At 65.9% G+C, this 41,365-nt stretch carries 40 protein-coding genes and 4 pseudogenes; 26 read left to right on the forward strand and 18 right to left on the reverse strand.

Annotated elements, in window-relative coordinates; genetic code table 11:
• The coding region (locus EI28_RS07340) for an ABC transporter substrate-binding protein (RefSeq protein WP_048113917.1) at positions 1–920 on the forward strand (920 nt) is incomplete at its 5' end.
• Between the two features lie 347 nt (positions 921–1,267).
• Here EI28_RS07340 and EI28_RS07345 read toward each other — a convergent pair.
• Entirely contained in the window at positions 1,268–1,957 is a 690-nt protein-coding gene (locus EI28_RS07345) for a nucleoside-triphosphatase (RefSeq protein WP_048113919.1), read from the reverse strand.
• A 223-nt stretch (positions 1,958–2,180) separates the two neighbouring features.
• On the opposite strand from EI28_RS07345, the gene EI28_RS07350 reads away from it, so the two are divergent.
• Both EI28_RS07350 and EI28_RS07355 read left to right on the forward strand, forming a co-directional pair.
• Positions 2,181–2,666 carry a peptidylprolyl isomerase gene (locus EI28_RS07350; RefSeq protein WP_048113921.1) on the forward strand — a complete coding sequence of 162 codons (486 nt, stop codon included), beginning with the start codon at positions 2,181–2,183 and terminating at the stop codon, positions 2,664–2,666.
• A complete protein-coding gene (locus tag EI28_RS07355) occupies positions 2,666–3,136 on the forward strand; it encodes a ribonuclease III domain-containing protein (protein WP_048113923.1) in 471 nt (156 codons plus the stop codon). Before EI28_RS07350 ends, EI28_RS07355 begins: the two co-directional genes overlap by 1 nt.
• On the opposite strand, the gene EI28_RS07360 is transcribed toward EI28_RS07355, so the two are convergent.
• The 4 genes from EI28_RS07360 to EI28_RS07375 form a co-directional block, all read right to left on the reverse strand.
• Positions 3,120–4,418, reverse strand: coding sequence for an OFA family MFS transporter (locus EI28_RS07360; RefSeq protein WP_048113925.1), 1,299 nt, complete (start codon positions 4,416–4,418; stop codon positions 3,120–3,122). The two genes, EI28_RS07355 and EI28_RS07360, sit on opposite strands and share 17 nt — an antisense overlap.
• Before the next feature lie 5 nt (positions 4,419–4,423).
• A complete protein-coding gene (acs, locus tag EI28_RS07365; protein WP_048113927.1) occupies positions 4,424–6,313 on the reverse strand; it encodes an acetate--CoA ligase in 1,890 nt (629 codons plus the stop codon).
• A gap of 364 nt (positions 6,314–6,677) precedes the next feature.
• Positions 6,678–8,702: a sodium-translocating pyrophosphatase gene (locus EI28_RS07370; protein WP_048113929.1), complete on the reverse strand. Its 2,025-nt coding sequence runs from the start codon at positions 8,700–8,702 to the stop codon at positions 6,678–6,680.
• 90 nt (positions 8,703–8,792) lie between these two features.
• Positions 8,793–10,196 carry a DNA-directed DNA polymerase II small subunit gene (locus EI28_RS07375; protein ID WP_048113931.1) on the reverse strand — a complete coding sequence of 468 codons (1,404 nt, stop codon included), beginning with the start codon at positions 10,194–10,196 and terminating at the stop codon, positions 8,793–8,795.
• Between the two features lie 116 nt (positions 10,197–10,312).
• Here EI28_RS07375 and EI28_RS07380 point away from each other — a divergent pair, with 116 nt between their 5' ends.
• Positions 10,313–10,981, forward strand: coding sequence for a S26 family signal peptidase (locus EI28_RS07380; protein ID WP_048113933.1), 669 nt, complete (start codon positions 10,313–10,315; stop codon positions 10,979–10,981).
• Between the two features lie 28 nt (positions 10,982–11,009).
• A complete protein-coding gene (gene cofH / locus EI28_RS07385) occupies positions 11,010–12,098 on the forward strand; it encodes a 5-amino-6-(D-ribitylamino)uracil--L-tyrosine 4-hydroxyphenyl transferase CofH (protein ID WP_048113935.1) in 1,089 nt (362 codons plus the stop codon).
• A 7-nt stretch (positions 12,099–12,105) separates the two neighbouring features.
• On the opposite strand, the gene EI28_RS07390 is transcribed toward cofH (EI28_RS07385), so the two are convergent.
• A complete protein-coding gene (locus EI28_RS07390) occupies positions 12,106–12,420 on the reverse strand; it encodes a YunC family protein (RefSeq protein ID WP_048113937.1) in 315 nt (104 codons plus the stop codon).
• Between the two features lie 109 nt (positions 12,421–12,529).
• Here EI28_RS07390 and cofH (EI28_RS07395) point away from each other — a divergent pair, with 109 nt between their 5' ends.
• Both cofH (EI28_RS07395) and EI28_RS13480 read left to right on the forward strand, forming a co-directional pair.
• Positions 12,530–13,630 carry a 5-amino-6-(D-ribitylamino)uracil--L-tyrosine 4-hydroxyphenyl transferase CofH gene (gene cofH / locus EI28_RS07395; RefSeq protein WP_082223117.1) on the forward strand — a complete coding sequence of 367 codons (1,101 nt, stop codon included), beginning with the start codon at positions 12,530–12,532 and terminating at the stop codon, positions 13,628–13,630.
• Between the two features lie 123 nt (positions 13,631–13,753).
• On the forward strand, positions 13,754–13,915 hold the full coding sequence (locus tag EI28_RS13480) for a DUF1328 domain-containing protein (protein ID WP_048113941.1): 162 nt from the start codon (positions 13,754–13,756) through the stop codon (positions 13,913–13,915).
• 81 nt (positions 13,916–13,996) lie between these two features.
• Here the strand turns inward: EI28_RS13480 and EI28_RS07405 are convergent, their stop codons facing one another.
• Genes EI28_RS07405 through EI28_RS07415 form a run of 3 tightly spaced genes read right to left on the reverse strand, consistent with a single transcriptional unit; the run spans position 13,997 to position 15,595 of the window.
• A complete protein-coding gene (locus tag EI28_RS07405) occupies positions 13,997–14,548 on the reverse strand; it encodes a flavodoxin family protein (RefSeq protein WP_048113943.1) in 552 nt (183 codons plus the stop codon).
• Positions 14,545–15,000, reverse strand: a complete 456-nt coding sequence (locus tag EI28_RS07410) for a DUF123 domain-containing protein (protein WP_048113945.1) — start codon at positions 14,998–15,000, stop codon at positions 14,545–14,547. Before EI28_RS07410 ends, EI28_RS07405 begins: the two co-directional genes overlap by 4 nt.
• Positions 14,993–15,595: an MBL fold metallo-hydrolase gene (locus EI28_RS07415; protein WP_048113947.1), complete on the reverse strand. Its 603-nt coding sequence runs from the start codon at positions 15,593–15,595 to the stop codon at positions 14,993–14,995. Before EI28_RS07415 ends, EI28_RS07410 begins: the two co-directional genes overlap by 8 nt.
• Positions 15,596–15,620: 25 nt before the next feature.
• Between EI28_RS07415 and thiC the strand changes: the two genes are divergently transcribed.
• On the forward strand, positions 15,621–16,910 hold the full coding sequence (gene thiC / locus EI28_RS07420; protein ID WP_155937303.1) for a phosphomethylpyrimidine synthase ThiC: 1,290 nt from the start codon (positions 15,621–15,623) through the stop codon (positions 16,908–16,910).
• A gap of 64 nt (positions 16,911–16,974) precedes the next feature.
• On the opposite strand, the gene EI28_RS07425 is transcribed toward thiC, so the two are convergent.
• Entirely contained in the window at positions 16,975–17,382 is a 408-nt protein-coding gene (locus tag EI28_RS07425) for an arsenate reductase ArsC (protein WP_048113949.1), read from the reverse strand.
• 111 nt (positions 17,383–17,493) lie between these two features.
• Positions 17,494–17,885: pseudogene (gene purE / locus EI28_RS07430) on the reverse strand (5-(carboxyamino)imidazole ribonucleotide mutase).
• Between the two features lie 135 nt (positions 17,886–18,020).
• Here purE and EI28_RS07435 point away from each other — a divergent pair.
• The 4 genes and pseudogenes from EI28_RS07435 to EI28_RS07450 all read left to right on the forward strand — a co-directional run bounded on the left by EI28_RS07435 (position 18,021) and on the right by EI28_RS07450 (position 21,199).
• Positions 18,021–19,150: pseudogene (locus tag EI28_RS07435) on the forward strand (pyridoxal-phosphate-dependent aminotransferase family protein).
• The gene (ribC, locus tag EI28_RS07440; RefSeq protein ID WP_048113951.1) at positions 19,147–19,608 is read left to right on the forward strand and encodes a riboflavin synthase; all 462 of its coding nucleotides are present in this window, start codon (positions 19,147–19,149) and stop codon (positions 19,606–19,608) included. The pseudogene EI28_RS07435 and the gene ribC overlap by 4 nt, the downstream one beginning before the upstream one ends.
• 57 nt (positions 19,609–19,665) lie before the next feature.
• Entirely contained in the window at positions 19,666–20,073 is a 408-nt protein-coding gene (gene ribH / locus EI28_RS07445) for a 6,7-dimethyl-8-ribityllumazine synthase (RefSeq protein ID WP_048113953.1), read from the forward strand.
• Positions 20,070–21,199 (forward strand): annotated as a pseudogene (locus EI28_RS07450) (pyridoxal phosphate-dependent aminotransferase). The gene ribH and the pseudogene EI28_RS07450 overlap by 4 nt, the downstream one beginning before the upstream one ends.
• On the opposite strand, the gene EI28_RS07455 reads toward EI28_RS07450, so the two are convergent.
• Complete coding sequence (locus EI28_RS07455; RefSeq protein ID WP_048113955.1) at positions 21,196–22,890, reverse strand: tetratricopeptide repeat protein; 1,695 nt, start codon at positions 22,888–22,890, stop codon at positions 21,196–21,198. The pseudogene EI28_RS07450 and the gene EI28_RS07455 overlap by 4 nt on opposite strands.
• A 199-nt stretch (positions 22,891–23,089) precedes the next feature.
• Here EI28_RS07455 and radC point away from each other — a divergent pair, with 199 nt between their 5' ends.
• From radC to EI28_RS07480, 5 genes are all read left to right on the forward strand, one after another.
• Positions 23,090–23,761 (forward strand): DNA repair protein RadC, encoded by a 672-nt coding sequence (gene radC / locus EI28_RS07460; protein ID WP_082223122.1) that lies wholly within the window; start codon positions 23,090–23,092, stop codon positions 23,759–23,761.
• 225 nt (positions 23,762–23,986) lie between these two features.
• Entirely contained in the window at positions 23,987–24,643 is a 657-nt protein-coding gene (locus EI28_RS07465; protein ID WP_048113959.1) for a Yip1 family protein, read from the forward strand.
• Position 24,644: 1 nt separating this feature from the next.
• Positions 24,645–25,787 carry a COG1361 S-layer family protein gene (locus EI28_RS07470; RefSeq protein WP_048113961.1) on the forward strand — a complete coding sequence of 381 codons (1,143 nt, stop codon included), beginning with the start codon at positions 24,645–24,647 and terminating at the stop codon, positions 25,785–25,787.
• A 5-nt stretch (positions 25,788–25,792) separates the two neighbouring features.
• The gene (locus EI28_RS07475) at positions 25,793–26,461 is read left to right on the forward strand and encodes an ABC transporter ATP-binding protein (RefSeq protein ID WP_048113985.1); all 669 of its coding nucleotides are present in this window, start codon (positions 25,793–25,795) and stop codon (positions 26,459–26,461) included.
• Positions 26,458–27,603, forward strand: coding sequence for an ABC transporter permease (locus EI28_RS07480; RefSeq protein ID WP_048113963.1), 1,146 nt, complete (start codon positions 26,458–26,460; stop codon positions 27,601–27,603). The genes EI28_RS07475 and EI28_RS07480 overlap by 4 nt, the downstream gene beginning before the upstream one ends.
• On the opposite strand, the gene EI28_RS13485 is transcribed toward EI28_RS07480, so the two are convergent.
• From EI28_RS13485 to EI28_RS07495, 4 genes are all read right to left on the reverse strand, one after another.
• Positions 27,524–27,862 (reverse strand): hypothetical protein, encoded by a 339-nt coding sequence (locus EI28_RS13485; protein ID WP_155937305.1) that lies wholly within the window; start codon positions 27,860–27,862, stop codon positions 27,524–27,526. The two genes, EI28_RS07480 and EI28_RS13485, sit on opposite strands and share 80 nt — an antisense overlap.
• A complete protein-coding gene (locus tag EI28_RS07485) occupies positions 27,855–28,523 on the reverse strand; it encodes a DUF2953 domain-containing protein (RefSeq protein ID WP_048113964.1) in 669 nt (222 codons plus the stop codon). The genes EI28_RS13485 and EI28_RS07485 overlap by 8 nt, the downstream gene beginning before the upstream one ends.
• A gap of 21 nt (positions 28,524–28,544) precedes the next feature.
• Positions 28,545–29,018, reverse strand: a complete 474-nt coding sequence (locus tag EI28_RS07490) for a spore germination protein GerW family protein (RefSeq protein WP_231476640.1) — start codon at positions 29,016–29,018, stop codon at positions 28,545–28,547.
• Positions 29,019–29,104: 86 nt separating this feature from the next.
• Positions 29,105–29,689, reverse strand: coding sequence for a metal-dependent hydrolase (locus EI28_RS07495; RefSeq protein WP_048113968.1), 585 nt, complete (start codon positions 29,687–29,689; stop codon positions 29,105–29,107).
• 140 nt (positions 29,690–29,829) lie between these two features.
• On the opposite strand from EI28_RS07495, the gene EI28_RS07500 reads away from it, so the two are divergent.
• The 9 genes from EI28_RS07500 to EI28_RS07540 all read left to right on the forward strand — a co-directional run bounded on the left by EI28_RS07500 (position 29,830) and on the right by EI28_RS07540 (position 38,712).
• Positions 29,830–31,188, forward strand: coding sequence for a TrpB-like pyridoxal phosphate-dependent enzyme (locus EI28_RS07500; RefSeq protein ID WP_048113969.1), 1,359 nt, complete (start codon positions 29,830–29,832; stop codon positions 31,186–31,188).
• Positions 31,189–31,369: 181 nt separating this feature from the next.
• Positions 31,370–32,698, forward strand: a complete 1,329-nt coding sequence (locus EI28_RS07505) for an anthranilate synthase component I family protein (RefSeq protein ID WP_231476641.1) — start codon at positions 31,370–31,372, stop codon at positions 32,696–32,698.
• Positions 32,698–33,276 (forward strand): aminodeoxychorismate/anthranilate synthase component II, encoded by a 579-nt coding sequence (locus EI28_RS07510; protein ID WP_048113971.1) that lies wholly within the window; start codon positions 32,698–32,700, stop codon positions 33,274–33,276. Before EI28_RS07505 ends, EI28_RS07510 begins: the two co-directional genes overlap by 1 nt.
• Positions 33,273–34,289, forward strand: a complete 1,017-nt coding sequence (gene trpD / locus EI28_RS07515; protein ID WP_048113972.1) for an anthranilate phosphoribosyltransferase — start codon at positions 33,273–33,275, stop codon at positions 34,287–34,289. Before EI28_RS07510 ends, trpD begins: the two co-directional genes overlap by 4 nt.
• A complete protein-coding gene (locus EI28_RS07520; RefSeq protein WP_048113974.1) occupies positions 34,286–35,041 on the forward strand; it encodes an indole-3-glycerol-phosphate synthase in 756 nt (251 codons plus the stop codon). Before trpD ends, EI28_RS07520 begins: the two co-directional genes overlap by 4 nt.
• Positions 35,038–35,610, forward strand: a complete 573-nt coding sequence (locus EI28_RS07525; RefSeq protein ID WP_082223119.1) for a phosphoribosylanthranilate isomerase — start codon at positions 35,038–35,040, stop codon at positions 35,608–35,610. Before EI28_RS07520 ends, EI28_RS07525 begins: the two co-directional genes overlap by 4 nt.
• Positions 35,607–36,779 carry a tryptophan synthase subunit beta gene (trpB, locus tag EI28_RS07530; protein ID WP_048113975.1) on the forward strand — a complete coding sequence of 391 codons (1,173 nt, stop codon included), beginning with the start codon at positions 35,607–35,609 and terminating at the stop codon, positions 36,777–36,779. Before EI28_RS07525 ends, trpB begins: the two co-directional genes overlap by 4 nt.
• Positions 36,776–37,612, forward strand: a complete 837-nt coding sequence (gene trpA, locus EI28_RS07535; protein ID WP_048113977.1) for a tryptophan synthase subunit alpha — start codon at positions 36,776–36,778, stop codon at positions 37,610–37,612. The genes trpB and trpA overlap by 4 nt, the downstream gene beginning before the upstream one ends.
• Complete coding sequence (locus EI28_RS07540) at positions 37,609–38,712, forward strand: ATP-NAD kinase family protein (protein ID WP_048113979.1); 1,104 nt, start codon at positions 37,609–37,611, stop codon at positions 38,710–38,712. Before trpA ends, EI28_RS07540 begins: the two co-directional genes overlap by 4 nt.
• Before the next feature lie 723 nt (positions 38,713–39,435).
• On the opposite strand, the pseudogene EI28_RS14810 reads toward EI28_RS07540, so the two are convergent.
• Positions 39,436–40,326: pseudogene (locus EI28_RS14810) on the reverse strand (Na/Pi cotransporter family protein); the annotation flags it as partial.
• A 148-nt stretch (positions 40,327–40,474) separates the two neighbouring features.
• The gene (locus EI28_RS07550; protein WP_048113981.1) at positions 40,475–41,041 is read right to left on the reverse strand and encodes a hypothetical protein; all 567 of its coding nucleotides are present in this window, start codon (positions 41,039–41,041) and stop codon (positions 40,475–40,477) included.
• Positions 41,042–41,365: the final 324 nt, after the last annotated feature.

Raw genomic sequence — 41,365 nt, forward strand, 5'->3', positions numbered from 1 at the left:
GGGAGGTCGTCGTCCCGAAGAATATCGATAGTATCGTGACGATCGGTTCCGTGCCGGTGCAGAACAGTTTCATGTTCATTATGGGGAAGGGGGATAAGATCGCTAATAACCTGCCCGACTCATTTATCAAACAAGGCAAGTGGAAGTACCAGTATGCGATCGAGCCCGGTCTAAAGAATAAGCCAACGATCCAACCAGCAGGCGGGGAGATCAATATCGAGGAGCTCATGAAGATCAACCCCGACGTTGTGTTTACCATGGAGAGGGGGCAAGTAGAAACACTCGAGAAGAACGATATCCCTGTCATTTACCTCTCCTGGACGGATGCCGAGGACGTGAAGGGCCTGATGAGAGTGCTCGGAGGGATCTTCGACGAGCAGGAGAGGGCTGAGAGATACGTCAGGTACTTCGACGAGGCCACCGCCCGCCCGGGTAAGGTCGTCGCATCCCTGCCGGACGACCAGCGGCCGAAGGTGCTGTTCTGCAACTACAACAGCATGTCGGCAGGCCTCAAGATAAGTGATTGGTGGATCGAGAAAGCCGGAGGCATAGCTGTCGCCAAGAACAAACGCGTTGCGGAGAGCATGACGTTCGATCTGGAGCAGTTACTCGCATGGGACCCCGACGTGATCATCCTCTTCAATCCCGAACAGACTGCCCCTGTTCGAAATGATACAAGGCTCAGCGGGGTAAGCGCGATAAAGAACGGGAACGTGTATGCGGCGCCCATGGGAGCACACTACTGGTGCCAGCGTACGAGCGAGACGCCGCTGATGGTGCTCTGGACGGCGAAGACGATCTACCCGGAGCAGTTCAAGGACCTCGATATGGAGGCTGAGGTCATAGCCTTCTACAAAGAGTTCTACAACTGCGACATAACGCGAGATCAGGCGGCAGAGATACTCAGCGGAACGGCATAAGCACCGCCGAATGTTCCGTGCCTCTAAATTCGCATAGAGGGAGTTGTTGCGGGTGAAAGAAAAACTACGGTCTGAAAAGCGCTCATAACGATATCACTCATAATACCGTGTTGCACAATCTCCAAGGATTTCCTCGCGGGTCTTCCTGCGGTGGCTTCGCTCGGGGTAAGGCCGTTCCCAACGTTCTTTCTTGGGCATGAAGGCCCGGAATGGACGACCGTCGTCATCACGTTTGCGGTTGGGCAACCTGAATATGCGACACGGCAGGCAGATCCCGTTTTTCAGCTGCAATCGAGGGCCGGAAGTCGTGGTCGTTCTGCTCTCTTCTGGATCAGAGGAGGGCCCCCTCACCCCTCCGGGCCGTAGCAGCGCCGGAGGATGACCGGGGTGCTCCTTGGCGCTCCGGCGGCTGTATCGGCAAAGAGCGCTGGAGGGGCGACGCGATCCCCCGGAACCGGCGCCGCCGTGATCGGGGAGAATGTCTGTGCTTCGCGCCACTCCCAGACGGCATCCATCACGGCGTCCGCCGTCGCCATGGCGCTCGCGGTCCCGACGTCCACCACGACAGGGTTCGTGATATTCCACCGTTCGACGACCGTATCGAGGAGCCTGCGCCGGACCGTCCAGACCATCGGCGGGTGCGGGTGCGCGGTCAACCGGTCGAGCTGCTCCGCCCAGACCGCACCCTGGAGCTCGAACCTCCCGACTTCGTCGATGACCACAAGGTCGGTCTCCCGCGGGTCCGGCGGCGCGAGCGCCCGGCGGCCGAACGCGAGCCCAACGGGGCGGAAGTAGAACCGGCCGTGAGCCTCGCACCGGGGATCGGGGTCGATCGAACAGAGTTCCTCGTGCTCCCCGGTGGCGAGGTCGACCAGGGTGAACCCGGACCTCCGCCCGTCCCGCAGGTGTCCGGGGGCGATGACCCCACGGACCCGGACGTTCAGCCCGACGATGAGCCCGAGAACCAGGTGCAGGAACGTCGTCTTGCACTGGCCCTGCCCGCCGGTGATGATGAAGACCGGCGCCCGGTGGTTCATTCGGGGAGCCCTCCGCTGCCGAAGATCGGATAGGGAGTGTTCGCTCCGGAGTACATGCATATATTTCCGGGCTAATCATATAAATCATTTTTACTTGCTGGTTTTGTTTATGGAATTTGGTTGACAGGGTGGGCCGGGGCCGCGGCTGCAGGGCCTCCCGGCATGCCGCCCTCCATCAGTATAAGTAGAAATGCGGGACAATACCATAACGGAGTTAATGATTATGGCAGAGACAAAAGTCGTGCTCCACACGACCATGGGGGACATCACGATCCGCCTCTACGACGACATGCCGGTGACCGCGGGGAACTTTGAGAAACTTGCAAAGTCCGGGTTCTACGACGGCACGATCCTGCACCGGGTGATCGCCAACTTCATGATCCAGGGCGGCGATCCCACCGGCACCGGGACGGGCGGACCGGGCTACACCATCACCGACGAGTTCGTGAAGGGCCACTCGAACAAGCGGGGAACGATCGCTATGGCGAACACCGGACGCCCGAACACCGGCGGCAGCCAGTTCTTCATCAACCTGGTGGACAACACCTACCTCGACTGGGACAACCCGCAGACGCCGAGCGCTCATCCGGTATTCGGGGAGGTGGTGGAAGGGATGGACGTCGTCGATAAGATCGGGAAGGTGAAGACGAACTCCGCCGATAAGCCGAAGGTCCCTGTCCGGATCGAGAAGGCGGAAGTCCTGAAGTGATGAACCAGAGCGGCGCCGGCCGCCGCGATCCGGCGGAGATCGAGGAGCGGATCGGCTATACCTTCAATGACCGCACACTTCTCGAGCGGGCGCTCACCCGCCTCGCCTACGCCCTGGAGGGGGGCCTTCCTGCGGACGCCCACATGGACGCCCTCGCCACCCTCGGCGATGCGGTCATCAACGTTGCCGTCGTGGAGGCGGTGGTCGCGGGCGGGGCGCACGACAAGGGCGCGATCAGCAACCGCAAAATGAACCTTGTGAACATGACCCGGCTCCGCGCTCTTGCAGAAGACCTCGTTCTCGCCGACTATGTCCGGTGGGGGAAGGGCGAGGCCGCCCAGAAGGTCTGGATCTCCGGCCGGGTCCTCGCCGAGTGCCTGGAAGCGCTCGTCGGCGCCGTCTACCTGGACGGCGGGATGGACGCGGCCGCGGGCGTGCTCCGGCGGCTCGGGCTTACGGAGAAGGCGTAACCCCTTCTTCTCTCTCCTCCCCCGGTGCCGGAACGCCGGCCGGCGGCCGCATCAGGAGCCAGGCGACGGCGAACCCCACGGCGGCGAGGGCCGCGACCCACGGGAAGACCCCGAGGTAGGTCCCGGTCGCCGTCCGGATGAATCCCGCGAGTTGCGGCCCGGCGATGGCGCCTGCGCCGTAGGCGAGGAAGACGACCCCGTAGCAGCGCGGGTAGTCGCACGTCCCGAAGTAGGACGCCGTCGCCGTCGGCGCGATGGCGAGCCAGCCCCCGAGGCATCCCCAGAGGACGGCGAACGCGACGATATAGGCGGGAACCCCCGGTGCGAGCCACATCAGGACGGATGCCGCCGCGATCAGCGCAAACGTCAGCATCGCCGTCTTCTGCGCCGACATCCGGTCGGCAAGCCCGCCGAACGCGGGCCGGCCCAGCCCGTTGAAGACGGCGAAGAACCCGACGAGGAGTGTCGCCAGCCCCGCATCAACCCCGGCGAGTTCGGTTCCGACCGGTTTCGCGATCGAGATCGCCATGAGCCCCGCGAGGCAGCCGACGAAGTAGCAGGCGAAGAGGCCGTAGAACGTCCCTGTCCGGAGCATCCCTCTCCGGTCGCACTCGCAGACCGGCGCCGTTCCGACCCCGGGCGCGGGAGGCGCCCATCCCGCCGGCCGCCAGCCCTCCGGCGGGAACCGGAGCGGCAGGGCTGAGAGGACCAGCACGGCGATCAGCGCGGCCCCGAAGACCTGAAACGTCGCCATCACCCCGTAGGCGGCGATCAGGGCTCCCGCGGCGTTCGCGGTGACGAAGGCCGAGAACCCGAACCCGAGCAGGGCGAGCCCGACGGCAAGCCCCCGCCGGTCCGGGAACCACCGGGCGGCCACGGCGACCGGCGCCCCGTAGGCGATCCCGACCCCGAGACCGCCGATCACGCCGTAGACGACGTAGAGGGCCTCGACCGACGTCGCCGTCGAGGCGAGGAGCCACCCGAGGCCGGTGAGGAGCCCGCCGACGACCGTCACCCTCCGCGGGCCGTAGCGCTCGATGTACTTCCCGGCGAGCGGCATCGCTATCGCGAAGAAGGCGAGGAAGACCGAGAACGGGAGGAGGACCTCCGCCGCCGTCACCTCCCGGCCGAGCGCCGCGGTGAAGTGCGCCGCAAGCGGCGCGACGAAGACGCTCCAGGAGTAGATGCTCCCGAGGCAGAGGTTGACGACGAGGCCGAGGGCGACGAGCCCCCATCGCCCCTTCTCCGCGGGCAGGCCGAAGATCGTTGGTGTGTCCGGCATGGGATCTACTCCTCGAGCGTTGAGATGTCGCCCGGGTCCATGCCGAGCTCGCGGGCTTTCAAGACCCGGCGCATGATCTTGCCGCTCCGGGTCTTGGGGAGCCGGTCCATGAACTCGAACTCGGCGGGGACCGCGACCGGCCCGAGGCTCTTTCTGACGTGCCGGGCGAGGTCGTCGGTGAGGCCGTCGCCGGAGTTCACCCCCACGCGGAGGGTGACGAACGCCTTGATGACGTTCCCTTTCAGGGAATCGGGTTTCCCGATGACCGCCGCCTCCGCCACCGCGTCGTGGGAGACGAGGGCGCTCTCGACCTCGGCCGTCCCGATGTTGTGCCCGGCGACGACGATCAGGTCGTCGGCCCGGCCGAGGACCATGATGTAGCCGTCCTCGTCCTTCACCGCGAGGTCGCCCGCGGTGTAGCACCCCGGGATGGTGTTCCAGTAGGTGCAGTAGCGCTCGTCGTTGCCGTGAACCGTCCGGAGCATCGCCGGCCAGGGTTCCCTGATGACCAGGAACCCGCCGGTGCCGGGCGGAACGGGTTTCCCCGTCCTGTCGACCACGTCCACGACGGCGCCCGGGATGGGCTTTCCGGCAAACCCCGGTTTCATCGCCTCGCCGATCATCGTGGTCACCATGTGCATCCCGGTCTCGGTCTGCCACCATGTATCCACGATCGGGCACCGCCCGCCGCCGATCGCGCGGTAGTACCACTCGAACGCCTCGGGGTTGAGCGGTTCGCCGACCGAGCCGAGGATGCGGAGCGACGAGAGGTTGTAACGGTTCGGCCACTCTTCGCCCACCCGCATGAACATCCGGATGGCGGTCGGGGCGGTGTAGAAGATCGTCACCCCCAGATCCTGGACCAGCCGCCAGTAGGCGCCGGGGTCGGGGTAGTCCGGCGTCCCTTCGGCGAGGACGACGGTCGTGCCGACCTCGAGCGGGCCGTAGACGATGTAACTGTGGCCGGTGATCCAGCCGGTGTCGGCGGTGCACCAGTAGACGTCGTTCTCCTTGACGTCGAAGACGTGGCGGGTGGTGTAGTAGGTTCCGACCGCATACCCGCCGCAGGTGTGCACGATGCCTTTCGGGGCGCCGGTCGAACCGCTGGTATACAGGATGAAGAGCGGGTCTTCCGAATCCATCGCCTCCGCCGGACAGTCGGGTGCGGCGCGGGCCACCAGATCGGCGTAATCGACCTCCCGGTCGGGGTCGAGTTCGACGGGGGGGGTCTCGCGCCGGAGGACGACGACCTTCTCGACGCCCGGGGTTTGGGCGAGCGCCTCGCTCGCGAGTCTGCGGAGCGGGACGGTCTTTCCCCGGCGGTAGCCGGCGTCCGCGGTGACGAGAACCTTCGCCTCGGCGTCGTTGATCCGCATCGCGAGCGCATCGGGCCCGAACCCGCCGAAGACCACCGAGTGGACGGCCCCGATCCGGGCGCAGGCGAGCATCGCGACGACCTGCTCGGGGACGAGCGGCATGTAGATGCAGACGCGGTCGCCCTTACCGACCCCGAGGGACCGGAGGCCGTTTGCAAGCCGCATCACCTCGCGGTGCAGGGCCTCGTAGGTGAGGATCCGCTTCTCTCCGCTCTCCCCGTGCCAGACGATCGCCGGCTTATCCTTCCGGCCCCCGGCGACGTGGCGGTCCAGGCAGCTCGTGGTGATGTTCAGTTTCCCGTTGACGAACCACTTCGCGTAGGGGTAGTTCCACTCCCTGACCCGGTCCCAGGGCTCGAACCAGTCGAGCTCGCGGGCGACCCGGTCCCAGAACCCTTCCGGGTCGCGCAGGAACTCGCTGTAGGCCTGCGTGTAGTCCGGCGTCCAGGCGGTCGCCTTGCACCGGGGGTCGGGGTAGTAGCACTTCTCTTCCAGTTTCACGGCGAACGACTCAGCCATGCTTCTCATTTCCGTTTTCATTCATCTTCCGGACCTCTCCGGCCCGTTATCGTGCTACCATGCATACCGGTCGCCGGCAGGCGGTGCCGGTCCCCGCGGGGGCGTGACCGTCGCAGACCTCTTCTCTGTACGGCCGCCCCAAATTTTACACGATTAATAATGTATAATTTGTGATAAACTTTGCGGTCGCCGGAACAAGTGGTGCACTCTTCACTCGGGTGCCTGGTGGTGCAAATGCCGCTGAAAGTCTTTTTTTCGTTCACGGGATGCTTTACGGCGAGAACAAGGATGCCGATGAAGACCGGACGAGGAGTACCTGGACAGGACGCCCTCCCCGGGAGGCGTCAGGTAAAAAAGGGTGAGATTAGACGACCAGGATCAGCGGTGCGAAGACCAGCGCGACCATGGACATCAGTTTCAGGAGAATGTTGATGGCGGGGCCCGAGGTGTCCTTGAAGGGATCACCCACGGTGTCGCCGACAACCGCTGCCTTGTGGGCCGGGGAGCCCTTGCCGCCGAGGTGGCCCTGCTCGATGTACTTCTTCGCGTTGTCCCAGGCTCCGCCGGAGTTCGCCATCGTGACGGCGAGGAGGAACCCGGCTGCAAGCGAGCCGACGAGCAGGCCGCCGAGCGCCTCGGTGCCGAGGACGAACCCGACTGCGAGCGGCGCGGCGACGGCGAGGACGCCGGGCAGGATCATCTCACGCAGCGCCGAGTTCGTGGAGATGGCGATGCAGGAGGCGTAGTCGGGCTCGGCCGTCCCCTCCATGAGGCCGGTGATCTCCTTGAACTGGCGGCGGACCTCGTGGACGATGCTGTATGCCGCCTTACCCACCGCCATCATCGTGATGGAGCAGAAGAGGAAGGGAAGCATCGCACCGATCAGGACACCGATGAAGACGTTCGGGACAGAGACGTCGATGACCGAGAGGCCGACCGCCTGAGTGTAGGCGGCGAAGAGGGCGAGCGCCGTCAGCGCCGCAGAGCCGATGGCGAACCCCTTGCCGATGGCGGCGGTGGTGTTCCCGACGGCGTCGAGCGTGTCGGTGATCTCGCGGACTTCGGGCTTCTGGTGGGACATCTCGGCGATACCGCCGGCGTTGTCGGCGACCGGGCCGTAGGCATCGACGGAGAGGGAGATTCCGAGTGTCGCGAGCATGCCGACGGCGGCGATGGCAATACCGAAGAGATCTGCGACCTGGTAGGCGATGAAGATCGCGACGGAGATGATCAGGACCGGCCAGATGGTGCTCTCCATCCCCTTTGCAAACCCTGTGATGATGGTGGTCGCGGCCCCGGTCTCGGTCGACTTGACGATGGCGAGGGTCGGGCTCCGGTCAAAGGAGGTGTAGAACTCGGTGATCAGGCCGATGGCGAACCCTGCGACGAGACCGGCGACGGTGGCGTAGAAGACCCCGATGTACTCCGCCCCGAGGAGCTGGGTCACGAGGAAGTAGGTGGCGGCGACCGTCACGACCATCGCGGCGAGCAAACCCTTATTGAAGGCCATGTGAATGGCGCTGCTCTCGGTCTTGTTCGTCCGCACAAAGAGCGAGCCGATGATGGACGCGACGATGCCGACCGCGGCGATCAGCAGCGGGAGGAGGATCACGTTCATGATCTCGGCGTTCGGGAACTGCGTGGCTGCGACGGCGACACCGAGAACCATCGCCGCGATGATCGAGCCGACGTAGGATTCGTAGAGGTCGGCACCCATGCCGGCGACGTCGCCGACGTTGTCACCGACGTTGTCGGCGATGACGGCAGGGTTGCGGGGGTCGTCCTCGGGGATGCCCGCCTCGACCTTGCCGACGAGGTCGGCACCGACGTCAGCGGCCTTGGTGAAGATACCGCCGCCGACACGGGCGAAGAGGGCGATCGAACTTGCACCGAGGCCGAAGCCGGTCACGATGGTGAGGACTTCAGCCTGGGGAAGCCCCGTTACGGTGCTGATGGTCACATACGCGATCGAGAGCCCGAGAAGCCCGAGCCCGACCACGGCCATGCCCATGACCGAACCGCTCGCAAACGAGACACGGAACGCATCGGCGATCCCGCGCCGTGCGGCGTTCGTCGTCCGGACGTTTGCGGCCGTGGCGGTGAACATGCCGATGTAGCCGGCAGTCGCCGAGAGCGCCGCACCGAGCACGAAGCAGGCTGCGGTGAGGGGGTTAATCCAGACGCCGAGGACGACGGCAAGGACAATAACAAATATAGCTATAGCGCGGTACTGTCTGTTCAGGTAGACCATTGCCCCTTCATGAATGGCGGCAGCAATCTTCTGCATCAGGTCGGTACCCATGCCCTCCCGCCTGATACTCATGTACGAGTACCCTGCGAACAGGAGAGCAAGAACGGCACCGATGGGTGCCAGATATACCAGATCCATCTCTCTGCATTCCTCCGGTTGTAGTACCATATACAGAGGAATTCAACATTTTTAAATATGTGGAAAAGATCCGGGGTATCCGGCGGTTATTCAGCTGAAATCGATCACTTCGGGCTGGAGCGTCTGGAGATCGACGACGAACGCACGTGCAGGTGTGGGGTGGATGTTCATCTGTTTCTGAAACGCTGTCTGAGCCTGCCAGGTTCCGGCATTCACCCCGAGCACGCCCCGGTAGCGGGTGATGCCGCAGATGTGGACGTGCCCCGTGAGGAGGATCTCGGGGAGCGGGTCGATGACGAGCCGGTCGGTCTTCATCGCGGCGATAGGTGTGCGCATCCCGTAGGGGGCGGCGAGCAGCCGGCGTTTGAGCATCTCATCCATGATCTCGCCGGGCCGCTCGTAACTCGCGCCCGGGATGAGCCCGATCATGTCGTCGATCGACCGGCCGTGGTACATCAGGACCCGGACGCCCTGGAGGTTTAAGAGGCAGGGGTTCTCGACGAGGGTGCAGTTTTCCGGGAACTTCGCGGTGAACTCCGGCGGGATCGCCGGCTGCGGCTCGGCCATCCTGACGACGTCGTGGTTCCCCGGTGCGGCGACGATCCGGATCCGGGAGGGCAGATCGCGGAGCATCTCCGCAAAGACGTCGTACTGCTCGTAGATGTTCTTGATCGTCAGTTCGTTCTCCTGGCCGGGGTAGATCCCGATCCCGTCGACGAGGTCGCCCGCGATCAGGAGGTAGCTGGCATCCGAGTCCTGGAGCCAGTCGGCGAACCGGTTCCATCCGTCTTCGAGGAAGGTGTCGCTTCCCACATGCACGTCGGAGATCAGGACCGCTTTGCCCTCCCGGTCGCTCTTGAACGGGGCGTTGTTGATGGGGACGTCCGGGCGGAAGAGGTGTTCGGCGAAGAAGAGGCCGCCGTCGCTTGAGAGTTTTCCATTGACCGCGAGCACCTCGTCGGGGAGGATCCGCTCCGCCTCCGCGAACGAGTCTTCCTTCCCTTTGTTGAAGAGCACCCGGATCGCCCCGGTGGGATCCTCCACCTCGACGAGCCGGTGCCCCTTTGCGGTCGTCCGGACGTCGGCCACCATCCCGATGATGCTGCACTCTTCGTCGCGGTAGCGGTGGGGCGACTTCACCAGCGCCTCGATCGGCATCGTGGTCATCCGGCTCCGGATCATCGAAGAGAGGCAGTTGTAGCGGTTCCGGAAGTAGTGGACGGCGTCCTCGTGACCGCTGACGCTCCCCGTGGTCCCGGCGCTCCCCATGATCACCTCGAGTTCCGGGTCGACCAGGAACCGCGTCCCGTCCCGGACTTTCTTGAGGCCCGGGATATGTTCGGGTAAGATGACCGGGATGCCGGCGGGGACCCCCGCCGCGGTCCGGTCGATGAGCGTCGGGTCGTTCTGCTCGCGGATGTAACTCACCACGTCGGGATGGACCTGACGTTTCAGCTCAAGGAACCGGCGTACGATCTCGGCGTTGGCGAGCATGGACTCCAAGATATTCTCCCCCCGGCAATATGGGTTTATCTTTTTCGTGTTTCACATCACGTCCGGGTGTCGCGGAGAACCTATGTATATGAAGGATAGCAATCTCTTTAGAACAGATGTCGGATACCACCTGGCTGCAGCGTGCAGCATCGGCCATGCGAGCGTTCCGGGAGAGCGACCGCCCGCTCGTCTCGCTCGCCCGCGACCTCCTCTGGGTCGTCGCGGTCGTGGGGGGTATCGCCCTTGTTCTCTACCTCTTCGCCGGCACCTGGCCGGCGGTGGTCACGATCGAGTCGGAGAGCATGGTCCCGAACATGAACGTCGGCGACCTGGTGCTCGTCGTCGACGAGGACCGGTTCGGTGGGCTCGCGACCTGGGCCGAGGGGCAGCGGACGGGTCAATCGTCGTTCGGTGACTACGGCAACGTGATCGTCTACCGCCCGAACGGCGCCGACTCCGTCCACCCGATCATCCATCGGGCGATGACCTACGTCGATACCGCCGCCGTAGTTGAGTCGGGGCTCGGGGCCTACTACGACGACCCGCACGGCGGCTACATCACCAGAGGCGACAACAACCCCTACACCGACCAGCCGAACCTCCGGATCTCCGGCGTCGGGGTTGTCGAGCCGGTGAAGAAGGAGTGGATCGTCGGCAAAGCCTTCTTCGCGGTGCCGCTCGTCGGCTACCTGCCCCTGCACCTCGCCGAGTTCGCAGTCGTCGTCATCCTGGTCATCCTCGTCCACGACTTTGTCCTTGCGCGCAAAAAAGAGAAAGAAGAATAAATCCGGGACTACAAGAGAGCTGTTTACGATGCCGTACTCGCTGCATACCCTGCTCGATGACACACTCGCCGGCCACCGGCTCACGGAAGAGGAGGCCGTCCGTCTCCTCTCGACGCGCGACCGGGGCATCTTCGCTATCGCCGCCGCTGCAGACGAACTCCGCGAGCGCAAGGTCGGCAACGTCGTCACCTACGTCCGCAACCAGAATATCCACGTCACCAACATCTGCAAGAACCTCTGCGGGTTCTGCGGCTTCGGGCGGCGGGCGGACGATCCGGAGGCGTTCTACGACGATACCGATGCGATCCGGGAGAAGGCCAGGACGGCCGCGGCGCGGAACGTCACCGAGATATGCCTCCTCTCCGGCGTCCACCCCGACTACAACCTCGACTCCTACGTCGACCTCATCTCCTGCGTGCACGAGGAGGCTCCCGGCACGGACATCCATACGGCAAGCCCCGACGAGATCGCCTGGGCGGCGAAACAGAGCGGCGTCTCGACGAAAGAGGCGATCGAGCGCCTGATCGATGCGGGTCTCGGAACCCTGCAGGGGACCGCGGCCGAGATCCTGGTCGACGACGTCCGGCGGGTGATCTGCCCGAACAAGTGCGACACGGCGACATGGGTCCGGATCATCACGGAGGCGCATCGTCTCGGGCTCCGCTCGACGGCGACGATCATGTACGGCTCCTCTGAGAGCGCGGGTGATCGCGCCCGGCACCTTGCAATTCTGCGCGAGATCCAGGATGAGACCGGTGGGTTCACCGAACTGGTCCCGCTCTCCTTCCTCCACGAGAACACGGCCCTCTACCGAAAAGGCCTCGCCCCCGCGGGCGCCACCGGCCGCGAAGACCTCCTCCTCTTTGCGGTCGCGCGGCTCTTCCTCGACAACTTCGACCACATCCAGATCTCCTGGGGCAAGGTCGGGACGAAGATGGCGGAGCTCGGGCTTCTTGCGGGCGGCGACGACCTCGGCGGGACGATGTTCTGCGACGACGTCAGCACGGATGCCGGCGGCGAGGGCGCCGACTACCTCGATCCGGCGGAGATGCGGCGGATCGCCGAAGATCTCGGCCGGACGCTCCGGCAGCGGACGACGACCTACGGGACGGTCTAACGGGAATTCACATCCGGTTCAGGGCCTCCCTCCCCGGCATCCCGATCTCGACGCGGCGCTGCACGGCGGGGAGGTTCACCGCCTTCACCTCGGCGTCCATCAGGCTGTCGAGGTTATCAAGGGTCGAATCCTCCGATGCGCCGACAATCGCCGCGGGAACCCCGGCGTTCGCGAGCGCCTCGATATCGAAACCGTCCGTCCCGATCATCCCCTCGTCGGTCACCCAGGTCATCAGGCTGGTGCTCCCGACCGGGATGACGTAGCCGTATGCGTCCTTGTAGCTGAGCCTTGTGCGCTGGTGGCACAGGATCTGTTGTGCCATGGGCGCCGGGATACCCCCGGAACTGATAAGTGTATGCACCACCGCCGGGCGCGCCCGAAGGTTCTTGTCCTGACCGGGCCAGATCAACGTATCCCACACGGGGAGACGGATGAAGTGTATGACGCCGCCACTGCGAGAGATGCTTGACGACGTGCTTGCCGGCCACCGGCTCACGGAGGAGGAGGCCGTCCGCCTCCTCTCGACGCGCGACCGGGGCGTCCTCGCTATCGCCGCCGCCGCGGACGAACTCCGCGAGCGCAAGGTCGGCAACGTCGTCACCTACGTCCGCAACCAGAACATCAACGTCACCAACATCTGCGTGAACGCCTGCGGGTTCTGCGGCTTCTCCCGCAAACCGGGCGACGCCGATACCTTCTTTTACGGCGAGGCAGCGGTGCGGGAGAAGGCGCGGGCGGCGCGCGAGCGCAATGTGACCGAAATCTGCACGGTGAGCGGGCTCCACCCGGAGTTCGACGCTCAATCCTACGCCGATATCTACTCCTGGATAAGGGACGAGGTTCCCGGGGTACATATCCACGCGAGCAACCCGATGGAGGTGGCGTATGCCGCGCAAAAGAGCGGCATCTCCACCCGGGAAGTGCTGGAGATGATGAGGGATGCGGGACTCGGGACGCTCTGCGGTACCGCGGCCGAGATCCTGGTCGACGATGTCCGGCGGGTAATCTGCCCGGACAAGGTCGATACGGCGACCTGGGTCCGGATCATCAAAGAGGCGCACGGTCTTGGGATCCGGTCGACGGCGACGATCATGTACGGCCACTGCGAGAGCGAGGCGGACCGCGCCCGGCATCTTAGCGTCCTCCGCGAGATCCAGGACGAGACCCGCGGGTTCACGGAGTTCGTACCCCTCTCGTTCATCCACCCGAATACTCCTCTCTACCGGGCGGGGCTCGCCCGGGCCGGGGCGACCGGCAGAGAGGATCTCCTGATGTTTGCGGTCTCACGGCTCTTTTTGGACAACTTCGATCACATTCAGGCTTCCTGGGTGAAGGTCGGGACGAAGATGGCGGGGATGGCGCTCCTTTCGGGTGCAAACGACCTCGGCGGGACGCTCTTTGAGGAGAGCATATCCCGGGAAGCGGGCGCCCGGGACACCGAGTACCTGGATCCGGCCGAGATGCGGCGGATGGCCGGGGATCTCGGCCGGGTGCTCCGGCAGCGGATGACGACCTATGCCCTTCTTGGCTGATCACCGGGAAGAGCCGGACGGTTTTCGCTCCGCTCCTTCCATTCCCGGAAAAATATAAATATCAGTGGATAGATCGTCCCTCCTCAACGTCGGCCGGATGCCGGCGATAGGGGGGAAAACGGTATGTTAGACGGTGGTCTTGTTGGCCTTGCAATCCTCTTCTTCGTACTGGCACTTATCTTCGCCATACTCGGGGCCCGGGGCATTGCAGGGATGTCGATGTCGGTTGCAAAGTGGCTGGTCATCATCTTCATCGTCCTTGCGATAATATCGCTATTGCTCTGATGATCTGATGGGGGATGTGGGGCGTTCGGCTGCGGCACCCTTTTTTCCGGCGGATCTGCCCCGTATCGCGGGATCCGGTTTTCAATCTTCGGGCCGGAGGTACCTGACGATCGTATCCGCGACCGCCCTGGCCTTCTTCATCGCCTGCGCGTCTTTGCGGATATCCCCCGGCGCGTAGCCCTTCCCGCAGACGTAGCCGAGATACGAGAACTCGTGGGTGTTCAAGAACCCCTCAATGGTCTCGAGGGAGCGCTCGCACCCCCGGTCGGCGCAGACGGCGACGGCGACGGCTCTCCTCCCCGAAAGCCTCCTGTCGTGGTAGAGAGAGTAGGTCCGGTCGATCAGGTTCTTCGTCTGGCCGTTGATGTCGTAGTAGTAGGTCGGGGCGCCGAGAACCAGCACCTCGCAGTCGATTATCTTCTCTGCAACAAGGCCCCAGTCGTCATCCTCTATCACGCACCACTTCGCGTCCTTGCAGGCTTCGCACCCGGTGCAGGGCCGGATATCCATATCGGCGAGCGTCAGATACTCGGTCTCGATGCCCGCCTCCCGCACCCCGTCGAGGATGGTGGTGACGAGCGTCGCGGTATTGCCGTTTTTGCGCATGCTTCCGGAGATACCGAGAACGTTCATACCCTATGCTGGTTCCCCTCGTTCTTGATTCTTGTGATCCGGGCATCCAGCTTGAGACTCCTGAACGCTGCGGCGACCTCAGGGACCGGGTCGCCGGAACGGTAAAAGAGATGGGAAGGGCAGGCGCAGTCGCTGCATCCGAACCCGGGAACGTACTCCCCGGAGACGGCACGGGCAAGATCGCACTCGCAGTCCCGGTCTGTCGCGGCGGTGACGACGGCGGCGGGAAGAAAATGCGGGTCGAGGAGGAGGTAGTCGATGTGCCACCGGGGAGGACGGTCGCGGCGGCGGGCGAGCTGCAGGTGCCGCCGAACCCGGGCGAGCCCGCCGCTCCCCCGGGCGGAGCCCACGTAGACGTGGCTGCCGGCGGCAAACTCCCTCTCCCCGAGAGCGCCGACCCGGACGACGCAATGGGAGTTTTCGAGGACGAGGGCGTAGACCCCTTTATCCATAGAACCGGAGCGCCTCCCGGGCGGCCGCGATATGCCTCCCGCCGCCCCGGGCGACGGGCTCGCCGTGGCCGGGGTAGAGCCCCTCGACATCGAGGGCGCTGAGGCGCTCGATGGATGCCGCGAGCGCCGTCCGGTCGCCGCCCGGGAAGTCGTAGCGCCCGAAGGACCCGCCGGTAAAGACGGTGTCTCCGGAGAAGAGCAATTTTTCCGCCTCATTGTAGAGGCAGATCCCGCCCGGGGTGTGCCCGGGGGTGTGGATCACGCGAAGGTTCCCTATCCGGTCGCCGTCGGCAAGAACGGTGTCGGGAACGATCCCGGGCGCGTGGGCCCCGAAGACCATCGAGAGGCTCCGGGAATCGTCGAGGAGGCCGGGCGCGTCCGCCTCGTGGATGCAGACGGCGGCACCACCGCAGAGTCGCGCGATCTCCGCAAGATGGGCGATGTGGTCGTAGTGAGCGTGGGTGAGAACGATCGTATCGATCGCGGCGGCGTACGGCTCCACTGCCATCGGGAGAACGCCCGCGTCGATAAGGACGTTTTCGTAAACGAACGAATTGGCGTAGGTCGCATTGCTCGCGATCCACCGGACTGGCATGCAGACTAATATGGCTTCCGGGCAAATGGTTCTTATGCATACCCTGATCTCCGCGTGCCTGCGCGGGGTTCCCCCTGAGGTGGAGACGATCGCCCGGGAAGAGGATCTCCCCCCCCACGCCGCCGCGCGGGCCGTCGCCCGCGGCCGGATAGTCATTCCCGCAAACCCCGCGAGACCGCACCGGCTCTGCGCCATCGGGGAGGGCTGCAGGGTGCGGGTCAACGTGAACGTCGGGACGTCGGGAACACGGTGCGACGAGGATCTCGAGGCCGAGAAGGCGAAGGCGGCCCTTCGGGAGGGGGCGGACGCGCTGATGGACCTCTCGACCGGCGGCGATCTCGTCCGCATCCGGCAGAGGATCCTGGAGCTCGATGCGCCGGTCGGTACCGTCCCGGTCTACGAGGCGGTCCGGCGGGCGGGGAGTGCCGCGGATGTCGACGCCGATCTGTTGTTCAAGGTGATCCGGGAGCACTGCCGGCAGGGCGTGGACTTCCTGACGCTGCACTGCGGCGTGAACCGCGACGCGCTCGCGTCGCTCAAGGCCGACCCCCGGACGATGGGCGTTGTTTCCCGGGGCGGGGCGTTCCACGTGGCGATGATGGCCGCGACGGGCGAGGAGAATCCCCTTTACGCGGAGTACGACTACCTGCTCGAGATCCTCAGCGAGCACAACGTCGTCGTGAGCCTCGGCGACGGGATGCGGCCGGGCGCGCTCGTGGACGCCGGCCGTCTTGCGAAGTCGACCGAGTACCTGGCGCTCGGGCATCTCGCGAAACGAGCGCTCGCCGCCGGGGTGCAGCGGATGATCGAGGGGCCGGGGCATATCCCGGCCGACCAGATCGGCTACAACGTCCGGATGATCAAGGAGCTGACCGACGGCGCTCCGCTCTACCTGCTCGGCCCGCTCGTCACCGACGTGGCGCCGGGCTACGACCACGTCGTGGGGGCGATCGGCGGCGCGATCGCCTGCATGAACGGCGCCGACTTCCTCTGCATGGTCTCGCCGAGCGAGCACCTGGCGCTGCCGGACGTCCGCGACATCGTGGAGGGGACGCGGGCGGCGAAGATCGCGGCGCACGTCGGGAGCCTCTCCCGTGCCGCCGCGCACACGAAGAACCGCGAGATCCGGATGGCGGAGGCGCGCCGGGCGCTCGACTGGGAGAAGCAGTTCGAGGCGGCGCTTGCTCCTGAGGAGGCCCGGCGGCTTCACGAGCGCGACGGTGACCTCGAGACCTGCTCGATGTGCGGGGATCTCTGCGCCGTGAAGATGGTGCGGGATCTCCTCCCGGTGCCGGAAGAGCGGATGGAGCCGTGAGAAGGAGCGACTGGCTGCGGAGCCGCACCGGAGCCGGGGTGTCCCGGATCGTGAAAACGTCTCCTCACTTCACCCCGGACCGCCCGCCAATCCAGGCGATGATCGCATCCCGGCTCCGGCGGTAGGCCGCGAGCACCCTGTCGGGGGTTCCGGTGGCCCGGCCCGGGTCCGGGAAGTCGACGTGGATCGTCTCCTTCGTCCAGGGAAACATCGGGCAGACGCCCCCTGCACAGAGTACAACCGCGTAGTCCATCTCTTTTCCGTCGAAGAGGGCGAGGTCCTTCGCCCGCTGCTTCGAGATGTCTATCCCGATCTCGTCCATCACCCGTACGGCAAGAGGGTCGAGAGCGGTGGGGGTGATCCCGGCGGAGCAGACTTCATAGCGGTCGCCGTAGCGGGCACGGAGGTAGCCCTCCGCCATCTGGGTCCGTGCGGCGTTGTTCGTGCCGATGAAGAGCACTCTCTGCTTCATACCCCTCCCTGCACGGCCGGGTGGAAAAAGGTTGCCGGCATATGCCGCTGGCTCACGCGATGCTACGAAACGTGCGGCGGGCACCCCCGGCCCGGCAGGAGAGAGGAGGTCTCAGGCGCGCCCTGCCCCGAGGATCCGGACCGCGAGCAGGGCGGCGTTCACGCCGTTGTCCACCCCGACGCAGGCCACCGGAACACCTTTCGGCATCTGGGCGATCGAGAGGAGGGCGTCGAGGCCCATCAGCGTCCCGCTCACCGGGACGCCGATCACCGGCCGCTTCGTCTTTGAGGCAATCACTCCCGGGAGGCCGCCGAGAGCCCGGCGATCGCGATGAAGACCCGTGCATCGCTCGCCTTCACGTACTCGTCCAGCCGCTCGGGGTCGCGGTGCGCCGAGATCACCTTGTAGTCGTAGGACACGCCATGTTCCTTCAGGGTCTCAAAGACTTTCTCCGCGACGGGGCCGTCCGAGGCGGAACCGCAGATAACCGTGACGTCTGCCATATCCAGCTTCAATTGCGCCCCGCCTCTTTTTCACCCTGTCGATATTGCACGGTGGTGAGGTTGATATGAAACCACATCCAAGTTCCTTGCAGGAACAGCGTCTGTCCTCGACGAGACGATACGGACTGATATCTTATGGAACACGAACCACTCCTGATGATCCCGGGCCCGGTACCCATTCCGCAGCGGGTACGCGCCGCCATGACGCGGCAGGCCATCAACCACCGCGGCCCCGAGTTCGGCGCCGCATACGCGGACACTGTCCGGACCTTAAAGACCCTATTCGGCACCGAAAACGAGCTCTATATTATCAGCGGCTCGGGAAGCGCCGGCATGGAGGCCGGCGTCGCGAACTTTGCGCGGGACAAACGAATCGTCTCGCTCGTTAACGGCAAGTTCGGCGACCGTTTTGCAAAGATCGGCGCACGCTACGGCACCGTCACCGCTCTCGAGTCCGGGTGGGGAACCCCGCTCGATCTCGCGGCACTCGAGCGGGAACTCGAGGCCGGGGCCGAGGTCGTCACCATGGTCCACAACGAGACGAGCGCGGGTATCAGGAACCCCGCACCCGAGGTCGGGAAACTCGCCCGGAAGCACGACGCGCTCTTCATCATGGACGGGGTCACCTCCATCGGCGGCGACGACGTCCGGATGGACGAATGGGGCGTCGATGTCGCTGTCGTCGGCTCGCAGAAGTGCCTCGCGGCTCCCGCGGGCCTTGCGGCCATCGCCGTCGGCGAGCGTGCCTGGGACCGGATCTCGGAGAAGCGCCCCTTCTACCTTGATCTGGCCGCCTACCGAAAGAGCGGAACGAAGGCCCCGATGGAGACCCCCTACACCCCGGCGGTCCCGCTCTTCCTCGCGCTCTGCGAGGCCTGCAAGATCATCGAGGAAGAAGGCGTCGATGCCCGGGTCGCCCGCCACCGCCGAATGACCGAAGCCGTCCGCGCCGCGGCGAAGGCTGGGGTGTCGAACTCTTCCCGACCCTCGACGAATACCACGCCTACTCGAACACCGTGACCGCGATGCGGCTCCCCGAAGGTGTCACCGACACGGATCTCCGGGGAACCGTCAAGCAGTTCGGCATCGAGATTGCCGGCGGCCAGGACCATCTCAAGGGCAAGATCTTCCGGATCGGCACCATGGGCGGCGTCGGGGCGCAGGAGATCCTCGCCACCCTCGCGGCCGTCCAGTTCGCCCTGAAAAAGTCCAACGTTGCGGCCGGCGACGGTGTCGAAGCCGCTGCCGGGGTGCTGCTCAGATGAAGATCGGGATCGCCGACACGACGTTCGCCCGGGTCGACATGGGCGGGATTGCCGCAGAAGAGATCCGCAGGCACGCGAGCGTCGGACTGGAACGCTACGTCGTCCCCGGGATCAAGGATCTCCCGGTGGCGTGCAAGAAGTTGATCGAGGAGCGCGGGTGCGACCTCGTGATGGCGCTCGGGATGCCCGGGGGAGCGGAGAAAGACAAGGTCTGCGCCCACGAGGCCTCCCAGGGCCTCATCCTCTGCCAGCTGATGACGAACAAACACGTCATCGAGGTCTTCGTCCACGAGGACGAGGCAAGGAACGCCAAAGAACTTGCCTGGCTGATGGAGCAGCGGACGAGGGAGCACGCGGCGAACGCCGTCCGGCTCGCGCTCCGCCCGAAGGAGCTTGAGAAGCTCGCCGGGACCGGCCAGCGGCAGGGGTTCGAGGACGTCGGGCCCGCACGCCCCTGATGAAAAAAGTGAGGATTATCAACAACCGGTGCGAGTAGTACCACAGGAAGGATTAACATGACGGTAAAACTTGGATTTGTCGTCGCGGAGTTCAACCGCGACATCACCTACATGATGGAGATCGAGGCCCGGGAACACGCCGGATTCCTCGACGCGGAAGTTGCCGATACGATCTACGTCCCCGGCGCCTACGATATGCCGCTCGCGATCAAGAAACTGCTCGAACGCGACGAGATCGACGCGGTCGTCACCATCGGCTGCGTCATCGAGGGCGCCACCCAGCACGACGAGATCGTCGTACAGCACGCGTCGCGTAAGATCATCGATCTCTCCCTCGATTACGGCAAGCCCGTCGCGCTGGGCATCTCCGGGCCGGGGATGACCCGGATGGAAGCAACCGAGCGCATCGACTACGCGAAGCGCGCCGTCGAATCGGCCGTGAAGATGGTCCAGCGGTTGGAATGAGGGGCCTCTCGGAGAAGATTGCGGCCATCGCCCCCTCCGCGACGATCGAGATCTCGAACGCGGCAAAGCGGATGGCGCAGGAGGGCGTCGACGTCATCAGCCTCTCCATCGGGGAGCCGGATTTCGATACCCCACTCCACATCAAGGACGCCTGCATCGATGCCCTCCGTCGCGGCGAGACGCATTACGCCCCGAGCACCGGGATACCGGCGTTGACGGCCGCGATAGCCGAGAAGGTCGCCCGCGAGAATAACGTCCCCGCAAAGCCGGACGAGGTGATCGTCACCTGCGGGGCGAAAGACGCCATCTATGAGGCGATGGAGGCCGTGCTGAACCCGGGAGACGAGGCACTTATCCTCGATCCGGCGTGGGTATCCTACGAGCCTGCGTGGAGCTTGCAGGCGCCGTCGCCCGGCACCACCCGCTCTCGACCGGGACCTTCCAGGTCGACGACACCCTTCTCGAGGCCGTCGGTTCCCGGACGAAGATGGTCGTGGTCAACTCCCCCTCGAACCCTTCCGGCGCGGTGCTGGATGCGGCCTCGCTCCGGCTCGTCGCCGATATCTGCCGTGACCACGACCTCTACGTGCTCTCCGACGAGATCTACGAGAACCTGGTCTACGGCAAGGAGCACGTCTCCCTCGCCTCGCTCGACGGTATGGCCGAGCGGACGATCACGATCAACGGGTTCTCGAAGGCCTACGCGATGACCGGGTGGCGGATCGGCTACGCGGTTGCTCCCCGCCCGATCCTCCGGCAGATGGAGAAGGTGCAGCAGCACACCATATCGCACCCGGCGACGTTTGCGATGTTCGGCGCCCTCGCCGCGCTCCGGGGCAGCCAGGACTGCGTGGAAGCGATGCGCCGCGAGTTCGAGCGCCGGCGAGACTACCTCATCCCGGCGCTCCGCGACCTCGGCTACGCCACCGCTCCGGCGGACGGGGCTTTCTACGCCTACGTGCAGGTCGACGGGGACGACATGGCGATCGCCCGGTCGTGGCTCCACGACGCCCATGTGGCGGTCACCCCGGGAACCGCGTTCGGCACTCCCGGCTGGCTCCGGCTCTCCTACGCGACCGCGATGGAGAACCTCGAAGAAGCGGTCGAACGAATAGCGCGGGTCTAAAGCCCTTTCTTTTTTTCCGAAATCCGTTCTCGCTGCCATGCCGGCAGGCGCTGCAGCCTCTCGTAGTATTTGGCCGCTTCGGCGGGACGGTCGAGACTGATGAGGGCCACCGCTTTCCCGTTGAGCGCTTCGATATTGTCGGGGCTCGCGGCGAGCGCCTGGTCGTAGCAGTCGAGCGCCTCCTCGCAGCGTTCCAGGATCACGAGTGCGTTCCCCATCGTGTTCCAGACCTCGACTCTCGAGGGATCGATCTCGAGCGCATGGGTGTAGCAGGTGACGGCTTCTCTGTACCGCGCAAGGACGAAGAGCGCGAGCCCTTTATTGTACCAGGCGTCCGCGTTCTCCGGGTGGGCCAGGAGTTCCTGGTCGTAGCAGACGAGCGCCTTGTCGTAATGCGACAGAACCGAGAGAACGCTCGCTTTGTTGTTCCAGACCCGGCGGTTCTCCGGGTCGATCTCGATCGCCCGCTCGTAGCAGACGAGCGCCTCCTCGTAGTGACCCAGGTGGTAGAGTGCGTTGCCGCAGTTGTTCCAGGCGACGGCGTTCTCGGGGTGCGCCCTGACCACGGCCCGATAGCAGTCGATCGCGGCCTCGCAGTCCCCGAGGGCGTAGTAACTCTCGCCCCGGTAGTATTCTGCGTCGGTGTGGTCGGCCTGGAGTTTGAGCGCCTGGCCCAGACACTCTATCGCGTCCCCGTAGCGCTTCAGGGTAAAGTAGAGCAGGCCCTTCTGGTACCAGATCTCCGCGTCGACGGCGTTCACCCGGAGCGCGCGGTCGAAGCAGGCGAGCGAGAGGTCGTAGCGCTTCAGCTTCTTCAGCACCGTGGCCTTGTGGTGCCAGATACCGGGATAATCGGGGTTGAGCCGGAACGCCCGCTCGTAGCAGTCGAGCGCCTCTTCGTAGTGTTCCAGGTTCTGCAGTGCCCGGCCCCGGTTGTACCAGATCTCCGCGTCGTCGGGACGGAGAGCGATCGCGCGGTCGAAGCACCCGATCGCCTCTTCGTATCGCTGGAGCGCCGAAAGCGCACACCCCCGGGTGTACCAGGTATCGACGTGGTTCGGGTCGATGGCGACGGCGCGGTCGTAGGATTCGAGCGCGTCCTCGTAGCGGGAGAGGAGGGTCTCGATGGTCCCCCTGGCATACCAGACGTTTGCGTTTTTTGGCTCGAGTGCGACCACCCGGTCGTAGCACTCGATCGCCGCCTCGTACCGGCGTTCGGCGGCAAGCGCCGTGCCGCGGGCGAGCCAGGCATCGACCCGGTTCGGTTCGAGCGCGACCACCCGGTCGTAGCACGCGATTGCCTCGGGGATAAGCCCGATCTTTCTGAGGGCGTGGCCCCGGACGAACCAGGCGTTCGCAGAGTCCGATGCGAGTCTCACCGCCTGGCCGCAGGAACCGATCGCCTCCCGGTACTCCCCGAGGTCGTAGAGCGCCTGCCCCCGGGCCAGCCAGAACCGGCCGCAGGCCGGGTCGATACTGATCGCCTGGTCGAAGCATTCGATTGCTTCCCGGTGGCTCCCGGCGCCAGCGAGGGCGAGCCCCCTGTAATACCAGGCGGCGCCGGCGCCGGCGCCGGCGCTCTGGTGAATGGCCCGGTCGTAGCACTCGACAGCCTGGTCGTACTGCCCCTGCTCGGCGTATGCCCGTCCTTTTTTGCACCAGGCCTCGGCGCTCTTCCAGGGGAGTTCCATTTCGTGAGAGGTAGCGCCACCGGGTAAAAAAGCGTTTCGATAGAGTTCGCAGGGATCTCTCTTGCCGGAGGAAAAACCCCGTTTCGCAGTCTCTCCTTCCCGGATCCGGGCCGGTCCGGTGCGCCGGATCGATTGGCAATATATACATGGTTCGGGATCCAAACCGGAAATCACGGTATCCCTGGTGGGCCGGATGAGCATGAGAAAGAGGATGCGCGATACCCCGAACCGCGATCGTCCGCGCGAGAGACTGGCGACACGAGGACCGCAGGCGCTCACCGATGCCGAACTGCTCGCCCTTCTCCTCGGGCGGGGCACGAAGGAACGGGACGTCTGGCAGGTCGCGGGTGACGTCGAACGCTATCTGGAGCATGCCAGGGGCGATCTCTCTTATGATGACCTTCTCGCGATAGACGGGATCGGCTCGGCGAAAGCCTGCGAGATCATGGCCTGCTTCGAACTGGGGCGGCGGTATCTCGGAGGCGACGGCGTCTCCGGGCACCGGATCGCCCGTCCCGAGGACGTGCTCCCGCTGGTTGAGAAGTGGCGGGACAAAAAGCAGGAGTACTTCATTTGCATCACCTTAAACGGTGCCGGCGAGGTGATCGAGCGCCGGGTGGTCACCGTCGGCATCCTGAACCAGAGCCTCGTCCACCCCCGGGAGGTCTTCTCCGAGGCGATCACCGACCGTGCGGCCTCGGTCATCCTGGTCCATAACCATCCTTCGGGCACGCTCGAGCCCTCCACCCAGGACATCGGGATCACCCGGCAGCTCGTCGAGGCCGGGTCGATCCTCGGTATTCGGGTGCTCGACCACATCATCGTCACGAAGAACGGCCACGCGAGCTTGAAGGAGCTCGGGCACCTGTAACGGCGGGGACGTAATCGATACAGATCACGGTTGACGTGCCGGCGGCGCGTGCGAGGATCGCCATGCGGTACGGGGTCCGGGGACGAACCGCCCCCGTCCCCCGCTTTGAGCCGGACCCTGTCGGAGGATCCCGGAAATCCGGTGAATATCCCCGCATTCGGCATCACTATCCTGAAAAAAGTTTATACCTTCCCATCGGCCAAGAGTATACGAGGCGTACTTACCATGGATACTGGATTTCTCCGGGTGTTGCTCGATCCCGGGCGGTTTTTCGAGGCGCGGATGCAGGACAGGCCGAGCCTGAAGATACCGGCGCTGATCGCGCTCGCCGTCGGGCTGATCGGTGCGGTCTCGGTCATACCGATGATGGATCTAACCATGGCCATGCTTCCCGCGGAGATGCAGGGTCTCGGGGTGTTCATGACGATCATCTTCGCAGCCATTGCCTTCGCCGGCGGGTTCCTGGGCTGGATCATCTACGGTTTCGTCTTCCACCTCGTCTCGATGATCTTCAAGGGCCAGGGCCCCCTCGAGCGGACGATGGAGTTCACCGGCTACGGGCTTCTGCCCCAGGTATTCGGGGGTATCATCGGGACCTACTTCTCCTACCAGCTCCTCTCGGGCCTGAACGTCCCGCCCATGACAAACCCCGAACAGATCGCGGAGTTCTCCGAGGAACTGGTGAGCGTTCTCGCGACCGATCCTCTGGCGCAGATCGCCGGGATCGTGACCATCCTCTTCACGATCTGGAGTGCGAACATCTGGATCTTCGGTATGAAGTACGCGCGGAACCTCTCCACGCGGGACGCGGTTCTCACCGTCGGGATACCCGTGGGGCTTTATATCCTCTATCTGCTCATCACACTTGCCGGATGGCTGTAACATGAAACCACTCAACGTTTTGATTATATCACTCCTCTGTGCCGCGATAGCCCTCGTTGCACCGGTTAGCGCCGCTCCTGCGGACGTCACGGTGGTCTCCTCCTCGCTCGACCCCTCGGTCCTGATGAAGGGGGATACCGCGACGCTGACGGTGGTGGTCCAGAACAACGGCGCCGAACCGGTCGCGATCCGGAACGCCCGGCTCTACGGCGCGGAGGTCGTGCCGTTGAGCGATCCCTACCCCTCGGTCGGGGAGCTCGGGGCCGGGAACAGCAAGACGTTCACCTTCACCGTCCAGGCGGGCCGCCGGGAGGGGACGTTCTACCCGACGTTCGTGCTCGACTTCCGGGACGGTGCCGGCAGCCTGCGCTACCCGGTCCCGGTCCAGGTCGAGGATACCCCGCTCAGCGCGTCGGTAATCAGCAAACCGGACGCCTTCGCCGCGTCGCGGACGGCCGACATCACCGTCCGGGTGGGCAACCCGCGGCCGAACGCCGCCTCGGGCGTCCAGGTGATTCCGCAGGGGAGCGGGTTTTCCGTCACCCCGACCGGCGGGTTCATCGGGGCGCTCGCCCCCGACGCCTCCGGGACGGTCACGTTCAACCTGACGCCCACTGCGGAAACGGACGTCACGTTCCGGGTGGTCTGGCGCAACGGGATCAACACCCATACTACGGATCTGATGCTGCCGGTTGCGTTCGGCGAGGACAAGAAGCAGGCCGACCCCGTCATCACCAACGTCGAGGTCACGCCGATCGCCGGGGGCTACCGGATCGTGGGCGACGTCATGAACGCCGGCCTCGAGTCCGCCCGGTCGGTGCTGGTCACCCCCGGCGCACCCGCGACGCCCATCGACCCGTTCCGGGTCTACGTCGTCGGGACGCTTGATTCCGACGACATCTCGTCGTTTGAGGTGACGTTCACGACCGACGGAACCGTGGAGGAGATCCCGGTCGTCGTCGAGTACCGGGACGACGACGGGAACCGCTACACGTCGACGCGGATGGTCGGGCTCGGTAGCGCACCCGCACCCATCGACGAGCAGCGGGAAGACGGCGGGTTCCCGGTTGTCGGGCTCATTGTCGTGGTGCTGGTCGCGCTCGGGATCGCCGGGGCAATCTACTACTCGTGGAAGCGGACGTAACGACGATGCCGGTCATCAGTTTCGAGCACGTCACCAAGGTCTACCCCCTCCCGGCGGGCGACGTCGTGGCGCTCGACGGCGTCGATCTCGCCATCGAGCAGGGCGAGTTCGTCCTGGTCATGGGCCCCTCGGGGTCGGGGAAGTCGACGCTCTTAAACATCATGGGGTCGCTCGACGTTCCGACCTCGGGCGAGGTCACGATCGCCGAAAAGCGCATCGGCGGGATGGACGACGACGACCTGACCCTTCTGCGGCGCGACCATATCGGGTTCGTCTTCCAGCAGTTCAACCTGATCCCGCTGCTTTCCATCGTCGAGAACGTCGAGTATCCCCTGATCCTGAAGGGGCGGCAGAACGGCACCCGGGAACGGGCGGAAGAAGTCCTCGAAGCGGTCGGGATCGAGAAGACCCATTTCACCCATAAGCCGGGCGAGATCTCCGGCGGGCAGCAGCAGCGGGTCGCCATCGCCCGGGCGCTCGTCAACGACCCCGCCTTCCTCCTCTGCGACGAACCGACCGGCAACCTGGACTCGAAGACCGGCACCGCCATCATGACCCTCCTCGATAAGATGAACCGCGAGGACGGCAAGACCGTCGTCATGGTCACCCACGACCCCCGCATGACCGAATACGCCGACCGGACCATCCGCCTCGTCGACGGGAGGATCGCATGACGTTCTTCGACCTCGCCCGCCGGAACGTCGTCCGCCACTGGCTCCGGTCGTCTCTTGCGGTCATCGGGATCGTCATCGGCGTCATTGCGATCGCCTCCCTCGGCATCATGGGCAACAGCATCGGCTTGATGTTCAACGACATGGTCAGCGACGTCGGCGACACCGTCATCGTCTCCCCGGCGATGGGCGTGGGCGGCGGCAAACTCACCGAGCGGCAGATCTCCGACCTCGCCCGGGCGGTCGGCTCCAACGACGTCATACCGTTCTCGAGCACCGCCGACAGGTTAGCCGTGGGCGATAAGGAGAGCGCCGCGATGATCTACGCGATCCCCACCGGAGATATCCCCGCTCTGCTCGACGTGGAGTCGGGGGGCTACCCGAGGGATACGGGCGGCGGGTGCCTGGTCGGGAGCGAGCTTGCTGCGAACAGCAGGGATAACGGCCTGAAACTCGGTGCCCGGGTCAGGATCGGCGACGAGACCCTTCGGGTGGTCGGCGTGCTCAAGGAGCGGGGAATGGGATTCGACATCAATCCCGACTACGCCATCGTCGTGCCCTACACCTGGTATTCGAATCACTACGACGAGGACGATTACGACCAGGCTATCGTGAAGGTCAGGGACGTCAACAACATCGACGCGGTCAAGGAGTCGATCGAGCAGAGGATGAACCGCCGGGAGGATACCGTCAACGTCATGGATACCCGGGGAATCCTCGAGAGTGTCTTCGCGGCCACCGAGTCGATTACGGTGTTTCTCGCGGGAATCGGCGCGATATCGCTCCTCGTTGCCGGCGTCTCGATCCTGAACGTGATGCTGATGTCGGTTACCGAGCGGATCAAGGAGATCGGCGTTCTCCGGAGCATCGGCACCCGCCGGAGCGAGGTGATGCGGATGTTCATCTACGAGGCTCTCTTCCTCGGCCTTGCGGGCGCTCTCATCGGGGGCGTGCTCAGTTTCTGCGCCGGTTACGTGGTGACGGCGGTCTTCGTCGAGAACCCTGATTACCTCTTCGACCCGACGAGCCTCCTCTACATCGTCTTCGGGATGGCCTTCGGCGTCATCACGAGCGTGGCGTCCGGCCTCTACCCGGCCTGGAAGGCGGCGCACTTAAACCCGATCCAGGCGCTGCGCCACGAGTGACGGCCTGGCCCATACATCTCTCTTTTTCCCGATCGATATCGTCACGGAGCGTCTCGAGGAGTTCGTCGATCGTTTCAGGCGCACCGGGGAGGAGGGCGAGGTACTCGCGCTCCCCCTCGACGACGAGGAGCGCAACCGGGGTCAGGCTGAGTGCGGCCGCTCCCCCCATACAGAGCGTGAATGTCCTGACGACGGGAATGATGCACCGGCCGCCTGCCGTACGGCCGCCGCCGACGACGAGATCGGTTCCTTCAGGCACCCGGGACACCTCTTCCCGATACCTGGCGGAGCCGTTCTCTCACCGGTCTTTTCAGAAGCGCCTTTGCGACCGCGATGAGGATCAGGAGCGGGCGGCGGATCTGCATCCGGAGTATGAAGGTGCCTTCGAAGACCTCGCGGTCGAAGACCGGGGTCATCGCGAAGTCGATCGCCTCCGCCGGCCAGAGCGCGTAACGGGCGGCGGTGCAGTAGCCGTACACGACGCCGGTGTCGGCGGGGCTCTCGAGGCCGAGGATGATGTCCCCCCGGAGCGTCTCAAGGCGGAGAGACCGGTAGACGGCTTCGAGGATCCTCCGGATATGCGGCCAGAGGTCGCCGGCGGCGTCGAGGTACTCCCGCACCGGCCGCCTCTCCTCGACCCTTTTTTCTTTCTCCTCGGGTTTTTCTGCCATCATCTCCCCGAGATCCCGGGTCATGATCCGGCGTTCGGCGAGGAGGATCTCGAGCACCTGCACCTCGTCGGCGACCAGGATCCTCGCCCCCGCGATGCCCCAGGCTACGGTTGCCGTCGCCCGGGCCCTCTCCCGGCTGCAGTCGGCGACCGCCGAGACGGTCACCGGAACCAGGTAGAGGGCCAGCAGAAGAACGAGGATAAGGACGGCGGCGACGAGCAGGATGAAGAAAAGAAGGGTCGCGACCATGGAATGGAGGGGAAGAGAGCCCTACGCCTCTCCTTCGCCGCCGATCGGGATTTCCTTTCCGCCTTCCGGCGCGGGGGACGTCCTGCCGCCCTTGCGCTGCTGCACCATCTCGGAGCCCTTCTCGAGCACCCGCTCGACGTGGGGGCCGACCGCCTCTCCGATCGTCGAGATGACCTCGGCGATCTCGCTCTTCTTCTTCAGCGACACCACCTGGATGCCCTCGGGGCCGGGGACGCCTTTGGTGATGATGATCAGGGCGACGGCCGATATCCCGCCGCCGCCGGCACTCGCGGACCCGGATCCGCCGGCAGGGCCGCCTTCCTTCTTCTCACCGGAGCCTTCGCCGCCGCCGAACCCGAGCCCGAACTCGGCGACCGGTATGATAACCCGCTCGCCGGCCTCGATCGGGGCACCGAGGACCGCGCTCGCGCAGAGCGTTCGTGCAAGTTGATCGACGGTTATCTGAAGCATCGATTCGCCAGTCAAATTATTCACCACAGGTAATCCACTCTCCGGCCTCGTATATAATGGTTGGGGTTTCCCGGCGCCCGCCTGCCGTTTAGGGAGGACGGCGGGCGTCCTCACGGCAGGAGCCGCCATCCCACGGCCAATGCGGCGAGGATGGCGAGGCCGAGCGCGGCGACGAGCGCCATACGGAAGGAGAGGTTTACGAACCGATTGAGGACGGTCGCGAGTTCCCGTCGGTAGATGTAGGCGAACAACCCTGCTATCAGGAGGAAAAAGAGCCACTCGCTCGGCTGGGCGAGCTCCCGGAGAACCGACTCCCAGAAGTAGTCCTCCGGGTAGCCGTGCTGCGGGAGAGGGCCGAGGAACGGCCAGAACCACTCGACCGGGTGGCGCCACATCCCGTCGAGGAACTGGTGGCTCGCCATCCCGGCGGCAACGGCGAGGAGATCGAGCCGCCGGCGGTAGCGGTAGAGGATGAGGCCGGCGATGACGACCAGGGAGAGGATGGTGAGGCCGTGGAAGTAGATCCTGCCGTAGTCCAGGGTTCCGGCGAGGACGATGTGCCCGAGCGGCTTGTCGATCAGGTCGGGAAGCACGGCGCCCAGCGTGGCGAGCGCGAGAACCCGCCTGTCGCCGGCGATCGCCGCGAACACGACGCCTATGAGGAGACCGGCCATGGCGTGGGCGAGGAGGTACATCGCTATTCCGTGGCGGGGCGTGCATATACTCTTTTCTCGTGCGGATCGGACAGGAATCGGGCCCGTGGAGCACCAAGATGATCTGGGGTGATCAATAATGTTGGATAATGTATATATGTGTGCAGAGTACACCGTGATGCATGCAGACGAAGATCCTCCTTGACGAGGAGGAGATGCCGAAACGATGGTACAACATCCAGGCAGACCTCCCGACGCCCATGGATCCGCCCCTTCACCCGGCTACCGGGAAACCGGCGGTCCCCGACGATCTCCGCCACATCTTCCCGATGGAACTGATCCGGCAGGAGATGAGCACCGAGCGCTACATCGATATCCCTGAGGAAGTCCGTGATATCCTGACCCTCTGGAGGCCGAGCCCGCTCTACCGGGCGAGAAGGCTCGAAGCGGCCTTGAAGACCCCGGCGAAGATCTACTTCAAGTGGGAGGGCGTGAGCCCGCCGGGGTCGCACAAGCCCAACACCGCCATCCCCCAGGCCTACTACAACCGCGAGGAGGGGATCGAGCGGCTCGCGACCGAGACCGGAGCGGGGCAGTGGGGGTCGTCGCTCGCGTTTGCGACGAGCCTCTTCGACATGGAGTGCACCGTCTACATGGTCAGAACCTCCTACGACCAGAAGCCCTACCGCAAAAGCATGATGCAGGTCTACGGCGCCGAGTGCATCCCGAGCCCGTCGGAGAGGACCCGGTCCGGCCAGGCGATCCTCGCCCGCGACCCGGATACGCCGGGTTCCCTCGGGATCGCCATCTCCGAGGCGGTCGAGGATGCGGCCAGCCACGAGAATACGAACTACGCCCTCGGCTCCGTCCTCAACCACGTCTGCCTTCACCAGACGATCATCGGCCAGGAGGCACAGCAGCAGCTCGCGGCCGTGGACGCCTACCCCGACGTGGTGATCGGGTGCGTCGGCGGCGGGAGCAACTATGCGGGGCTTGCCTTCCCGTTTGCGGGCGATAAGATTACCGGGAAGCATCCTGAGACCGATCTCATTGCGGTGGAGCCTTCCGCCTGCCCGACCCTGACGAAGGGGCTCTATGCCTACGACTTCGGCGACGTTGCGGGGCTGACCCCGCTCATGCGGATGTTCACCCTCGGCCACGACTTCGTCCCGCCGGCGATCCATGCCGGAGGGCTCCGCTACCACGGGGCCTCCCCGCTCGTCTCCCGGCTCGCCCAGGATGGGGTGATCTGGCCGGTCGCTTACCGGCAGAACGAGGTCTTCGAGGCCGCCGTGATGTTCGCCCGGACGGAAGGGATCGTCGTCGCGCCCGAGGCCGCTCACGCGGTGAAGGCCGCGGTCGACGAGGCGCTCCGGTGCCGGGAGACCGGTGACGCGAAGACGATCCTCTTCAACAACTCCGGGCACGGCAACTTCGATTTCTCCTCCTATGAGGCCTACTTTGCAGGAAAGCTCGTCGACTACGAGTACCCGGCGGAGCTGATCAAAGAGTCGCTCGCCCGGTTGCCGGTGACGGGGTGATGCCGGTGGACTGGGCAGCGCTCCAAGAGAGCTGAACACGACCCCGGGATACGACGAGGCCGTTGCCGCGGCGGACGCGGCCGGCCGGCCTCTTGTTGTCCCTGTTTTTGTAGAGATCCCGCTCCCCGCGGCATCGCCGGCCGACCTCTATGCCTCCCTCCGGGACGGCCCGGGGTTCCTGCTGGAGTCGCTCGAGGGGAGCGAGAAGGCCGCCCGTTACTCGTTCATCTGCACCGTCCCTGCCGCGACCGTCGCCGTTGCCTCCGACGGCACCCTGACGGTCTCCGGTAATTCGCGTATCCGGGAGGTTGCCGCCGGCGTCGAGGGCGAGGATCCCCTCGATGCCCTCCGGTCGTTCATGGGCCGGTTCCGGGTCGCCTCCGCGCCGTTCCCCCGGTTCTCGGGGGGGCTTACCGGTTACTTCTCCTACGACCTCGTCTCGTCCCTCTACCCGGTTCCCGGACCGGAGGGGGCCGAAGAACCCGTCGCCCGGTTCATGCTGGCGCAGGACTGCCTCGCCCTCGACCACAAAAGAGAGCGGCTCGCGGTCGTCGCGAACCTGCTGGTTGCCGACGGGACCGACGCGGAGGAGGAGTATGCCCGGGCCGGGACAGCGATCGCGGAACGGGCCGCCCGGATTTGCGATCTCCCGCCGCTGTCCCCGTGCGGGCCGTGCAGGTCCGGCGTCCCGGCGTCGTCCTGCACCCCGGACGAGTTTTCGGACGCGGTTCTCCGGATCAAAGAGCATATCGCGGCGGGTGACGTCTTCCAGGCCGTCCTCTCCCGGCGGCTCGCCTGCCGCATCGAGGGTGACCCGTTCGCCGTCTACCGGCGGCTCCGGGCGGAAAACCCGAGCCCCTACATGTACTACCTGGACTTCGGCGACCGCCAGGTCGCCGGGAGCAGCCCCGAGATGCTCGTCCGGGTGGAGGACGGCCGGGTGACGACCGTCCCGATCGCCGGTACCCGGCCGCGGGGGAAGACCCCGGCCGAAGACGACCTGCTCGCGGCCGAACTCCTCGCCGACGAGAAGGAGCGGGCGGAGCACGTCATGCTCGTCGACCTGGCAAGAAACGATGTCGGGGCTGTCTCCGCCTTCGGAACCGTCTCGGTGACGGATTTCATGACCGTCGAGCGGTTCTCCCACGTCCAGCACATCGTCTCGACGGTCTCGGGCACACTCCGGGAGGGATGCGACCGGTTCGACGCCCTCCGCTCCTGTTTCCCCGCGGGAACCGTCTCGGGCGCCCCGAAGGTCCGGGCGATGCAGATCATCGGCGAGACGGAGAGGCTTCGGCGCGGGATCTACGCCGGGGCCGTCGGCTACGTCGGGTTTTCCGGCACGATGGACCTTGCGATAGCCATCCGGACGGTTCTGGTGCAGGACGGCGTCGCGTCCGTCCAGGTGGGGGCCGGGATCGTGGCCGACTCCGATCCCGGCCGGGAGTGGATCGAGACCGGAAACAAAGGGCGGGCGATGCTTGCGGCGCTCGGCGCGGAGGTGGAGTGATGCGGGTGCTCGTCATCGACAGCTACGACAGTTTCACCTTCAACCTCTGTCAGCAGATCGGGGTGCTCGGGGCGGAGCCGGTCGTGGTGAAGAGCGATACGCCGTTTGAGCGGCTACGGTCCGAATCGTTCGATCGCGTCGTCCTCTCGCCCGGCCCGGGGCATCCCCGGGACTCCGCTCTCTACCGGGAGGTTCTCGACTCGATCAGCCGCACCGTCCCGACGCTCGGGGTCTGCCTCGGCCACCAGGCGATCGGCCTTGTCTTCGGCGCCAGGATCGCCCGGGCGGATCGGCTGATGCACGGGAAGCGGTCGCTCGTCCGGCACGACGGTGCGGGGATCTACGCAGGCGTGCCCGATCCCCTCGTCGCGACCCGCTACCACTCGCTCGTCATCGACCCGGCATCCGTCCCTGACTGCCTCGCGGTGACCGCCACGAGCGACGACGGGGCGATCATGGGCGTCCGGCACCGGGAGTTCCCGATCGAGGGGGTGCAGTTCCACCCGGAGAGCATCCTCACCCCCGAGGGGGCCCGATTGGTGGCAAACTTCCTCTTCGGCCCGGGAGGTGCGGCATGATTCGCGAGGCGATCGCCCGGGTCTCCTCGGGCACGGATCTCACCCCGGCCGAGGCTGGAGGGGTGATGGCGGAGATCATGCACGGCGCGGCGACACCCGCCCAGATCGGCGGATTCCTCACGGCTCTGCGGATGAAGGGGGAGACCGTTGCAGAGATTGCGGCGTTCGCCCGGGCGATGCGTTCGGCGGCCGTCCCGGTCTCTCTTCCCGCCCCGGAGGCGCGGGTGGATACCTGCGGGACCGGGGGCGACGGTGCCGGGACGTTCAACATCAGCACCGCTGCGGCCTTCGTCGCGGCCGGAGCGGGCGTCCCGGTCGTGAAGCACGGGAACCGGGGGGTTTCGAGCCGGTGCGGCTCGGCCGACGTCCTCGAGGCGCTCGGGGTCTCCGTCGCGATCCCGCCCGACCGGGTCGGGGAGGTTCTTGCGGCCGCGGGGATCGCGTTCCTCTTCGCCCCGGCCTACCACCCGGCGATGCAGTACGCCCGCACCGCCCGGCAGGAGATCGGGATACGGACGGTCTTCAACCTCCTCGGCCCCCTGACGAACCCGGCGGGTGCGGGAGCCCACCTCCTCGGCGTCTACGACCCCCGCCTGACCGTCCCGGTCGCCCGGGTGCTCGCCGACCTCGGGGCGGAGCGGGCGATGGTGGTCCACGGCGCGGGGCTCGACGAGATCGCGACGGCCGGCCCGACGACGGTCGCGGAACTCCGGGGCGGCGAGGTCATGACGTATACCCTCGACTGCACGGAGTTCGGGGTCCCGCGTTCATCCGTCGCCGCCCTCAGGGGAGGCGGGCCGGAAGAGAACGCCGCAACCCTTCTCGCCGTCCTCGCGGGCGAGGAGGGCCCCGCCCGGGATATCGTCCTTCTCAACGCCGGTGCGGCGATCTACCTCGGTGGAAAGGCCCGCGACATCGCCCGGGGGATTGCCCGTGCCGGGGTGTCGATCGACTCGGGGGCGGCGCTCGACCGGCTCCGCCGCCTGGCTGAGGCGACCGGAGGAGCGGCATGATCTTCGACGATATCGTCAGGTCGACCCGCGAGCGCCTCCGGGATCTCGATCAATCGGTCGTCGATCCCGATCCCCTGCCCCGCCGGAGCCTCGGAGCGTCCATCCGTGCCTGCGCCGAGAGGCACGCGGTCATCGCCGAGGTGAAGTACGCCTCCCCGTCGCGGGGGAGGATCCACGAAGGCTGCACGCCTGAGGCGATCGCCCGGGAGTTCGTCGCCGCCGGGGCCGCCGGCCTCTCGGTGCTGACCGAACCCACCTACTTTTCGGGGAGTATCGAGAACCTCGCCAGGGTGCGGCGTGCGGTCTCTGTCCCGGTTCTCCGCAAAGACTTCATCGTCGACGAACGCCAGCTCGGCGAGACCCGGGCGCTCGGCGCCGACGCCGTCCTCCTGATTGCCCGGGTGCTCGGGAACCGCCTCCCCGCGTTCGTCGACGGGGCGCTCGCACTCGGGCTCGAGCCGCTCGTCGAGGTTCACGACCGAAGCGAGATGGAGCGTGCTCTCGCGACGAATGCGACCCTCATCGGGATCAACAACCGTAACCTCGCGACGATGACGATCGATCTCTCGACGACCGTCCGCCTGGCGGGGGCGGCACGCGATGCAGGGAGGGTTGTGGTCTCGGAGAGCGGCATCATGTGGCCCTACGACGTGCGGAGCCTCTCCCGGCACTGCGACGCGTTCCTGATCGGGTCCGCCCTGATGTCGGCCCGCGACCGGCGCAAACGGCTGGAGGGGTTCGTATTCGCGTGAAGATCTGCGGGACGACGAGCGTTCGCGACGCACTCCTCGCCGTGGCGGCCGGAGCCGACGCGATCGGCGTGGTGCTCGCGAGCCCCTCCCCCCGGTCGGTGAGCCCTGAGGTGGCACGGGAGATATTTGCGGCGGTTTCGCCGTTCGTGACCACGGTCGCGGTCACCTCGACCGACCGGCCCGAAGACATCCCGGCGCTCCTCTCCTCGCGGCCGGACGCGGTGCAGGTGCCGGGCGATCTGGAGGTGCCCCGTGATGCGGGGGTGCGGGTCATCCGGATGCTCTCGCCCGGCGACGCTCTCCGGGACGACTGCGACGCGGTGATCGTCGATGGCAGCCGCGGAACCGGGCGGACGTTCGACCCCGGGTATGCCCGTGAGTGCGTGGCCGCCTCCCCGGTGCCGGTCATCCTAGCGGGAGGGCTCACCCCCGGCAACGTTGCAGAGGCAATCCTGGCGGTGCGGCCGTATGCGGTCGACGTCTGTTCGGGCGTCGAGGCGGCGCCGGGGATCAAGGACGAGTGCCTCGTGCGGGCGTTCGTGAAGATGTCGAGGACGATGTATCCATGAAAACAGGACGATACGGAGTATACGGCGGGCAGTACGTGCCCGAGACCCTGATGAGCGCGCTGATCGAGCTGGAGGAGACTTATGGGCGAATCCGCGAGGACCCGGAGTTCTCCAGCCGGCTCTCCTGGTACCTCCACGAGTACGCCGGGCGGGAGACGCCGCTCACCTTCTGCGGGAACCTCTCCCGTGACCTCGGCTGCCGGGTCTACCTCAAACGGGAAGACCTCCTCCACGGCGGTGCGCACAAACTGAACAACACCCTCGGCCAGGCGCTGATGGCGAAGTTCATGGGCAAGCGCCGGCTGATCGCGGAGACCGGCGCCGGGCAGCACGGCGTCGCGACGGCGATCGCGGGCGCGGCCCTCGGTCTGCCCGTCGAGGTCTACATGGGCGAGGTGGATACCCGCCGCCAGGCGTTGAACGTCTTTCGGATGGAACTCCTCGGCGCCCGGGTCATCCCGGTCGCCTCCGGGACGCGGACACTGAAGGACGCCATCAACGCGGCGATGCGCGACTGGGTGGCGAACCTCCGGGAGACCCACTACCTGCTCGGCTCCTGCGTCGGCCCGCACCCCTTCCCCCGGATCGTCCGCGACTTTCAGTCGGTGATCGGCGAGGAGACGAGAAGGCAGATCCTTGAACGGGAAGGGCGGCTCCCCGACACCGTCGTCGCCTGCGTCGGCGGGGGCTCGAACGCGATCGGCATCTTCTACCCGTTCGTCGGCGACGACGTGCGGCTCGTCGGCGTCGAAGCGGGAGGCGAGGGGCTCGATTCCGGCCGTCACGGGGCTTCGCTCTCTGCCGGTTCGGTCGGGGTCTTTCAGGGGGCGCTCTCCTACCTCCTCCAGGACGGCGACGGCCAGGCGCTCGAGACGCACTCCGTCGCCGCGGGCCTCGACCACCCCTCCGTCGGGCCGGAGCACGCCATGCTGAAGGATTCCGGGCGGGTCCGCTACGAGGCGGTCACCGACGCAGAGGCGCTCCACGCCTTCCGCTACCTCTCCCGCACCGAGGGGATCATCCCGGCGCTCGAGTCCGCCCACGCGGTCGCCTACGCTCTCCGGGCGGCGGACGATCTCGATAAGGACGACATCCTCGTCGTCAACCTCTCGGGGAGGGGGGACAAGGACGTCGCCGACGTCGCGAGTCTTCACGGGGGCGTTGCATGAGCCGGATCGCCGGCCTCTTTGCCCGGAAGAGCTCGGTCTTCATCGGGTTCACCGTCGCGGGGGACCCCGGGATCGAGGCGTCGTTTGGTGTGGCGAAGACGATGATCGACGCGGGCGCCGACCTCCTCGAGATCGCTGTCCCCTACGCCGACCCGGTGGCGGACGGCCCCGTGATCGAGCGGGCGCACGTCCGCGCCCTCCGGGCGGGGACCACGCCGGACGACGTCTTCGCCCTCGTCCGGGAGCTCAGGGGATATGCGCCGGCGCTCCCCCTCGTCCTCTTCACCTACCATAACATCATCCACCGCCGGGGGCCGGACCGGTTCTTTTCGGAGGCCGCGGCCGCCGGCGCGGACGGCGTCCTCATCGTCGACCTTCCCGTCGAGGAGTCGGGCGAGGTCGCACCCTACGCCGCCCGATACGGCATCGACCGGATCGCCCTCATCGCCCCGACGACGTCGCCGGAGCGGCAGCATGCGATCCTTTCCGGAGCATCCGGGTTTGTTTACCTGATCTCGCTCGAGGGGGTGACCGGCGAGCGCGACCGGCTCCCGCCCGGTATCGCCGGGCTGGTCGGCGCGGTGCGGGAGAAGACCGGTCTTCCTCTCGCCGTCGGGTTCGGGGTCTCACGCCCGGAACACGTCCGGACCGTCGCAGACGCCGGCGCGAACGGCGTCATCGTGGGGAGCGCCCTCGTCCGGCTGATCGAGGAGCACGCGGGCGACGAGGCCGGGATGCAGGATGCCCTCCGGGCGGCGATAGCCACCCTCCGGCGCGGGCTCGTCCCCGACCCCGAACCTGATATGCCCCGGCGCGAAAGGGTAGAGGGATGAGAAAGACCATCGGGTTCCTGGTCAACCCCATCGCCGGGATGGGCGGCGCCGTGGGGCTCGCGGGGACGGACGGGCAGGCGGCCGAAGCCCTCCGGCGCGGCGCCGTCCCACACTCTGCCGACCGGGCGGTGCAGGCCCTCTCCGCTCTCCGGGGTCAGGATATCGCATGGTGCACCTGTGCCGCGCCGATGGGCGAGGACGTCCTCGCGGCGGCCGGAATCGACCATTACACCGTCCTCTACCGGCCCGCCGTCCCGACGGGTGCGGCCGACACGAAGGCCGCGTGCCGGGCGTTCCTTGCGGCCGGGGTGGATCTCGTCGTCTTCTGCGGCGGGGACGGCACGGCCCGGGACGTCTTCGACGCAGTGGGGCGGGAGGTGCCTATCCTCGGCATCCCCGCCGGGGTGAAGATGTACTCGGCGGTCTTCTCGGTCAACCCGGCGGCGGCGGCCGACCTCATCCGCCGGGCGGGGGCGGTCCCCTGCCGGGACTCCGAGGTGATGGACGTCGACGAGGAGGCCTACCGCTCGGGGCGGCTTACCGCCCGGCTTTATGGCTACGCGTGCGTCCCCTACGTCGCGGAGCGGACGCAGGGCGGCAAGCAGGTCTTCGAGCAGCAGGACGAGGAGCGGGCGAAGGACGACATCGCGGCGTTCATCGCCGAGATCATGATCCCGGACACCCTCTATATCATCGGCGCCGGGAGCACGACGGCGCGGATCATGGAGCGCCTCGGGCTTCTCCCCACGCTCCTCGGGGTCGACGTCGTCAGGAACGGGGAGGCCCTCGCCCGCAATGCCGACGAGCGGACGCTGCTCGCCCTCCTCGACACCTACCCGCGGGCTAAGATCGTCGCGAGCCCCATCGGCGCCCAGGGGTTCGTCCTCGGGAGGGGGAACCAGCAGATCAGCCCCGCGGTGATCCGGAAGGCCGGGCTACGGAACCTGGTCGTGGTTGCCACGCCGGGGAAGCTCGCCGCAACACCCCTCCTCTACGTCGACTCCGGCGATCCGGCCCTCGACCGGGAGGTCGGGGACTCTCTCCAGGTCGTCTCCGGCTACCGGATTGCGCAGCGAAAGCGGGTCGTCCAGACCGGCTGACGGTGTCCCGGCCGTCTTCTCGCGCGAGTACTGCTCGGCAAGCTTGCGGAGGTCCCGGACTTTGGCGTTCGCCGCCTCGATGATCGAGAGAACCTCGAGGTAGCGGCTGTCCCCGAACGCGCCCTCCCTCTTGAGGTTGATGAGCTGTTCGCGGTAGCGGTCGTTGATGGCGTGCTGGAGTTCGACGTCCCGGCCGCGGAGTTCCGCGACGGTCGCGTCCAGGATCTTCGGGAAGAGGAGCCCGAGCCCGACGATGTTCTCGTCCAGGATCCGGTAGACGCCGTCCGTCTTCTTCACCAGGGCGGCGGGGGCGCCGTTGCCGTTCCCCGACATCCTGCGGAAGAACTCCCCGAGATCCGCCCCGAGGTCGCCGAGCCGCTCGATCTCGTTTGACATCCGTACCAGGAAGACCACCTCGGTCGCTTCCCCGTCAGAGAGCTGCCTCTTCGAGATCGCCCGGAGCGCCTGCTCGATCCTCGCATCGAGGTAGTTGTTCAGGCTCTTGAGCCGCTCGACCATCTGGTAGTCCGCCTCCTTTGAGGTGACGAGGTAGGTCATCGCCGCCCGGAAGAGGTCGAGCGTGACCTCATGGGCGTGTCTGAGTTCCTTTCGGATCACCTCGAACCCTGCTTGCGTGTCGTCGGGGATGCCCTCCTCGAGGTGGCGCGTCCGCATCAGGATCTCGGGCTCGCTCCCGGGCACCGCCCGCTCCACGACCTGCCCAAACCGCCCGATGAAGAGGAGGAAGACCGCCGCCGCGATCAGGTTGAAGATGAGGTGGGCGTTTGCCACCATCTGCGCCTCGGTCCCGCCGATCGCCGTCACGATGTCGGCGAACGGTACGAGGAAGGGCAGAATCAGGAGCACCCCGCCGAGGTTGAAGATGAAGTGGGCCGCCGCCGCCCGCCGGGAGTAGAGGTTCATCCGGGCGGAGGCGATCAGGGTCGTCGTGGTCGAACCGATGTTTGCGCCGAGCAGGATGGGGATCGCCTGCGGGAGGGTGAGCAGCCCCTGCTGGGCGAGGACGACGACGAGGCCGGTGGTGACGGAACTCGACTGCACCGCGGCGGTGAAGAGGAACCCGATCAGGACGGCGAGCGGGAGGGCCGAGTACTCGGTAACGAGCGCGATGATCTCGGGATCGCTCTGGAACGGGGTAAGCCCCGTGGAGATGAGGTTCAGGCTGAAGAGGACCAGGCCGAAGTAGAAGAGGGGTTTACCCAGGAACCGGTAGCGCCGCCCGAATATCCCGACGAGGAACCCGGCCGGGATCAGCACCTGCCCGAGAGCGGTCATCTTGAAGGCGACGAGCTGGGCGGTGACGGTCGTCCCGATGTTCGAGCCGATGATGATCCCGAGGCTCTGGAGGAACGAGAGCGTCCCGGCGTTGACGAGCCCGATGGTGATGATCGTGGTCGCCGCGCTCGACTGGACGAGGGCGGTGACGACGGCGCCGATGAGTGCGCCGACGACCGGCCGCGACGTCAGCCGCCCCAGGAGGTTCGCGAAGCTGCCTTTCGCGACCGCGAGAATCTCCCGCGAGAAGTTCTCTATCCCGTAGAAGAAGAGGATCAGGCCGGGTATGATGGCGAATAGGAGTTCCCACGGGACCATTGCTGTTCAGGGAGTATGGAGCCGCCGCCCTCAAATACCTCTCTACATGCATCCCGGCCGGAGAGTTCCGAAAGGGGGTTTTTTATTGATGCTGCGCCGCACTCTGGTGGTAAGCGAGGGGGAGCGCCTGTCTCTCCGGCGCCGTTTTTCACCCCTCCTCCTCGGCGTGTCTCTCTTCCCGGAGCCCCGGGGCGGGGGCGGCGGTCAGGCGGAGAACGGCGTAGATGACCGTGGCGACCAGCACGCACTCGAGGTAGAACCCGAAGACCCCGAAGGCGGAGAAGAGCAGGCTATACGCGGGGGTGCCCGCGGTGAGGGGCAGGACGCTCATGATCCCGTCGAAGAGCCACCCGAAGACCGGCACGCTGTCCGCGACGAGCGGAAGGGCGTCGCCCCGTTCCCACTGGCCCGGGTTTATCAGGAGGGCGAAGACGAACGGAACGGAGGCTGCAACGGCGACGAGCATCGCCTGCCGCGCTCTCCTGACCGGGACGGCGCCCGAGATAAGCGGAATCGGCGTCGCGGCTCCCGCGACCGCAAGGGTGACCATCACGAGAACGAAGACGGGGAGGACGAACGGTGGCGCCGGTCCGATGATCCCGGAGGCGGTTCTCGCAGTACCCGCCCAGATCACGCATGCGACGACCGCAACGAGCGGGGGGATGGTCGGCGATAGCGGGCTTTTGGGGAGCGAGGCGACGATCTTACCTGACATACTGCACCGTCCGGGACGTGAACCGGGGATTGAATTCCGCGGTCTGGCTGTTAGATCCTGTAACTCTTCCTGAGAAGTTACCTTCTTACTATATACGATTTCTGTCACGATCCTCTACACGTCGGGGTGAGTCAACCCATTCTGCTCATGGGGCGGGCTGCAAACGGCCGGGACATACGGTCCCGCGGATCCCGTCATGCAGGGCGATACCCCTCCCTCAGAACATGCAGGTATTATCGCCGGAAAAACGGTTTCGCCGGTTCATTGAGGATAAGGTGCAGGTTAAGCGTGTTTTTTGATCGAAGAAGCCCTGTCGACGAATAA

It is taken from the genome of Methanoculleus sp. MH98A, from assembly GCF_000691865.1.
Taxonomy (GTDB): Archaea; Halobacteriota; Methanomicrobia; order Methanomicrobiales; family Methanoculleaceae; genus Methanoculleus.

Bases quoted from the DNA above. Each gene is read 5' to 3' on its own strand.
- EI28_RS07410 (WP_048113945.1), bottom strand. From the start codon at position 15,000: ATGGATAAAGGGGTCTACGCCCTCGTCCTCGAAAACTCCCATTGCGTC.
- ribC (WP_048113951.1), top strand. From the start codon at position 19,147: ATGAAGATCGGGATCGCCGACACGACGTTCGCCCGGGTCGACATGGGC.
- radC (WP_082223122.1), top strand. From the start codon at position 23,090: ATGAGAAAGAGGATGCGCGATACCCCGAACCGCGATCGTCCGCGCGAG.
- EI28_RS07425 (WP_048113949.1), bottom strand. From the start codon at position 17,382: ATGAAGCAGAGAGTGCTCTTCATCGGCACGAACAACGCCGCACGGACC.
- EI28_RS07415 (WP_048113947.1), bottom strand. From the start codon at position 15,595: ATGCCAGTCCGGTGGATCGCGAGCAATGCGACCTACGCCAATTCGTTC.
- EI28_RS07345 (WP_048113919.1), bottom strand. From the start codon at position 1,957: ATGAACCACCGGGCGCCGGTCTTCATCATCACCGGCGGGCAGGGCCAG.
- EI28_RS07405 (WP_048113943.1), bottom strand. From the start codon at position 14,548: ATGAACGTTCTCGGTATCTCCGGAAGCATGCGCAAAAACGGCAATACC.
- EI28_RS07480 (WP_048113963.1), top strand. From the start codon at position 26,458: ATGACGTTCTTCGACCTCGCCCGCCGGAACGTCGTCCGCCACTGGCTC.
- EI28_RS07550 (WP_048113981.1), bottom strand. From the start codon at position 41,041: ATGTCAGGTAAGATCGTCGCCTCGCTCCCCAAAAGCCCGCTATCGCCG.
- EI28_RS07465 (WP_048113959.1), top strand. From the start codon at position 23,987: ATGGATACTGGATTTCTCCGGGTGTTGCTCGATCCCGGGCGGTTTTTC.
- EI28_RS13480 (WP_048113941.1), top strand. From the start codon at position 13,754: ATGTTAGACGGTGGTCTTGTTGGCCTTGCAATCCTCTTCTTCGTACTG.
- cofH (WP_048113935.1), top strand. From the start codon at position 11,010: ATGCCGTACTCGCTGCATACCCTGCTCGATGACACACTCGCCGGCCAC.
- ribH (WP_048113953.1), top strand. From the start codon at position 19,666: ATGACGGTAAAACTTGGATTTGTCGTCGCGGAGTTCAACCGCGACATC.
- trpA (WP_048113977.1), top strand. From the start codon at position 36,776: ATGAGCCGGATCGCCGGCCTCTTTGCCCGGAAGAGCTCGGTCTTCATC.
- EI28_RS07510 (WP_048113971.1), top strand. From the start codon at position 32,698: ATGCGGGTGCTCGTCATCGACAGCTACGACAGTTTCACCTTCAACCTC.
- thiC (WP_155937303.1), top strand. From the start codon at position 15,621: ATGGTTCTTATGCATACCCTGATCTCCGCGTGCCTGCGCGGGGTTCCC.
- EI28_RS07500 (WP_048113969.1), top strand. From the start codon at position 29,830: ATGCAGACGAAGATCCTCCTTGACGAGGAGGAGATGCCGAAACGATGG.
- EI28_RS07540 (WP_048113979.1), top strand. From the start codon at position 37,609: ATGAGAAAGACCATCGGGTTCCTGGTCAACCCCATCGCCGGGATGGGC.
- trpD (WP_048113972.1), top strand. From the start codon at position 33,273: ATGATTCGCGAGGCGATCGCCCGGGTCTCCTCGGGCACGGATCTCACC.
- cofH (WP_082223117.1), top strand. From the start codon at position 12,530: ATGAAGTGTATGACGCCGCCACTGCGAGAGATGCTTGACGACGTGCTT.
- EI28_RS07380 (WP_048113933.1), top strand. From the start codon at position 10,313: ATGTCGGATACCACCTGGCTGCAGCGTGCAGCATCGGCCATGCGAGCG.
- EI28_RS07355 (WP_048113923.1), top strand. From the start codon at position 2,666: ATGAACCAGAGCGGCGCCGGCCGCCGCGATCCGGCGGAGATCGAGGAG.
- trpB (WP_048113975.1), top strand. From the start codon at position 35,607: ATGAAAACAGGACGATACGGAGTATACGGCGGGCAGTACGTGCCCGAG.
- EI28_RS07520 (WP_048113974.1), top strand. From the start codon at position 34,286: ATGATCTTCGACGATATCGTCAGGTCGACCCGCGAGCGCCTCCGGGAT.
- EI28_RS07455 (WP_048113955.1), bottom strand. From the start codon at position 22,890: ATGGAACTCCCCTGGAAGAGCGCCGAGGCCTGGTGCAAAAAAGGACGG.
- EI28_RS07475 (WP_048113985.1), top strand. From the start codon at position 25,793: ATGCCGGTCATCAGTTTCGAGCACGTCACCAAGGTCTACCCCCTCCCG.
- acs (WP_048113927.1), bottom strand. From the start codon at position 6,313: ATGGCTGAGTCGTTCGCCGTGAAACTGGAAGAGAAGTGCTACTACCCC.
- EI28_RS07350 (WP_048113921.1), top strand. From the start codon at position 2,181: ATGGCAGAGACAAAAGTCGTGCTCCACACGACCATGGGGGACATCACG.
- EI28_RS07390 (WP_048113937.1), bottom strand. From the start codon at position 12,420: ATGGCACAACAGATCCTGTGCCACCAGCGCACAAGGCTCAGCTACAAG.
- EI28_RS07360 (WP_048113925.1), bottom strand. From the start codon at position 4,418: ATGCCGGACACACCAACGATCTTCGGCCTGCCCGCGGAGAAGGGGCGA.
- EI28_RS07470 (WP_048113961.1), top strand. From the start codon at position 24,645: ATGAAACCACTCAACGTTTTGATTATATCACTCCTCTGTGCCGCGATA.
- EI28_RS07370 (WP_048113929.1), bottom strand. From the start codon at position 8,702: ATGGATCTGGTATATCTGGCACCCATCGGTGCCGTTCTTGCTCTCCTG.
- EI28_RS07495 (WP_048113968.1), bottom strand. From the start codon at position 29,689: ATGTACCTCCTCGCCCACGCCATGGCCGGTCTCCTCATAGGCGTCGTG.
- EI28_RS07485 (WP_048113964.1), bottom strand. From the start codon at position 28,523: ATGGTCGCGACCCTTCTTTTCTTCATCCTGCTCGTCGCCGCCGTCCTT.
- EI28_RS07375 (WP_048113931.1), bottom strand. From the start codon at position 10,196: ATGCTCGCCAACGCCGAGATCGTACGCCGGTTCCTTGAGCTGAAACGT.